This window comes from Streptomyces thermoalcalitolerans (assembly GCF_039525155.1).
Taxonomy (GTDB): domain Bacteria; phylum Actinomycetota; class Actinomycetes; order Streptomycetales; family Streptomycetaceae; genus Streptomyces; species Streptomyces thermovulgaris.
Genome location: NZ_BAAAHG010000029.1, coordinates 1 through 57671, shown reverse-complemented (window position 1 = coordinate 57671; position 57671 = coordinate 1). Strand labels below are relative to the sequence as shown.

At 72.2% G+C, this 57671-nt stretch carries 48 protein-coding genes and 1 pseudogene (1 of these 49 running past the window's edge); 19 read left to right on the top strand and 30 right to left on the bottom strand.

What is annotated here, in order from left to right; all coding sequences use genetic code 11:
* The 6 genes from ABD224_RS17550 to ABD224_RS17520 all read right to left on the bottom strand — a co-directional run.
* On the bottom strand, positions 1–2130 hold the 5' portion of the coding sequence (locus tag ABD224_RS17550) for a hypothetical protein (RefSeq protein ID WP_344050801.1). The gene continues 36 nt to the left of window position 1, outside the view; 2130 of the gene's 2166 nt are visible here — the first part of the coding sequence; the start codon lies at positions 2128–2130; the stop codon falls past the left edge of the window.
* Positions 2127–3002 carry a hypothetical protein gene (locus ABD224_RS17545; protein WP_344050799.1) on the bottom strand — a complete coding sequence of 292 codons (876 nt, stop codon included), beginning with the start codon at positions 3000–3002 and terminating at the stop codon, positions 2127–2129. The genes ABD224_RS17550 and ABD224_RS17545 overlap by 4 nt, the downstream gene beginning before the upstream one ends.
* 183 nt (positions 3003–3185) lie before the next feature.
* Positions 3186–3893, bottom strand: a complete 708-nt coding sequence (locus ABD224_RS17540) for a Crp/Fnr family transcriptional regulator (protein ID WP_344050796.1) — start codon at positions 3891–3893, stop codon at positions 3186–3188.
* Between the two features lie 705 nt (positions 3894–4598).
* Positions 4599–4781 (bottom strand): DUF5302 domain-containing protein, encoded by a 183-nt coding sequence (locus ABD224_RS17530; protein WP_344050794.1) that lies wholly within the window; start codon positions 4779–4781, stop codon positions 4599–4601.
* Positions 4782–5229: 448 nt separating this feature from the next.
* Positions 5230–6051, bottom strand: a complete 822-nt coding sequence (locus ABD224_RS17525) for an AfsR/SARP family transcriptional regulator (RefSeq protein WP_344050792.1) — start codon at positions 6049–6051, stop codon at positions 5230–5232.
* A gap of 511 nt (positions 6052–6562) precedes the next feature.
* Positions 6563–7408 carry a helix-turn-helix transcriptional regulator gene (locus ABD224_RS17520; protein WP_344050789.1) on the bottom strand — a complete coding sequence of 282 codons (846 nt, stop codon included), beginning with the start codon at positions 7406–7408 and terminating at the stop codon, positions 6563–6565.
* Positions 7409–7511: 103 nt separating this feature from the next.
* Here ABD224_RS17520 and ABD224_RS17515 point away from each other — a divergent pair, with 103 nt between their 5' ends.
* Positions 7512–8219, top strand: a complete 708-nt coding sequence (locus ABD224_RS17515) for an SDR family oxidoreductase (RefSeq protein WP_344050787.1) — start codon at positions 7512–7514, stop codon at positions 8217–8219.
* Between the two features lie 399 nt (positions 8220–8618).
* On the opposite strand, the gene ABD224_RS17510 is transcribed toward ABD224_RS17515, so the two are convergent.
* Positions 8619–9452 (bottom strand): AfsR/SARP family transcriptional regulator, encoded by an 834-nt coding sequence (locus ABD224_RS17510; protein WP_344050785.1) that lies wholly within the window; start codon positions 9450–9452, stop codon positions 8619–8621.
* Positions 9453–10336: 884 nt separating this feature from the next.
* Positions 10337–11209 carry an SDR family oxidoreductase gene (locus ABD224_RS17505; RefSeq protein WP_344050783.1) on the bottom strand — a complete coding sequence of 291 codons (873 nt, stop codon included), beginning with the start codon at positions 11207–11209 and terminating at the stop codon, positions 10337–10339.
* Between the two features lie 186 nt (positions 11210–11395).
* On the opposite strand from ABD224_RS17505, the gene ABD224_RS17500 reads away from it, so the two are divergent.
* Entirely contained in the window at positions 11396–12073 is a 678-nt protein-coding gene (locus ABD224_RS17500) for a ScbR family autoregulator-binding transcription factor (protein WP_344050780.1), read from the top strand.
* On the opposite strand, the gene ABD224_RS17495 is transcribed toward ABD224_RS17500, so the two are convergent.
* Entirely contained in the window at positions 12070–12456 is a 387-nt protein-coding gene (locus tag ABD224_RS17495; protein ID WP_344050835.1) for a DUF6009 family protein, read from the bottom strand. The two genes, ABD224_RS17500 and ABD224_RS17495, sit on opposite strands and share 4 nt — an antisense overlap.
* A 173-nt stretch (positions 12457–12629) precedes the next feature.
* Between ABD224_RS17495 and ABD224_RS17490 the strand changes: the two genes are divergently transcribed.
* A complete protein-coding gene (locus tag ABD224_RS17490) occupies positions 12630–13145 on the top strand; it encodes a hypothetical protein (protein ID WP_344050778.1) in 516 nt (171 codons plus the stop codon).
* Between the two features lie 121 nt (positions 13146–13266).
* Positions 13267–14448, top strand: a complete 1182-nt coding sequence (locus ABD224_RS17485; RefSeq protein ID WP_344050776.1) for a macrolide family glycosyltransferase — start codon at positions 13267–13269, stop codon at positions 14446–14448.
* 265 nt (positions 14449–14713) lie between these two features.
* Here the strand turns inward: ABD224_RS17485 and bla are convergent, their stop codons facing one another.
* The 4 genes from bla to ABD224_RS17465 form a co-directional block, all read right to left on the bottom strand.
* Positions 14714–15613 (bottom strand): class A beta-lactamase, encoded by a 900-nt coding sequence (bla, locus tag ABD224_RS17480; RefSeq protein ID WP_344050774.1) that lies wholly within the window; start codon positions 15611–15613, stop codon positions 14714–14716.
* A 371-nt stretch (positions 15614–15984) separates the two neighbouring features.
* Positions 15985–17349 carry an APC family permease gene (locus tag ABD224_RS17475; protein WP_344050772.1) on the bottom strand — a complete coding sequence of 455 codons (1365 nt, stop codon included), beginning with the start codon at positions 17347–17349 and terminating at the stop codon, positions 15985–15987.
* A 642-nt stretch (positions 17350–17991) separates the two neighbouring features.
* Entirely contained in the window at positions 17992–19119 is a 1128-nt protein-coding gene (locus ABD224_RS17470) for a hypothetical protein (RefSeq protein ID WP_344050770.1), read from the bottom strand.
* A gap of 265 nt (positions 19120–19384) precedes the next feature.
* Positions 19385–19897, bottom strand: a complete 513-nt coding sequence (locus ABD224_RS17465) for a GNAT family N-acetyltransferase (RefSeq protein ID WP_344050768.1) — start codon at positions 19895–19897, stop codon at positions 19385–19387.
* 531 nt (positions 19898–20428) lie between these two features.
* Between ABD224_RS17465 and ABD224_RS17460 the strand changes: the two genes are divergently transcribed.
* From ABD224_RS17460 to ABD224_RS17445, 4 genes are all read left to right on the top strand, one after another.
* The gene (locus tag ABD224_RS17460) at positions 20429–21442 is read left to right on the top strand and encodes a BtrH N-terminal domain-containing protein (RefSeq protein ID WP_344050766.1); all 1014 of its coding nucleotides are present in this window, start codon (positions 20429–20431) and stop codon (positions 21440–21442) included.
* Positions 21443–22324: 882 nt separating this feature from the next.
* Complete coding sequence (locus tag ABD224_RS17455; RefSeq protein WP_344050764.1) at positions 22325–23830, top strand: alpha/beta fold hydrolase; 1506 nt, start codon at positions 22325–22327, stop codon at positions 23828–23830.
* A gap of 114 nt (positions 23831–23944) precedes the next feature.
* The gene (locus ABD224_RS17450; RefSeq protein ID WP_344050762.1) at positions 23945–25114 is read left to right on the top strand and encodes an amidase; all 1170 of its coding nucleotides are present in this window, start codon (positions 23945–23947) and stop codon (positions 25112–25114) included.
* A gap of 169 nt (positions 25115–25283) precedes the next feature.
* Complete coding sequence (locus ABD224_RS17445; protein ID WP_344050760.1) at positions 25284–25862, top strand: maltokinase N-terminal cap-like domain-containing protein; 579 nt, start codon at positions 25284–25286, stop codon at positions 25860–25862.
* Between the two features lie 85 nt (positions 25863–25947).
* Here the strand turns inward: ABD224_RS17445 and ABD224_RS17440 are convergent, their stop codons facing one another.
* On the bottom strand, positions 25948–26634 hold the full coding sequence (locus ABD224_RS17440) for a TetR/AcrR family transcriptional regulator (protein WP_344050758.1): 687 nt from the start codon (positions 26632–26634) through the stop codon (positions 25948–25950).
* Positions 26635–26754: 120 nt separating this feature from the next.
* Here ABD224_RS17440 and abc-f point away from each other — a divergent pair, with 120 nt between their 5' ends.
* Both abc-f and ABD224_RS17430 read left to right on the top strand, forming a co-directional pair.
* Entirely contained in the window at positions 26755–28374 is a 1620-nt protein-coding gene (abc-f, locus tag ABD224_RS17435) for a ribosomal protection-like ABC-F family protein (protein WP_344050756.1), read from the top strand.
* Between the two features lie 32 nt (positions 28375–28406).
* Entirely contained in the window at positions 28407–29303 is an 897-nt protein-coding gene (locus ABD224_RS17430) for a Vgb family protein (protein WP_344050754.1), read from the top strand.
* Positions 29304–29524: 221 nt separating this feature from the next.
* Here the strand turns inward: ABD224_RS17430 and ABD224_RS17425 are convergent, their stop codons facing one another.
* Entirely contained in the window at positions 29525–29902 is a 378-nt protein-coding gene (locus ABD224_RS17425; RefSeq protein ID WP_344050752.1) for a hypothetical protein, read from the bottom strand.
* A gap of 343 nt (positions 29903–30245) precedes the next feature.
* Between ABD224_RS17425 and ABD224_RS17420 the strand changes: the two genes are divergently transcribed.
* Together ABD224_RS17420 and ABD224_RS17415 are read left to right on the top strand one after the other, a co-directional pair.
* Complete coding sequence (locus tag ABD224_RS17420; protein ID WP_344050750.1) at positions 30246–30818, top strand: O-methyltransferase; 573 nt, start codon at positions 30246–30248, stop codon at positions 30816–30818.
* 313 nt (positions 30819–31131) lie between these two features.
* Positions 31132–31581: a DoxX family protein gene (locus ABD224_RS17415; RefSeq protein ID WP_344050748.1), complete on the top strand. Its 450-nt coding sequence runs from the start codon at positions 31132–31134 to the stop codon at positions 31579–31581.
* A 335-nt stretch (positions 31582–31916) separates the two neighbouring features.
* On the opposite strand, the gene ABD224_RS17410 is transcribed toward ABD224_RS17415, so the two are convergent.
* From ABD224_RS17410 to ABD224_RS17375, 8 genes and pseudogenes are all read right to left on the bottom strand, one after another.
* Entirely contained in the window at positions 31917–34223 is a 2307-nt protein-coding gene (locus tag ABD224_RS17410; protein ID WP_344050746.1) for a protein kinase domain-containing protein, read from the bottom strand.
* Positions 34220–35353: an outer membrane protein assembly factor BamB family protein gene (locus tag ABD224_RS17405; RefSeq protein WP_344050744.1), complete on the bottom strand. Its 1134-nt coding sequence runs from the start codon at positions 35351–35353 to the stop codon at positions 34220–34222. The genes ABD224_RS17410 and ABD224_RS17405 overlap by 4 nt, the downstream gene beginning before the upstream one ends.
* Positions 35281–36519: a serine/threonine-protein kinase gene (locus ABD224_RS17400; RefSeq protein ID WP_344050742.1), complete on the bottom strand. Its 1239-nt coding sequence runs from the start codon at positions 36517–36519 to the stop codon at positions 35281–35283. The genes ABD224_RS17405 and ABD224_RS17400 overlap by 73 nt, the downstream gene beginning before the upstream one ends.
* Positions 36520–36930: 411 nt before the next feature.
* Positions 36931–37617 (bottom strand): CoA-transferase, encoded by a 687-nt coding sequence (locus tag ABD224_RS17395; RefSeq protein ID WP_425580995.1) that lies wholly within the window; start codon positions 37615–37617, stop codon positions 36931–36933.
* Positions 37530–37823 (bottom strand): annotated as a pseudogene (locus ABD224_RS17390) (CoA transferase subunit A); the annotation flags it as partial. The gene ABD224_RS17395 and the pseudogene ABD224_RS17390, both read right to left, overlap by 88 nt.
* A 342-nt stretch (positions 37824–38165) precedes the next feature.
* Entirely contained in the window at positions 38166–39782 is a 1617-nt protein-coding gene (locus ABD224_RS17385; protein WP_344050740.1) for a helix-turn-helix domain-containing protein, read from the bottom strand.
* The gene (locus tag ABD224_RS17380) at positions 39779–40093 is read right to left on the bottom strand and encodes a helix-turn-helix domain-containing protein (RefSeq protein ID WP_425580992.1); all 315 of its coding nucleotides are present in this window, start codon (positions 40091–40093) and stop codon (positions 39779–39781) included. Before ABD224_RS17380 ends, ABD224_RS17385 begins: the two co-directional genes overlap by 4 nt.
* 118 nt (positions 40094–40211) lie before the next feature.
* Positions 40212–41057, bottom strand: coding sequence for a hypothetical protein (locus ABD224_RS17375; RefSeq protein WP_344050736.1), 846 nt, complete (start codon positions 41055–41057; stop codon positions 40212–40214).
* A 204-nt stretch (positions 41058–41261) separates the two neighbouring features.
* On the opposite strand from ABD224_RS17375, the gene ABD224_RS17370 reads away from it, so the two are divergent.
* Positions 41262–41693 carry an SRPBCC family protein gene (locus ABD224_RS17370; protein ID WP_344050734.1) on the top strand — a complete coding sequence of 144 codons (432 nt, stop codon included), beginning with the start codon at positions 41262–41264 and terminating at the stop codon, positions 41691–41693.
* Positions 41694–41912: 219 nt separating this feature from the next.
* Here ABD224_RS17370 and ABD224_RS17365 read toward each other — a convergent pair whose 3' ends face one another.
* Both ABD224_RS17365 and ABD224_RS17360 read right to left on the bottom strand, forming a co-directional pair.
* On the bottom strand, positions 41913–43247 hold the full coding sequence (locus tag ABD224_RS17365) for a dicarboxylate/amino acid:cation symporter (RefSeq protein WP_344050832.1): 1335 nt from the start codon (positions 43245–43247) through the stop codon (positions 41913–41915).
* Positions 43248–43418: 171 nt separating this feature from the next.
* A complete protein-coding gene (locus tag ABD224_RS17360; protein ID WP_344050732.1) occupies positions 43419–43568 on the bottom strand; it encodes a hypothetical protein in 150 nt (49 codons plus the stop codon).
* A gap of 279 nt (positions 43569–43847) precedes the next feature.
* Between ABD224_RS17360 and ABD224_RS17355 the strand changes: the two genes are divergently transcribed.
* Positions 43848–44327: a nucleoside deaminase gene (locus tag ABD224_RS17355; RefSeq protein ID WP_344050730.1), complete on the top strand. Its 480-nt coding sequence runs from the start codon at positions 43848–43850 to the stop codon at positions 44325–44327.
* Positions 44328–44490: 163 nt separating this feature from the next.
* Here the strand turns inward: ABD224_RS17355 and ABD224_RS17350 are convergent, their stop codons facing one another.
* Positions 44491–44943: a BBE domain-containing protein gene (locus ABD224_RS17350; RefSeq protein ID WP_344050728.1), complete on the bottom strand. Its 453-nt coding sequence runs from the start codon at positions 44941–44943 to the stop codon at positions 44491–44493.
* A 58-nt stretch (positions 44944–45001) separates the two neighbouring features.
* Entirely contained in the window at positions 45002–45652 is a 651-nt protein-coding gene (locus tag ABD224_RS17345) for an FAD-binding oxidoreductase (RefSeq protein WP_344050726.1), read from the bottom strand.
* Between the two features lie 378 nt (positions 45653–46030).
* On the opposite strand from ABD224_RS17345, the gene ABD224_RS17340 reads away from it, so the two are divergent.
* Positions 46031–47236 carry a cytochrome P450 gene (locus ABD224_RS17340; RefSeq protein ID WP_344050724.1) on the top strand — a complete coding sequence of 402 codons (1206 nt, stop codon included), beginning with the start codon at positions 46031–46033 and terminating at the stop codon, positions 47234–47236.
* A 215-nt stretch (positions 47237–47451) separates the two neighbouring features.
* Here ABD224_RS17340 and rbsK read toward each other — a convergent pair whose 3' ends face one another.
* A complete protein-coding gene (gene rbsK, locus ABD224_RS17335; RefSeq protein ID WP_344050722.1) occupies positions 47452–48345 on the bottom strand; it encodes a ribokinase in 894 nt (297 codons plus the stop codon).
* Positions 48346–48891: 546 nt separating this feature from the next.
* Between rbsK and fdh the strand changes: the two genes are divergently transcribed.
* The 3 genes from fdh to nrfD are packed head-to-tail and all read left to right on the top strand — an operon-like array spanning position 48892 to position 54205.
* The gene (gene fdh, locus ABD224_RS17330; RefSeq protein ID WP_344050720.1) at positions 48892–52182 is read left to right on the top strand and encodes a formate dehydrogenase; all 3291 of its coding nucleotides are present in this window, start codon (positions 48892–48894) and stop codon (positions 52180–52182) included.
* Complete coding sequence (locus ABD224_RS17325) at positions 52179–53195, top strand: 4Fe-4S dicluster domain-containing protein (protein WP_344050718.1); 1017 nt, start codon at positions 52179–52181, stop codon at positions 53193–53195. The genes fdh and ABD224_RS17325 overlap by 4 nt, the downstream gene beginning before the upstream one ends.
* Positions 53195–54205, top strand: a complete 1011-nt coding sequence (gene nrfD / locus ABD224_RS17320) for an NrfD/PsrC family molybdoenzyme membrane anchor subunit (protein WP_344050715.1) — start codon at positions 53195–53197, stop codon at positions 54203–54205. Before ABD224_RS17325 ends, nrfD begins: the two co-directional genes overlap by 1 nt.
* Before the next feature lie 134 nt (positions 54206–54339).
* Here nrfD and paaK read toward each other — a convergent pair whose 3' ends face one another.
* Both paaK and paaI read right to left on the bottom strand, forming a co-directional pair.
* Positions 54340–55686 (bottom strand): phenylacetate--CoA ligase PaaK, encoded by a 1347-nt coding sequence (gene paaK / locus ABD224_RS17315; protein WP_344050713.1) that lies wholly within the window; start codon positions 55684–55686, stop codon positions 54340–54342.
* Entirely contained in the window at positions 55683–56126 is a 444-nt protein-coding gene (gene paaI, locus ABD224_RS17310; RefSeq protein ID WP_344050830.1) for a hydroxyphenylacetyl-CoA thioesterase PaaI, read from the bottom strand. Before paaI ends, paaK begins: the two co-directional genes overlap by 4 nt.
* Before the next feature lie 222 nt (positions 56127–56348).
* Here paaI and ABD224_RS17305 point away from each other — a divergent pair, with 222 nt between their 5' ends.
* On the top strand, positions 56349–57572 hold the full coding sequence (locus ABD224_RS17305) for a thiolase family protein (protein WP_344050711.1): 1224 nt from the start codon (positions 56349–56351) through the stop codon (positions 57570–57572).
* Positions 57573–57671 lie beyond the last annotated feature (99 nt).

Sequence of the window (57671 nt, the reverse complement as noted above, 5' to 3'; positions counted from 1 at the left end):
GGCGGCCGAGTGCAGCACCGCCAGCAGCCGGTCGGCGACCGGCGGGCGGTGCGGACTGCCGTCCTCGGCGCGCAGCGTGCGCAACTCGTGGTCGAGCCGGTCGCGGTCGGCGGCCGTCACCACCAGCGCGGGAAGCAGAAGTTCCAGGGCCTGGGCCGCATCCGGCCGGTGCTGGGCCACGTACACCCAGGTGTGCAACGCGTCCAGGGCCTGACGGGTGTGCGCGCGGTCCCCGAGGGCGGTGCGCCACAGCACGGCCACGTCGCGGGCCGAATCGGCCTCGTACATGCCGGTGTCGGCGTACCACTCGACGAGCGCCCCCTCCTCGGCGTTGTCGCAGGCGCGGGTGAACGCCTGCAGCGCGAGCGAACGGACCGCGGGTGTGTCGTGCTGCAGCAGCCGCACCAGTTCGGAGAGCATTTCGCCGCGCCGCGCGCCCACGGACAGCAGCAGCGCCGTCGATTCGACGAGGTTGTTGCGCTCGGCCGGGTTGCTGCTCTCGGCGCGGGCACGGGCCGCAAGCGCGCCGAGCGCATGGCCCGCCAGGTCCGGACGCAGCGGTGCGAGCAGACCGAAGGCGCGGATCGCGGTCCAGCGGCGGGCCCAGTGCCTGTCCGTGCACCACTGGGTGAGCAGTTGCAGTACGGCGGGTGCGTCCAGGAGCTGGGCGAGCACGAGGGTGTTCGCCGCGGTGACCCGGGCCCCGAAGGCACTGGAGACAGCCCAGCCGTCGATGAGCAGGGCCACCGCCGAGGACAGGTCGGCCTGGGCGAGCAGAGCGGCTGCCGCCGCGGCCCGGGTCCGGACGACGGGCCGTCTGTCGCGTGCCAGTTCCTTCAGCCAGGTGACCAGCGCGGGCCGGGCCGAGGGGTGGCCGGTCCAGACCTCGGACAGCAGGACGCGCGGGATGTCCTCTCGCGGGAAGAACGCGGTGAACTGCGGTACCGGCCCCCACTCGGTGTCCTCGGAACGCATCTCCCCTTCGGCGCCGGCCCGCTCCAGCCGGATGTCCGCCGCCTCCCCGAACACCGGGATCTCCGGGGGCTCCTCCGGTCTCTGGAGCCGCTGCAGGTGCACGAACAGCCGGTCGGCGAACTCGGCGGCCAGGACGTAGGGGGCTCTGTCGAACACGGCGAGCGCGATCAGGAACGCCTTGTCCCGCAGGCCGGCCTGCGTGTCGGACAGCCGGTCCCGGCACTGTTTCTCCACCGCGGCCTGCCCGAAGTCCTCCAGCCGCGCCATCGCGTCCGCGGTCCCGTCGTATCCGGCGAGCATCTCGGCGAACTCCGCCGCCTGGGCCGGGCCGTGTCCGTCGCGGGACAGGAAGTCCCGCACGGGCGCGAGCGCGAGCAGCCGCTCCAGGTCGTCACCACCGCGTTTCACCGCCAGGTGGGCCCGGACGACGGCCTCGGTGTCCGGCGGTTCCCACACCACCGGAACGACCCCGTGCAAAAACGGCGACTTATCGACCGTCACCACCAGGTAGCCGCCGGTCTTGCGCACCTGGTCGGCGGCGGCGTACAGGTGGGTGTCCCGCAGCGGACGGTTGCGGGTCAGCGGCAGGTCGCGCAGGACATACCCGCCGCTCCGGGTGAGCTGGCCGGGCAGAGTGGCGGGCGTGGTCTCCGAGGGCAGGGCGTACACGGCGGGCGTCTTCAGGCGGTGCAGCAGCATCTGCGCGGCGGTGTACCGCCCGCAGGCATGGGCGCCGGACAGGACGAGAACGCGTTCCTCGCGCAGCCGGCGCAGGGCGGTGGCGAAAACGGGCCCCTCGACGAAGGCCGCGGCCAGCGCGTCGAGCCGCTCACGCGGAATCTCGCCGGAGACGTACGAGGCTGCCGCCGGGCCGTGGTGATGGATCTCCGTTCTGCCGCCGAGATACACGTCTCCCCGCACTTGACCGCCGGACACACCGTACTGGGCACCGCCGATCAGGCTGCCGCCGAAGGAGGCGGCCGATTCCAGGATGAATCCCGGCGTGTGCGCGAACAGTTCGCGCTGCGCGGCCCGTGCCTCCTGGGTGCGTTCCTCCGGCTCGGTCCCGTCGTCCGCGTGGTCAAGGGACCCCGGTTCCGTACCGGGCATCTCCTCGGCGGGGCCCGGCACGGGCGACATCTGCGTCTCCGTCATGCCGATCCGCCTCCGGGCCCGCCGAGGTGCACATCACCGCCGACCTGCCCGCCGGACACGCCGTACTGGTTCCCTGCGACCAGGCTGCCGCCGAAGCTGGGAGAGCCGCCGTTGAAAGTGAACACGACGCGGGCGGCGGACCCGGAGGCGCCGCCGGAACCGGACGGGGACGAGGCGTCCGCGGGAGGCGACGCGGACGCGGGGCCGTGGCGCCCCGGTGCCGGGCCGTCCCCCGGATCACCCGGCACCGGGGCTCCCCCTTCCCCCGTGTCACTGTGGTCGTCGACCCGGCCCGTGCCACCCGGCACCGGGCCGCGCAGCCAGGCCCGCAGCGGTCCGTTCTTGCTGTCCACGGTCACCGCGTGGAAGTCGTCCGCCGGGATGCCGGGGTGGTCGTGCCGCACGATCCCTTGGTAGACGGGGTCCGACACGCACAGCGCGAAGTCGTCCGCGCGTTCACGCAGGGCGTCGCGCAGCAACTGCGCGTCAAGGATCCGGCAGGCGTGGTTGAGGTCGGAGCCGACCCAGCCGCCGTGTTCGTCGACGGCGACGTATCCCGTCGCCACCACGCCCCGCAGGCGGATCTGCGCCGAGTTCGACGCCATGCGGTTGACGGCGCGCAACTGGCTCGGCACCTCGGTGATCAGGGCGCGCAGCAGCCCCGGCACGGACGCGTTGGCGTCGATCAGCTCCATGACGGAGTCGCCCCGGTCGGCGCGCAGCCGCAGCGTTTTGTCGATGCCCGCGTGCTCGAGAACGCGGTCGGTGATGTCGTAGAGCATCCGCCGCAGGTAGGCCTGCTCGATGTCGTCCCGGTCGCTGAACCTTTCGATGTCGAGCAGGAGGATCGTCCGGCTCACTGGGTCGGTCATGCTCGCCCTTCCTGTGGGAAACCACGCGTCGGGCGAAAAGAGTGGCCTCTGGGGCGCCTTCGCCGAGAGGACGGATGACTCACTGCGAGTGTGACCGTGTGCACAGTTCCCGGACTGCTCCACCGAGCCGGTTCCTCTTGCCCCTACCGCCGGGCCGCCGCGACGGCCCCTCGGCCGGTGGCCTCACCTCTCCGTCCGGGCGAGCTTGCGCAGCACGTCCATCCGCAGGATCCGAAGCGTCCGTCTCCCGGTCACCACCACGCCCCGGTCCCTCAGCTCCTTGAGCAGCCGCTGCACCGCCTCCCGGGACGCGCCCACCGAGCCCGCGAGCTCCTGCTTGCTGAGCGGAACGAGGAGTTCGACGCCCGACTCGGTGGAACGGGCGTTGCTGTGGGCCAGTTCCAGGAGCAGCACGGCGAGCCGCTCGCGGACGCTCATCGAGGCGAACTCCAGGCGGCGCCGGTCAGCGGCGCGCATCCTGTCGGACGTGAGGGCGAGCAGGGCCCCGGAGACCGCGGGGGAGTCGGAAAGGAAGCGGACGAAGCGGGCACGGTCGACGGCGACCGCGCGCACCGTCTCGAGCGCGGTGACCGTCGCCGACCGCGGCCGCCCCGTGAGTGCGGCCGACTCGCCGACGATGTCACCGGGGCCGCGCAGGGCGAGCAGCGCGACATAGCCGTTGACGGCGGTGGCGGTCACCTTCGTCCAGCCGTGCGTGACGAACAGGACGTACGACGACGGCTCGTGCTGGTGCAACAGCACGTCCCGGGCCTTGAAGGTCAGCTCACGCCCGAGACCGAGCAAGGCCTCGCGCTCGCCCTTCTCCAGGCGTGCGAGAAACGGAACCCGGTCGTCGAGACCGGACTCGTCCGGTAAGGCAACCACTGCCATCACATCCCCCGTACCCATGACCGGCGCGGTAACCGCTGAACATACTTGATCGACCGTGGCCACGGACCTTGCACAAACGACAATCCACGAGCAGTGGACGGGCGCCCGGCAAAGGTGCTATAGGGGCCCCTTCAGGCGCCTTGCCGGAACAGGCGGACGGTTCTCATCTCTTTCTCTCCCCTCCCCCGCAAGCGGGACACCCGGCCGGCCGGATCGGATCCATGCGGCACGGAGGCACATCGTGCCCGGCTCCTCACGCGGGAAGAGCCCGCCCTGTGGGACGTACCGCTCGTATCCCGTGCGCCGAGGAGGCCGACGCGGGCGTGCGCATTCTGCTGAAGCCCCACGGCTCCCACCGCACCGGCGCCGCCGCGATCCGTGTCCCGGGCTCGGTCGGCCACGGCGGTGCCGGAGTCGTGGCGGGTGCGGACCGCGATGCTCGGCCGACGCGCCCGTGGTGCTCCGGTGCACCCGGCCGGCAGCACTTCTCAAGTAATTTTCAAGTGAAATTCCAGAAATTCTGGACTGGTTTTCCCGAGGCCTTGTGGTGGGTTCTGCGAGGAGGTCCGGGATTCCGTCGCGTCTCGCCGTGGATCCGTTGTTCCGACGGCATGAGAAGAGGGCTGCCGTGACCTTTCCTCATCGGGAACGATCACGGCAGCCCAGGGCGGCCCGTCTCTGCGGAAGGAGGCGCCGCGCCCCAGTTCAGCCAGCCTTCCGCCGGAAGTACCGCTTCTTGCCCGCCGGGCCGCTCATGCTCTTGACCTTCATACGGCCCTCTTCGTGCGCCCGCCTGGCCCGGGACATTTTCTTCTTGCGTTCGAGCGCCTCGCGGAATTTGTCACGAGTCGAGCCCTCGTTCTTGCTCTCGTTCGGCACGTCCGTCATATGTACCCCCTCAGTGCGGTGAACAGCAGAACCAGCCTGACACAAAGAGTCCGGGAAGGGTGAGCTTTTATTTCTGCCAGGAATTGAATTCGGCCTGTGCAGGGCACGGGTCAGGGCGGAGGCGACCAGCGCGCCGGGCTGTGCCCGTACAACAGCACGTACGGTTTTGGGCGGGGTCCCGGTGAAGCGTCCCGTCGGGTCGGCGAGCAGCACGTCGCGTCGGTCGCCCAGGGTTCGTGGCGCCTGGCATCGCGCCCCGGCAGCAGGTGCGGTACCGACTCGGCCCCGCGGCCGAGGCCGGCGGGCCGGCCGTGGAGGGAGGAGACGCCGGCTCCGGCGTGTGCGCAACAGTGCAGTCGTACCGGCCGACCGTCGTGCATGTCCCGTCTTCTCCTGCCCGGGTCGCCGGATTCGGAGACCGCCGGGGCGTCTTGCGGCGCGGCCGGTCTCAGGCCGCGTAGAGGTCGAAGGTGGAGGTGCGGCGCGGACCGGACACCGCATCCAGCGCCGGGTCCACGGTGAGCATGGCCTGGTGCAGGCGCTGCAGCCGCGGGGACGGCTCCACCCCCAGCTCCTCGATCAGCCGCGTGCGCAGTCCGCGGTAGACGTCGAGCGCCGCGGCCTGCCGTCCGGAGCGGTACAGCGCCACCATGGCCTGGGAGTGCAGCCCCTCGTGCTGGGGGTGACGGGCTATCAGGTCGGTGAGTTCGGCGAGGAGTTCGCTGTGCCGGCCCAGGCGCAGATCGGCGTCGATCCGCTGTTCGATGATGCCGAGACGGCTCTCCTCCAGCCGCATGACCTCGATCTCCAGCACCGGGCCAACACGCATGTCGACCAGGGCCGGCCCCTGCCACATGTCCAGTGCTTTGCGGAACAGGCCGGCGGCCCGCTCGTCCTCCCCCGCGTCGAAGGCGCTCCGCCCCGCCGCCACCAGCTGCTCGTACCGGTGCACGTCCACGGACTCCGGCGGGATCCGCAGCAGGTATCCGCCGTGTCGGGTGGCCAGCACGTCCTTCGCCGAGCCGGGGGCGTCCGGTCCCATCGCGGCGCCCAGGTGACGCCGCAGCTGAAGGATGTACGTCTGCAGGGTGGTCATGGCGCTCCGCGGCAGGTCGGTGCCCCAGATCTCCTCCATCAGCGTGGGCACCGGCATGACCCGGCCCGGGCAGAAGGCGAGCAGCGCGAGGATCTGTCGCGGCTTGCCCGCGGTGGGAACGATCGACACCCCGTCGATGTCGGCTTTCAAGGGGCCCAGAACCTGGATGTCCACGGTTTTCCTTCCGTAACGGTCGAGCTCCCCCGATGGCTCAGAGCCGTCGGTTCCGAGCACGCTAGCCCTGTTCTCGCCGCCTCTCCCGTTTTCTCCAGCGACGCTCAAGCGGTCTTCCACAGGTCAAGCGGTCTTCCTCCGGGCACGGCATCCCCGCCCCGTCGGCCGCCTACGGCCGCTCCCCCGTCCGGGGACGTGTGCGCGGGAACATGGACGCCTCGCTGGTACCGGATCGGAGTCTCGCTCGAGCCGTCCGTGCGCGCTTCGCCCCGGCCGGCGAGCGGATCGCTTCCCGGACCTTGCCGGGTCGATCGTGGCGGGCTGGGACGGCGGCTGTGCGACGGCCACGGCGGCTTCTCGGGGCGGCTCTCGACGGCGCGGTACCTCGTCGGTCACCGGCTGCCGCCCGGGAATTCCGGGGCCCCCGCGTCCCCGCTTCCTTCCCCTTGCTTCCCCTTGTCCGGCACCCTGGTGCCCCAGGGATGGATCCTGGTCTTCGGCTGTGCGCGTGTCAGTCGGCGGGATCGGCAAGCGTCTGGGTGCCGAGCACGGTCAGCAGGGCGAGGCGTTCGGCGTCCTCGGTGCCGGGTTCCGCCGTGTAGATCATGATCCGAAGGTCGCTGCCCGCCACGGTGAGTACGTCGCAGTCCAGTGTCAGGGGTCCTGCTTGGGGGTGGTCGATGGTCTTGCGTGCGGCCTCGTGGTGGCCGACGGCACCGGCGTCCCACAGCGCGGCGAATCGGTCGCTGGCCGCGCGCAGTTCCGTGATCAGCCGCTGCAGTCGCCGGTCGGCCGGGTAACGGCCGGCCGCCGCGCGCAGGTCGGCGACCAGGGCCGCCTCGAAGGCGCGCAGGGATTGAGGCGTGTGGCGGGTCCGGCTGCCGGGGCCGAGGAAGTGGCGCCACACGGCGTTGCGCTCGTTGCCGCGCCACCCGGACGGATCCCCCATCAGGGCCGCGTACGGCGCGTTGGCCGTCAGGAGGGTCCAGGAGGCGTCGTAGACCGCCACGGGTGTTCCCGTCAGTCTGTCGAGCAGCCGCTGGACACTCGGGGTGATGTACGCCGGTACCGTCCGCGGGCCCGGCGGGGCGAGTCCGGCCAGCCGGAACAGGTGGGCGCGCTCGTCCCCCGACAGCCGCAGTGCCCTGGCCAGTGCCTCGACGATCTGGGGTGAGGGATGGGTGGCGCGGCCCTGTTCGAGCCGGGTGACGTAGTCGACGGACATCCCGGCGAGCATGGCCAGCTCCTCACGGCGCAGTCCGGTCGTGCGCCGGGGCGCGCCGACGGGCAGCCCGACCGCCTCGGGCGGGATCCGGTCGCGCCACCGGCGCACCGCCTGTCCGAATTCCGTCGCCATGCCTGCCAGTGTGCACCGCCCGTCGTCCGGCTTGCCTGGTACTGCCAGTCCCAGGAAAGACGGACGCCTGGCTGACCGAAAGGTGCCGCAGCACGGTGGAGACATGACGAGAACACTGATCACCGGAGCGAACAAGGGCCTCGGCTTCGAGACCGCGCGGCGTCTCGTCGCCGCAGGCCACACCGTCTACATCGGCAGCCGTGACCCCGAGCGCGGCCGTCGGGCCGCCGAGCGGCTGGGTGCGCGGACCGTACAGCTCGATGTCACCGACGACGCCTCCGTCGCGGCCGCGGCCAGGACCATCGAGGCGGAGGGCGGACTGGACGTGCTGATCAACAATGCCGGCGTCGAGGGGAGAACCGAGGACAACGAGGTGATCGGCGCCGCGGACGTCACCGCCGACATGATGCGGGAGGTGTTCGAGACCAATGTCTTCGGCCTGGTGAGAGTCACCCACGCGTTCCTGCCGCTGCTGCAGCGGTCCGCTTCCCCGGTCGTGGTCAACCTCAGCAGCGGTCTGGCCTCCCTCACCCGGGTCACCACCCCCGGCACCCCGACCCACGCCTACCCGGGCGTTGCGTACCCGGCCTCGAAGGCGGCACTCAACATGATCACTGTGCAGTACGCGAAGGCGTTCCCGGCCATGCGCATCAACGCGGTGGAGCCCGGTTACACCAGGACCGATCTCAACGGGAACACCGGCACCCAGACCGTCGAAGAGGGTGCCGAGATCATTGTCCGTATGGCGCAGGTGGGCCCCGACGGCCCCACGGGAGGCTTCTTCGACGTGCGGGGGCCCTTGCCCTGGTGAGCCTCCGAGCCCGCCCCCAGGCGCATACAGCGGTTCGCGCGTCCGGCCCTGTGGGATGCGACCGGCTGCGGGACGTACCGTGCGCGGGCGCCGTCATGCGGCTTCGGCGAGGGCCTGTACCGGGGCCGGGCCGGTCCGGCGCTGCTCGTCGGCGAAGGCGCGCGGCATCACCCGGCTCTGCTCCCGCACTGCGTCGGCCGGCCCGTCCTTGGATGGCGAAGTGGAAGTACGGGGCTCCCTTCGTCATCCCGCGGGCCGGCGATCCGCTCCGGTGTCGCGTTGGCGCAGCCGTTGCGGTCGAACGTCTCCGCACCCGCGTGGAGCAGCCTGCGGCGCGTGCGTTCCGGCCTTGCCTGCGCCTCGGTCTCCTTCCCGCGCCGGGCGATGGGCGACGGTGTGTCATCCGACGCGGCTGAGGCGCTCACCCGCTGCGGTGGGCGCCGTGTCGAAGGCGGATTCGAGGTCGGCCAGCAGGACGGAGCGCTGTATCCGGCGCAGCGAGGGAGACGGCTCGAGGCCGAGTTCCCGCACCAGCGCGTTGCGCAGCCGCTGGTAGACGCCGAGGGCCTCGCTCCGGCGGCCCGAGCGGTGCAGCGCCAGCATGAACTGGCCGTGCAGGTTCTCGTGGGTGCGGTAGCGGGTGACCAGCATGCTCAGTTCGCCCAGGATCTCGCGGTGCCGCCCCAGGCGCAGGTCGGCCTCGATGCGCCGGTCGAGCGCGCACAGCCGGCTCTCCTCCAGGCGCCGGACCTGCATCTCCAGGTGCGTCCCGGTCCGTACGTCGGCGAGGGCCGCGCCGTTCCACAGCGCCAGGGCCTCGCGCAGCCGGCGGGCGGCACCCGCGTAGTCCTCGGCGTCCATGGCCCGGTAGCCCGTTCCGGCCAACCGCTCGAACTCCCGGACGTCGCTGGTGCCGCCCGAGGTGTTGAGCATGTAGCCCCCGGGCAGGGTGACGAGCACGTCCTTGGCGGTACGCGGTGCGGTGCCCTCGGGGTCGTGCTCCAGCGCCTTCGCGATCAGCTCCCGCAGTTGCAGGACATACGTCTGCAGGGTGGTGCGCGCGCTGCGCGGCGGGCAGTCCCCCCAGAGTTCCTCGATGAGGGCGGCCACGGGCACCATCCGGTCGGCGTGCAGTGCCAGCATGGCCAGAACCTGACGAGGCTTCGGTGCCGTCGGGGTCACCGGGATCCCGTTCTCCTTGACGGCCAGCGCGCCCAGTACAGCGATGTCCATGCCGTCTCCCCTATCCCCGTGGATGAGTCGTGACTGTTGTCGGATGTCCGTGGTCCTGAGAGCTGGTTCCCGGCGTGCTGCGAGTACAGAACAGGGAGGTTGGTTTGTCAATATGAAACCGTCTGGACCGTTTTTTATTACGTCACGGCGTGGCCACAGGGCCGCACCGCACCCACTTCCCTTACCTTCCAAGGCAATTCAGACAGGAGAGTCGCTCGATTCCTCGTGCTGACCGCCGTGAGCGACGCGGGCGCGAATCCCTTCTCGGCGAACACCTCGGCTGCGGCTCGGACCAGTGACCGGCGTGCGCGGAGGGCGCGCTCCTGCTTGACCATCGGTTGTCTCTCCTGACTGCGGGGTCCCGGCGACAAACCCCGTTGTGTCCTTGCCGTCCGCGGGTCCACTGCCGCGGGTCGCCGCGCTTGAGGGAGCGGGCAGGCCGGCGTATTCGGTGCACGGCATCGCCGGGGCGCGGACGAGGCGGCGGGCTCGATCACCACCCGTCACGATAATAACAAACCGACTTGCTGGTTTGTGTATGCAGACCCTCCGGGCACGCAACGCCGACCGCCCTCTCACCGCCGACCGTGCGGGGTCTCGCAGTGGAAGCCGCCCGCTGGGCGCCGGCCGCGGTCCTGGACCGCACCGGGTTTCTCCCGGTCGGCATCACCGGTGAGTTCCTCCAGTGCGCCGGGCTGGACGCGCCGTGCACGACCGAAGCGCGGCGGCGGCCCGCGAAGACGCCCGGCGGGGGGCGGGTGCTCGGGGCCGGGCAGCAGGACGGGACCGCCGTGTTCACCTTCACCGTGGTCGCATGGCCGGGCTGCGGCTGCCCTCGGCTGTCTCCGGTCGGCACGGGCCGCCGCGGCCGGCCGCGGCGGCCGTCAGCCTCTCTCCCCCGGAGCGCCGGCCAAGGACGCGAAGGCATGCGCGTGGTCGTGGGCCCATTCGGCGAAAGTTCTCGCCGGACGGCCGGTCACCTCCGCGACGGTGTTCTCCACCCGCGCCTTGGCCCCCGCCATCTGCCGCCGCGCGCTGCTGAGCAGCGCCTCCACCAGCTCCTCCGGATGACGGCGCGACAGGTGGGCCCTGGCCTGCTCCTCCGTGAGCTCCTCGAAGCGCAGAGGCCGGCCCAGCACCCTTCCGAGCTGTTCCGTCTGCTCCACCGCGCTGATCGCCCGGGGACCGGTCAGCGTGTACACCCTGCCCTCGTGGCCGTCCTCGGTGAGGGCGCGCACCGCCACGGCCGCGATGTCCCGCGGGTCGATGCAGGCGTTGACCGACGTCCCGTACAGGGCCGAGACCACGCCCCGGGACCGGATGGAGGGTGCCCAGGACATGCAGTTGGACATGAAGGCGCGGGGCCGCAGGAGGGTCCACGCCATTCCGGAGTCGCGCAGCAGCGCTTCGTTCGTCCGCTGCCAGCGGGTGATCAGGTCGTCGGCTCCCTCGTCGGCGACCGCGGCCGCGGAGAGCTTCACGACCTGCTCCACGCCTTCCGCCCGCGCCGCCCGCAGGAACGCGGCGTCGCTGTCCCTGGTGACCCAGTTGGTGACGAGAAAGGCCCGGCGCACCCCCCGTAGCGCTCTCCGCAGCGTGCCCGGGTCCGCGTAGTCCCCGGTGACCACCTCGGCGGAGGGAGTGGAGGCCGTCAGGCGCGCGGGATCCCTGGTCAGCAGTCGCACCGGTACGTCCGGCGGCAGGCAGCGGACCACCTCGCGGCCCACCGTTCCGGTCGCGCCCGTCACAAGAATCATCGCTCCCCCCTCCACAGATGTCCCCGGACTCACGCTCCGCCCGCTCCACCGTTCACATGTCTTGTCATACGTCTCGGCGGGCGGACCTGATCTTTCTCCTGCCCCACGGCGAGTAAGATACAAACTCGGCGGTTTTTTTAACCGGTTTGTCGCTGTCACCGCGGCCGGTGAGCGAAGGAGACGGAAGTGGCGAAGCAGGACCGTGCCATTCGCACGCGCAGGACGATTCTGGCGGCAGCGGCCAAGGTGTTCGAGGAGCGCGGCTACCAGGCGGCCACGATCACGGAGATCCTCACCACGGCGGGGGTCACCAAGGGGGCCCTGTACTTCCACTTCCAGTCCAAGGAGGACCTGGCCCAGGGAGTGCTCAGCGAGCAGGACCAGCAGTTGGTCGTGCCCGACCGGCCCTCCAAGGTCCAGCAGCTCGTGGACGTGATCCTGCTGCACGCCCACCGCCTGCAGACCGACCCCATGGTCCGCGCCGGTGTACGGCTGTCCCTGGACCAGCAGGCCAAGGGCCTCGACCGCAGCGGGCCCTTCCTGCGCTGGGGGGAGATAATCGGGGACCTCCTGGAGAAGGCCCAGGCCCAGGGCGAGCTGCTGCCCCATGTCGTGCCGTCCGAGACCGCCGACGTCATCGTGGGCTCCTTCGCCGGGATCCAGGCGATGTCGCAGGCCCTCAGCAATTACGAGGACCTGCCCGACCGGATCTGCGTCCTGCTGCGCCACCTCCTGCCCAGCGTGACGCTGGCCCCCGCGCTCGCCGCGGTGGACCTCTCCCCCGGCAGGGGAGCAGCGGTCTTCGCGGAACTGGCGGAGAGCCTCGACCAGGAGGCGTCCCCCGCCGAGGCGGCGGCCGACTAGAGGACGGCCGCGCGCCGTCTCCGCGCAGCCGCTTCCTCCCTCGCCGGAGAGCAGGAGCGGCAGCTTGCCCTCCCGGCGGCAGTTCCACCACGTCCGCGGGTCCGTCCGTCGTGGTGAGGCCGATGTCGTGGAGAAATGGTCCTTCCCAGGGGGGAGCGGGCTCTGGTGCGTGACGGCAGCACGGTGTCCTGGGCGCTGATCGTGGTGCCGAGGCAGTCGTTGTCCTGACCGGCGTTCGGAAGCCGCCGATGACGGCGGGCCGCCCCCTCAAAACGTCCGGTCCTGCGTCCCCTGCCACCCGGCGCGCAGGTGCGCGCATCGACGGCCTCGGCCGGGGCTCCGACGGCATACCAGACCGTGGGGTCGGTGTCACGGCCGAGCACCGTGGGGTGCCGTATCCCGGCGGCCGGGGGCGGTCCGGGATGCCCGGACCAGCGGCTCGACCGTGACTCGACCGTCACTCAAGTCCCGGCTGATGTAATGGCCCTCAGGCCTCCCCGGGTGTCGTCGGCGACTCCGGCCGGAGCAGACAGCGACTACCCGAGGAGCCGTCACAATGGTCCGCGCCACGAGCACGGAGACGCAGCGTGAGAAGACGGCGGAGCAGGAGGGCCGGTCGCGGCGCCGCCGGGCGGTGCTGGGCGTCCTGGGTGCCGCCCCGTTCCTCGACGGCCTGGACGCCGACATCGTGGCGGTCTCGCTCCCCGGCTTCCGGCAGGCCCTCGGCATCGGCTTCGCCGCGGCGCAGTGGGCCGTGGCGGGGTACTCCCTGACCACCGCGGTCCTGCTGATCACCGGTGGCCGGCTCGGCACCCTGCCGTCATGCGACGCGGGCGCCGGTGCCGGAGTGATCCACACGCCGCCCCGGTTCGGCTCCGCCGCCGGAATCGCCGCCATCGGCGCGGTCTTCTTCGGTGCGCTCGCGGGAACGACCGCTGCCGGGGACGCCTGTGCCGACGCCATGGGCGCGGCACTGTGGTGCGTTCCCGGAGTGTTCCTGCTCGTGGCGGCCATGAGCAGATGTCCGCCCCGCAGAGGAGGGGCGGCCGACGGCCCGGTCGCGCCCCTGTGACCCATGCGCTGCCCGAACACGGATGGGGGAGGAACCACCGGAGGCCCGGACGACGGAAGCGGTCCGGCGGGCGCGGCACCACGAGCACACGGGCGAGCACACAATGCCATAAAGGAGAGAAATGGCTCACATCGCCTTCTTCACCTTTCCCGCGATCGGGCACGTCAACCCGACTCTCGGCGTGGTGGAGGAACTGGTCGCGCGCGGGCACCGGGTGACCTGTACGGCCACGGACTACTTCGTCCCCGCCATCAAAGCCGTGGGAGCGACGCCCATCCGCTACACGTCCCCCTTCGGGGAGTTCTACCGAAGCCCGTACAACGAGGAGACGATGGCCGGCGAGGGCCTTCGCTGCCTGGAGGAGGCCCTCGCGCTCCACGAGCAGGTGAGCGGCTCCTACGGAGACGACCGTCCCGACGTCGTCGTGCACGACTTCATGGCGTGGGGCGCGCGTTTCTACGCCGCACAGCACAGCCTTCCCGCGGTGCGGCTCTTCCCGTCGTACGGGGTGAGCGAGACCTTCAACATTTCGGAGAAGTTCCCCCTCGCCGCTCCGGACGACCCCAAGGTGCTGGAGATGGCCCAGAAGCTGGTGGAACTGCTGCCCGGCTTCAACCTCCCGCCCGACATCGGCGCCTTCATGGGGCACGTGGAGAAGCTCGGCATCATCTTCCTTCCCCGCGAGTTCCACTTCGACGGTGACACCTTCGACGAGCGCTTCGTGTTCGCCGGCCCCTGCCTCGGCGACCGCTCGGCCTTCCAGGGGTCCTGGCAGCCCGCCTCGGCGGACCGGCCGGTACTGCTGATCTCCCTGGGCACCGCCGCCACCGGCTGGCCGGAGTTCTTCCCCCTCGCCCTCGAGGCGTTCGGCGGCTCGGAGTGGCATGTGGTCATGGCCGTGGGCGACCACATCGACCCGGCCGATCTGACGTCGATTCCGGCCAACTTCGAGGTACGGCGCCACGTACCGCAGCTCGACGTCCTGCGGCACGCCCGCGTCTTCCTGACCCACGCCGGCATGAACAGCACCATGGAGTCGCTCTACTACGGCGTCCCCATGGTCGCCGTGCCGCAGATGAACGAGCAGCGGGCCAACGCGGTGCGCGTCGAAGAACTCGGCCTGGGGCGTCATCTGCCCCGCGCGGAGGTCACCGTCCAGAGCCTGCGCCGGACGGTGGACTCGGTGGCCGCGGACAGCGGCATCGCGGAGCGTGTGCAGCGGATGCGGGACAGCATGCGCAAGGTGAACGGCCCGGCCGTCGCCGCCGGGGCCATCGAGAAGTACCTGGCCTCCCTCGCCTGAGGGAGGTCCTCCACCGCAGGGTCCACACCGCCGGCGTGCACCGGCGACGGTGTGGACCCTGCGGTCCGCGAGGCCATGCGTCCGGACGGCCGCTTCCTGGGATGCTGCCGGTTCCGCCCCGCTGGAGCTCGTCCAGCGGGGCGGAGTGCTCTGTGCGAGAGCACGGATGACGTCGCGTCGGTATGAGAGGCCGCACCCTGGGTTTCCCCGTACGGCAGGAAATCCAGGGCTCCCTCTGTCACGCCGTGCGTCCGCGAAGGCCGCGTCAGCGCAGGGCGTCGGCCAGTGTGGCCGCGGCCCTCGCGATCAGTGTGTCGTCCTGTGCGGCGTCCTGGTCGAACGTGCGGGACAGGATGGCGAGCACGAGCGGTGTGCCGTCCTCCGTCCAGGCGATGCCCACATTGTTGTTGGCGGCGTAGGCACCAGCCCCTGTCTTGTCCGCGACCGTCCAGGTGCCGGGCAGACCTGCGCGCAGGCGGGTGCCGCTGGTCTGGTTGTGCAGCAGCCAGTGCGTGAGCAGTGAGCGGTCGGGCCGGCTCAGCGCATCGCCGAGGACGAGCCGGGCGTAGGTACGGCCGATCGCGCGCGGGCTCGTGGTGTCCGTGACCCGCCATGGCTCCGCCGAGTTCAGCTCCGTCTCCCAGCGGTCCAGCCGGGTCACCGGGTCGCCGAGCGAACGGGCGAAACGGGTGATCGCCGTGGGGCCGCCCAGCTCGCGCAGGAGCAGATTGCCCGCGGTGTTGTCGCTCCAGCGGATCGCGACGTCGCACAGCTCGGCGATCGTCATCCCCGAGGCCAGGTTCTCTTTCGTCTTGTCCGAGTTGTCGACCAGGTCGTCCGCGGTGTAGTGGATCCGGCGGGACAGCACCTCGCCGTCGCGGTCCATGTCGCGCAGCACAGCCGCGGCCGCGAGCGGCTTGAACAGGGAGCAGATCGGGAACGGCGTGTCGGCGCGGTGCCGGATCGTCTCCCCGGTACGGACGTTGTGGGCGTAGACGCCCAGCTGGGCCCCGTACTCCTCCTCCAGTGCGCGCAAACGGCCGGTGATGCCGTTCGACGCGTGAGCGGATGTGGCCGTGAGCAGGGCCGTGGCGGTGGCCGTACCGGCCACGAGCAGCGTGCGCCGGCTCACCGGGGATCCGAGACGACCGCTGGTCCGTAACATCGTGCACCCCTTCGTTCTCATGTCCCCCTCATGTCTCTCATGTCTCGGCAGCTTTCCCCGTGACCGACGCAGCGTCCCGCCCCTCGGTTGTGCTTCTGTCCACCGGACGGGGAAGGGCAGGTGCGCCTTTCGCCGGCCACAAAGCCACGGCGGCGAGGAACATGGGGAACAGCAGGGGTGCGGACAGGCCGACGCCTGCCCCGGGCCACAGGGCTCGGGGACCGGCCACGGCAGGGCGAGCGGAACCGGATTCCGCTCGCTCATGCGTCCCCCGTGCCGTCACGGCCTGTTCCCGCCGGACTCGGAAGCGATCGGCCCCGTCGGTTCCCCAGGGCGGCCATGACGGAGCCGGCAAGCGGGATTGTCACGGCTCACACCTCACCGCGTGCTTTCATCACCGCCCTGTTGAGCCCCCACAGCCCGATTCCGATGACCAGCAGCACACCCGCCCTGATGTAGACATCGACGGGCCGTTCGGACAGCGGGCTGGCCAGAAGCAGAGCAGTGATCGCACCGAGCACCGGCAAAGGTGTCGGCGTACGGAAGTGTTCGTGCGCCACACGGTCACGGCGCAGCACAAGGACGGTGATGTTGACCACGGCAAAGACGCACAGAAGCAAAAAAGCCGTGGTGTCGCCGAGGCCCGCGATCTCCCCGGTGGAAACCAGGCCGACGGCAAGAAGCGAAACGAAGACGATGCTGACCACCGGAGTGCGGCGCCGGGGAAGAACACGTCCCATGACGCGGGGCAGAATCCGTTCGTTGGCCATGCCGTAACACAGGCGGGACGCCATCATGATGTTGATCAGAGCCGAGTTGGTGACGGCGAACAGGGCGATCAGCGCGAACAGTCTGGGCGGAAAGCCGATGCCGCCGGCCTTGACCACTTCCAGCAGCGGACCGCTCGAACTCTCCAGTACGCGGTAGTCGACGAGCAGGGAGGAGAACAGAGCGACCAGGACGTAGATGGCGCCGGTGACGGCAACGCCGGTGAAAATGGCACGCGGGAATGTACGCACCGGATCCTTGGTCTCCTCGGCCATGTTGACGGAGTCCTCGAACCCGACGAAGGAGAAGAAGCCGAGGGCTGTCGCTCCCATCACACTGGTGATCAGTGCGTATCCGGTGCCCTCCGCCTGGAACTCCCCGAGCCGGGAGGGTTCGCCCTCGCCGGTCAGGACCGCCCAGGCACCGACCGCGAGAATGATGAGCAGACCGGTCAGCTCCACCAGGGTGAGGACCACATTGGTCTTCACGGACTCCGACACACCCCGCAGGTTCAGGGCCGCCAGGGCGAGGACGAACAGAAGCGCCACAAGAGTGGGCGGGAAGAAATCCGTGAACTCGGCGAGGTAGTCGCCGCTGAAGGCGCGGGCCGCCGCGCTGGCCGACGAAAGGCCCGAGCACATGACCATGAAGGCGACGATGAAGGTGAGGAACGGAACCTTGAACGCCTTCTGGGTGTACAGCGCGGCCCCGGCCGCCTTCGGATACTTGCTGACGAGCTCGACGTACGAGGCCGCGGTCAGGAGGGCCACGACAAACCCGAGGGCGAACGGCAGCCACAATGCCCCGCCGATCTTGCCGGCGACCTTGCCGACGGTGGCATAGATACCGGTTCCGAGAATGTCACCGATCACGAACAGAACCAGCAGCCCAGGACCGATGGCCCGCCGCAGCGGAGTGTCGTCCGCCTTCTCCGGTGAAGCCGCGGCGTCCCTTCCCTCTGTGGACACGAAGACTCCCCCTTGAGGCGTTCTGCAGCGAACAACACCTTGCCTGCCCCCGAGGCCGGCACGTGACACCTCGACGTACTGCAATCGGAGGCACGACCGCACCGGCAACCTCGTCTTCCGTCCGCATCATCCGGTGCGGCAGCAGGTCACTGGCCCGGAAGAGGCATCCGCCGGCGTGGCGGGGGCGGCATTCCGGCTTGCTCACCGTGCGGTTGTGCCGAGGCTGCCCGCCGCCCGGCGCGGATGCTGCGTCGTCCCGCCCGCTCACCGGCCGGACGCATCCCCGTCACCGTCTCCGTCGCGGGCTCCGTCGTCGTTCCCGTCGTCTCCGCCGTCCGGGGCGCTCTCCGTCCCGTGGACCAGACGGGTGGCGAGACGGTAGCCGACGAGGATGTCGCGGTAGTCCTGGCCGGGGACGACCGTGTCGGGGAGGTTCGTCCGCTCGCTGCGGGACGACGACTCCCGTTCACCGGTCCCGGTGAAGCCGACGGCCGTCCGGGGCTCCTCCTTGAAACGGAGACGGTCACCGCGAACCGTCGCCTCGAACGAGATGTCCGGTTCCGGGGATGCGCCGGAATCAGGTGCGGCGGGGGATCGACCCGCCGGCCCGGCGGCGGCGCCGGGCTCTCGGCGGCCGGCCGTTCAAGGCGGCTCGTCCCGCTGCTCCGGGGCGCGGCGGCGGGTGGGCGGGGTCCGCCGGGGCTGGTCGTCCTCGTCTCCGTCGTCGCGGGGACGGCGGGTCCGGGCGGCCCGGCCGCGTTCGGCACCGCCGCTTCCGCCGGCGGACTTCCGTGCCGTCCCGGCCGTTCGCCGGGCCGTGCCGCGTCCGGCCGACGCGGTGCCGCGCGTGGCGCTCCGTGCCGCTTCCGAGGCGTCCTCCGCACCCTCGGCGGTGTCCGCTGCGACGTCCTCGGCGGTGTCCTCGACGGTGTCGGCGGCCCGCTGCGCCGTGCCCTCCGCCGCCCGGCCGACCGCCTTCCCCGTCGCACCGAGCGCCTCACCGGTGGTCTCCTCCGCCTTCGCCGCGGTGCGTCCGACGGCCCGGCCGGTTTCCCGGACCGTGTCACCGGCGGTCTCGCCGATGCCGCCCACGGCCCGACCGGCCTGGCCGCCGACGTCCTCCACCGCGCGCCCGGCTCCACCTCCGACATCCCGTACGGCGGACCCGGCGCCCCGGCCGACGTCCTCCACCGCCGAGCCCGCGCCCCGCCCGACCTCTTCGACGGCCCTTCCCGCCCCGCTGCCGAGTTCGCCGACGGCCTGCCGGGCACCGCCTCCGACGTCCCGCACCGCCGATCCGACACCCCGCGTCAGTTCCTCCAGGATCTGCGGATTGCGGTCGAGGGTGGTGAGCACCCGGTTGATGATCATCGCGACGTTGTCGAGCCTCACCTTGAGCCGGGCCTGCGCCTCCACGCCCGAGATGTCCAGGTGCACCCGTCCGAGGGCGACGTCGGCACCCACGTTCAGCTTCAGCAGGTCCAGTACCTCGGCCTGGAGCGAGACATGGGCCCGCAGGTCCTCCACGTCCAGCTCGATCTTGTCGACCTTCAGCTGCGGGACGTCGAGGAAGACGTCGGGCGCCGAGTCGGCACCGCTCCCCCGGGCCGCCGCCTCGCCACCGGGGACGACGGTGTCCTCCGCCCCGCCGTCCTCGTCCTCGTCGTACGGACCGGGCTCGGCGTACCCGTCGGAGTTCTCGGTCTCGTCCTCGTCGTACCGCTCGGGTTCCTCGACGGGAGTCTCGTCGTTCCCGGCGTCGTCGTGCATTCCCGCGCCTCCGCGCACTCGACGGGCATTTCACCCCTTTCATCCCAGTATGGTGTGCCGTCGCGCGGAGACGTCGTCCGCGGAAGGCCGCCGTCGCCGCCGGGGCGGACGCCCCTGGTCGCGTTCCGGCGGTCCGCATGGGGGCCTGCGGCCTGGAAACAGTGGCAGACCGGTGGGCCGGACGGGTGACGACGGCGGTGCCCCGCCCCGACGCCTGGGGCGTGCCGCGCGGGAGGCCGGGGTTCCCCGCGCGGTACGGGTCGGGTCAGATGCCGAAGGGGGCGGCGTAGTGGACGGTTCCGCCGGGGAGCGGGTGGTCGGCGTCGAGGCTGAGCGCCATCAAGGCGTCGTCCGGGACGTCGATGGTCAGGCGGATGCCGTGATCGGAGGCACGGGTGAACCCGAACCGGGGGTAGTAGTCCGGATGCCCGAGGACGACCACGTGGTGCTCACCCAGTGACCGTGCTGCGGCCAGGGCCGCGCGGATGGCCGCGCTGCCCGCGCCGGTCCGCTGCCGCTCCGGGCGGACGGCGCACGGGGCCAGGCACAGGGCCGGTGCGGTGCCGATGTGGCAGCGAGTCAGCAGAGCGCAGCCCACGGGGTGGCCGGTCTCGTCCGCCGCGACGAGGGAGAGCCCCTCGATCCAGGCGGCCGGGTCGGCACGCAGGGCGTCGACGAGGTCGGCCTCCGCAGGGGTGGGGAAGGCGGCGAGGAGGATGTCGCGGACGGCGGGGATGTCGGCGCGGGTTTCGGCGCGCGTGATCCAGGTGTTGCCCATGACGAAGGAGGATCCGTTCAGGAGATGTTCGTACGGGTGCCCCTCGAGCTCACGTTCTCGGCGGGGCGGGCAGGAAGGTGTCAGGCCATGGCCCGGGACGTGAGGGAGACCCGGACGCCGTGCACGGCGGCCTCGGACGCGGTCATCCACCCCACCTCCCGGCTCTCGGCTCCTGATCAGGCACGAACACCACAACCCTATACGCCTCCACGGCTCTGCGGCTTCGAGCGCGGCGGTCCGCGCCTCTGCGGAGACCGGGAAGTAAGGTCGGGGAGTGCGTGGGCCGGCTGCTGCCCGTGCTCGGCAAGGGGAAAAGGGGGATCGCATGGGGGCCGTCGCTGCGGCAGCGACCGTGCACATCGGGTCCTGTGCCCGGCTGTTCTCGGCCCATGACGCGCTCTTCGCCGCCCTCCGTGAGCGCGGGCTGCGCCCGCAAGCACCCGTGCGCGAGGCCTGCCGTGCCGGACCGGCAGAGACACCGCAACAAGAACTGACGCCCCGGTTGCTCGTCCCTGTCCAGGAGGGCACGGCATGGCCACGGTGATGGACATCGACGCCCGCGGTATGCAGCACTGCGAGACGACGGCTCTGGGGGTGCTGCTGCGGCACCAGGGGCTCGATCTGTCCGAACCCATGCTCTTCGGTCTCGGCTCCGGCCTGTCCTTCCTCTACTGGGACAGCAAGAACATGGACTTCCCCTTCCTCGGGGGACGGGTCAAGCCTTTCGAACTCACCAGAAACCTGGCTGCCGCACTCGGGCTGGAGCTCGTGGTCCGGGAGACCACCTCGCCCCGCAGGGCCTGGGAGAACGTGGTGTCCTCCCTCGCCGCCGGCCATCCCGTCGGACTGCAGCTCGACAGCTACCACCTGGACTACTTCACGTCGAAGGTGCACTTCGGCGGTCATGTCGTCGCCCTGTACGGCTACGACGACCACAACGCCTACCTGGTGGACACCGGCCAGCAAGGCGGAGCGGTGTCCACCAGCCTGGCCAGCCTCGCCCGGGCCAGGGCCGCGCGCGGCCCGATGAGCGCCAGGCACCGGTCCTTCACCCTCACCGTTCCGAGGGACCTGCCCTCCCCGCACACCCGGATCGTCTCCGCCATCACCTCCTGCGCCGACGCCTTCCTCGACCCGCCCATCGCCAACCTCGGCCACCGGGGCATCGAGAAGGCCGGGAAACTGGTGCGCACATGGCTCCGGCGGACCGACGCCCCGCAACGGGACCTGCCCCAGGCCGCTCTCCTGATGGAGAAGGCCGGCACCGGCGGCGCCCTGTTCCGCAACCTCTACCGCGACTTCCTCGCCGAATGCGCCCGCCTGCTCGACAGCAGCCACCTGCGCACCGGCCTCAGGCTGTACACCGAGGCAGCCGTCCTGTGGACGGAGGTCGCCGCACTGATCGAGAAAGCCGGTACATCAGGCAGCGCGCAGTACCTCGAACAGGCAGGCACCCTTCTCTGCGATCTCGCGCGCGTGGAGCGCGAGGCCATGCAGGCGCTGAGCCGCCTGAGGAGTACGGCTCCCGCCTCGCCCGGGCTCTGACGCTCCCGTTCAGGAGCTCGTTCTCCCGCGCAGGACCGTCGTCCGAAGAACGCCCCGCGGAGCTGGGAACAGGCGGCCAGCGGTCGGCAGTCGGCAGTCGGCAGTCGGCAGTCGTGAAGCATTCCCCCGTCGGGTCCGAGGCGGACGTGGTCGCACTGTGCACCGCGTGGTCCGAAGCGACATCGAGCAGGTCGCGGCCGGCGCTTCCGTACCGTCGGCCCAGGCTGCGACCACGGCTCTCGGCCCCCTGCGGGGGCCAGGGCGCCGGTCCGCCCTCGGTGGCACGAACACCCCGGCCGTCGCGGTCGCCGAGCGAGTCGGAGCTCCGCGCGTCGCCGGCGGCGGGGCCCCGGGGGTGAGGCGGGCCGCAGGCGGTCACCGGGGGACATCCCCCGCACAAGACACCTGTTGTCCGCAGTGAGCGTTCGCCCGGCCCTCTCTACCGTGATCGGCCATGTTCTCCTTGTTCCCGGCCCTCCGGCGGACAGGTACCGCGGCCGTGGTCGGCGACCCGGTCCTGTCCGCCGCTCCGGCGGCCCTTCCGCGATCCCGTCCACCGGCAGACGCCCTCTGCGGTGCCCGCCGGCACCTGCGGTGGTCCGCAGGGAGCTCGGTCGTGCACGACGGCACCGCCGGAGCCGTCGTCCCGTTCACCGCTCCCGCGCACCCCGAGGGGCCGTCGTGCACCCGCCGAACGCGGACCGCCGCAGCGGCCGGCCTCCGCACCGGGCGTTCGACGCCCACGGCCGGCCGTTGCCACGCCGGCAGCGCCGCCGAGACGCTCACCGCGGCCGTCATGCCCCGACCCGTCGTCGCCCACGGCTTCCTCGCCGTCGCGCGGACCGCGTTCTGCGGGGACCGCCCTTCAGAAAGGACATGTTCATGAGCCGCCGCACCGCGCTCTGCGCGGTCCTTGCCCTGACCGTTTCCCTGGTGTCCGCGGCCGCGGGCACCGGCGATCCCCCGGCCCGCTTCCGCCACCAGCCTCTCACCTGGAAGAGCTGCGTCCAGGGGCCGGACGACGACACCGGCAAGGAACTCCAGAAGGCCGGCGCCGAGTGCGCCGACGTCACCGTCCCGCTGAACTACGACGACCCCGGCGGGCGGACCATCACCGTCGCGATCTCCAGGATCCGGGCCACCGACACCCGTCGTCGCGTCGGTCCTCTGCTGCTCAACGGCGGTGGCCCCGGCGGCCCGACGCTCGGCGACCCGCCGTGGGTGCGCCAGACGATGGAGGAGGTCGGCGCACGCTACGACATCGTGGGGGTGGACCCCCGCTTCGTGGGCCGCAGCACCCCGCTGGACTGCCGCTGGCCGACCGGCACCTCGATCCACGGCGCGGGTGCCGACCGTGCCGGGTTCGACCGCGCGGTGGCGTTCGCCCGTGACCTCGCGCGGCGCTGCCGGAAATCCGAGGGACCGGTGCTGCCGTACGTCACCACGCGCAACACCGCCCGCGACATGGACATCATCCGCTCCGCGCTGGGCGAGCGCAGAATCTCCTACCTCGGCTATTCCTACGGCAGTTACCTCGGCGAGGTGTACGCCACGATGTTCCCCGGCCGTGTCGACCGCATGGTCCTCGACGGGGTGATCGACGCCGGCCGGTACTCACCCCGTCTGCTGCGGGGCGCCGAGAAGGCCAACCGGCACGCGCTGGCGGACTGGGCGTCGTGGACCGCCGCCCGGCACACCACGTACGGTCTGGGCCGCACCCGCGACGCCGTACTGGCGACGGTGAACCGGGTGCAGGACGCCGCGACACGCAGGCCACTGAAGGTGGGCTCCCACCGGGTGGACGAGCACACCGTTCCGGTGATCGTCTTCAGCGGTCTCTCCCAGGACAACGACGACGCCTACGACACCCTGGCGCGGGTCGTGCGGGACATGAGCCGGGCCGCCCAGGGCCGGCGTGTCGTGCCCGATCCAAAGTTCGCCGAAATACTGAAGTCCATGGTCACGGGCTCCGAGTCCGCCTACGGCAGTGTGCAGTCGGCCATTCTGTGCGGCGACGTGGCCGTGCCACGCGACCCGGAGGTGTACTGGCGCGACATCCAGCGCTCCCGGGCACAGGATCCGTTCTTCGTCCCCGTCACACGGAACATCGGCCCCTGCGCCTTCTGGGATCCGCCGCGTGAGGCCCCGACGACCGTCAGGAGCGACTTCCCCGCTCTGCTCGTCAACGCCACCGGGGATCCGCGCACCCTCTACTCGGGTGCCGTCGCCCAGCACCGGAACTGGCCCGGCTCGCGTCTGGTCACCCTGCGGGGCTCGAGCCAGCACGCGGTGTACGGGGTGTTCGGCAATGCCTGTGTCGATGCGAGCGTCAACGCGTACTTCGCGACCGGCCGTCTGCCGTCCGAGGACGTGACCTGCGACGCTTAGGGGGTGCCGTACGGACCGGGCCGGCTTCGGTGAGCGGTTCCCGGTGACCGAGCCGAGCGGGGTGCGGTGCGTGCAACCGCGAGGCGGGAAAGGGACGAGGAAAGTGAGGGCCCTGTGCTCACCGGAGAGCTGTATGCGGCGCTGACCGCCACCGATGTCGCCGACCGGGTCAACCGCGGCGAGGTCACGGCCCGCGAGGTCGTCGACACGGCGCTGACGCTGATCGCCGAACGCGACGGCGCGCTGCGCGCGTTCACCGCCGTGTGGCCGGCCCGGGCGCGGGCCCGGGCCGGCCGGGTCGACGCCGCGGTGGCCCGCGGGGTCCGCCTGCCGCTGGCCGGTGTGCCGATCGGTGTCAAGGCCGGCGAGGGACCCGATTCGTTCCAGAACCGGCGGCTGGTCGCCGCCGGATGCGTGCCGGTCGGGGCGACCTCGGTCCCCCGTGCCGGCACCGGCTGGCAGACCTACGGCCGCACCGACCGTGGTCCCACCCTCAACCCCCACAACCCCGCCTGGTCACCGGGCGGTTCCTCGGCCGGGTCCGCGGTCGCCGTCGCCGCCGGTCTCGTTCCTCTCGCCAGCGGGTCCGACGGGGCCGGTTCGGTGCGCATCCCCGCCGCCTGGTGCGGCGTCGTCGGGTTCAAGCCCACCAACGGCCTGCTTCCCGCCCGTGACCGTGCCGGCCTGAACAGCCCGGGCGTTCTGGCCCGTACCGCGCGTGACGCCGTCGCCTACTTCCGTGCCGTCGTCCCCACCGGCACACCCGGCCCCCGCTCCTGGTCCGGGCCGCCGGCGGTGGCCTGGACGTCCACGCTGGGGTACGCCGCCACCGATCCGGAGATCGCCGCCGTCGCCCGGGACGCCCTGCGCCGGCTCGCCGCGGCCGGCCTGTGCCGCCTCGCCGGCCACCCGGTGAAGCTCCACGACCCCGCCCCGGCCTGGACCGCCCTGCGCGCCGGCACCTCCGGTCAGGACACCGACGACCTGATCAAAGCCAACTCCCGCCGGCTGCGGGCGGTCTTCGACCGGGTGGACCTCATCGCCACCCCGACCACACCGCACCCCCCGCACGGCCACGACGGGCCGGGGGACCGTATGAATGTGGCTCTCACCTGGGCCTTCAACATCTCCGGCCATCCGGCCCTCACCCTGCCCGCCGGGACCACCCCGGACGGCGCACCCGTCGGCCTTCAGCTGATCACCCGTCACCACGCCGACCTCCAGCTGCTGGACATGGCCACCCGGATACGCGGTCACGGTGCCCTGCTTCCACCACCTGCCTGACGGCCCACGGGCGCAGATGTCCTCCTGTTCCGTGCCGTTCGTCCGTCTCGTCCGTCCCGTGTGCGGGCCCCTTGCCGGGCCACCGCCCCTTGGGGAACACCGCCGTCTCCTGTACGTTCGATCACGCCCCGCCGGGGGACGGACCCGAACCTGCACCGAGGAAGCCCGTATGGCCTTGATCCACCGCACCACCATGACCCCCACCAAGCTGGAGCTGCTCACCGGCTGGCTGCCGAAGCAGAGGTGGTACGCGGGCGGCGCGGAAGCGCCGGATCCGGTCATGGCCGGTGGGTTCCGCCTGGACGACCCCGAGGGCGAGGTCGGGATCGAGTTCATGATCGTGGCGGATGCCGCCGCGCGGGAGCCGGTGGCGTATCTGGTGCCGATGGGCTACCGCGGTGCACCGCTGGAGGGCGTCTGCGGCGAGGCGCTGATCGGCACCGCCGAGCATGGGGTGCTCGGCACCCGGTGGATCTACGACGGCGTCCACGACCCGGTGGTGATGGCACAGTTGCGCGCCCTCCTGCGCGGCGAGGCGACACCGCAGCACCAGAACAAGAGCGACACCCCCGACCCGACCGTCACCGTGCACGGAGCCGGCCCCGACGACGGGCCCGACGTGCGGATCAACCGTGTTCTGCGGCCGGCGGAGACCGCCCAGAGGCCGTCCGGATGCGTCGTCGCCGGGTGGGTCTGGCCGGACGGAACGGCCGCACGGGGAGTCCTCGCGGCCTTCGCACCCCGGTAAGAACCGGCAGGAGGCCGTGCGGATGCCGTAGGCACGGAGCCGCTCGCACCGCGCGGGACACCCGGTCGGCGGGGTGGGTGTCCGTTCAGTCGCCGTCCCGGGGCGCGGGCTCGGCGAAGGCGCCGGCGGATGCCGCGAGGGCGGTGCTCGCGGCCACGCGGTCGGGCAGGTGCGGGTCGGGAGGCGTGCGCAGAAGCAGCAGCTGGTGGTACAGCGGCGCGGTGGCGGCGACGAGGAGACGCCGGGCGTCGGTGTGCGGCGGGATTTCCCCGCGCCGCGCGGCGCGCCGTACGACGGTCTCGCAGCGCGCGTACCGGTCCTCCCAGAACCGCTGCAGGGCGCGGGCGGCTTCCTCGGATCTGAAGGAGGCGGCGATGAGGGCCGCGGTGACCGGCGGCTGTGCCGTCAGGGCCGCTTGGATCTCGTGGTTCAGTGCCGCCAGGTCGCCTTGCAGGGAGCCGGTGTCCTGAGGCCGCCAGTCGTCGTCGCCCGCCGCGTCGAAGACATCGGCGAGCAGGCCGCCGACATCACGCCAGCGCCGGTAGACCGTGGTGCGGTGCACGCCCGCACGGGCCGCGACGGTGTCCACGGTGAGTTCGTCGTACCCGCGCTCCACCAGCTCGGCACGGACCGCGTCGAGCACGCGCGTGCGGATGCGTGCGGTGCGGCCGCCGGGGCGACGCCGGGCCCGCGGCTCCGGCTCGCCGTCCTCCGGCGGCGGGACCGCGGAGGGCTCCGCGGGAAATCCGGTTGCCGGCCTGGATGACGTCATGACAGCATCTTAATGCAACAGTTGTCGCACTAGTGGAGTCGTCGATGCTCTTCCGAAGCATTCACCCGGTCCCCCGGCCCGTGACGGCCGTCCCGTCCCCGCATGCTTCGGAGTGCCCGTATGCCCACGCAGATCACCGCGCTTGCCGTCAGCAAGTCCTTCAACGGCCGTCTCGTCCTTGACTCGGTGACGTGCTCGCTCGCCGTGGGCGAGCGCACGGGGATCATCGGCGAGAACGGATCCGGCAAGACCACCCTGCTGCGCCTGCTCGCCGGGGACGAACGGCCTGACCAGGGAGAAGTCGTCGTCCACGCCGATGGGGGCGTCGGTCATCTCGCCCAGGACGGGCGGCTTCCGCCCGACGCGACCGTCCAGGAGGTCATCGACCGGGCACTGGCCGATCTGCGCGGCATCGAGGAGCGCATGCGCCGTCTGGAGGCGGCGATGGCCGAGGGCGACCGGTCCTGCATGGCCGAGTACGGCGATCTGCTGACGGTCTTCGAGGTGCGCGGCGGCTACGAGGCCGACGCGCGGGTGGAGCGCGCCCTGCACGGCCTCGGTCTGGGGAACGTGGACCGGGACCGTGCCGTGGGCAGTCTCTCCGGCGGGGAACAGGCCCGGCTGCGTCTGGCGGCCGTCCTGGCGGCCGGTCCCGAGGTGCTGCTGCTGGACGAGCCGACCAACCACCTCGACGAGAGCGCTCTGAACTGGCTGGAAGAGCATCTGCGCACGCGGCGCGGCACCACGGTGGCGGTCTCCCACGACCGGGTCTTCCTCGAACGCGTCGCCACCAGTCTGCTGGAGGTGGACGCGGACCGGCGCACCGTCGTCCGGTACGGAGGCGGCTACCCGGACTACCTCGCCGCGAAGGCGGCCGACCGGCAGCGCTGGGCCCAGGCGCACGCCCGGTGGCAGGCGGACGTCGACCGGCTGCGCGAGGCCGCCGCGACCACCGCCCGCCGAGTGGCTCCCGGCCGGGCGATGAAGGACGGCAACAAGATGGCCTACGACCGGGCGGGGGGCCGGGTGCAGCAGTCGCTGGCCGGCCGGGTGCGCGCTGCCGAGGAACGGCTGCGCCGCCTCCTCGCGAACCCGGTACCGCCCCCGCCGCAGCCGCTGCGGTTCACCCCCGTCTTGCGGGCCCGCCGCCTGAAGGGCACGGTGCTCGACGCCGTCGACGTCACCGTCACGGGCCGGCTCGACCGCACGAGCCTCACGGTCGCGGCCGGTGAACGCCTGCTGATCACCGGGCCGAACGGAGCGGGCAAGAGCACCCTGCTGCGCGTGCTGGCCGGACGGCTCGCCCCGGACGGCGGGAGTGTCGTCCGCCGCGGCAGGATCGGCTACCTTCCGCAGGAGCCGCAGTACGGCCGGCCGGACGAAACGGTCCTGGCCGCCTTCGCCCGCGGCCGGGCCGGAGACGCCGACCGGCATGCCGAACAGCTGTTGTCCCTCGGCCTGTTCGACCGTCACCGGCTCACCGTGCCCGTCGGCAGCCTGTCCACCGGGCAGCGGCAGCGTCTCGCGCTGGCGCGGCTGGTCAGTGAACCGTCGGACGTCCTGCTGCTCGACGAGCCCACCAACCATCTGTCGCCCGCCCTCGTGGAGGAGCTGGAGGCCGCCCTGGCCGACTACACCGGCACCCTCGTGATCGTCAGCCACGACCGCCGGCTGCGCCGCCGGTGGCAGGGCACTCGGTTCGTCATGGGTGCCTCCATGACGTCCGCCGCCGGCCGATGACGCCCCAAGTCCCGTCCTCGCAAGGAGTTCTGATGGTCCGCCGTCCTGCCTCCCTCCGGCAGTTGTCCGTCCGTGCCCCGGGATCCGGCCCCTACGCCCTCACCACCGGCCCCGACGAGGCACTGTGGATCACTCTGGTTCATGCCGGGGAGATCGCCCGGCTCACGCCCGACGGCCGGCTCGACCGCCATCGGCTCGACTCCGCGTCCTGCGGTCCCTCGGTCATCACCGTGGGTCCTGACGAAGCCCTGTGGTTCACCCGCAGTCAGGACCATCGCATCGGGCGGATGACCGTGACCGGGCAGGAGTCCTCCTTCCCGGTCCCGACACCGGGCAGCGGACCGTTCGGGATCACCCTGGCTCCCGATGGGGCGCTGTGGTTCACGCAGATGCACACCGACCGGATCGGCCGCATCGACGCCGAGGGCCGGGTGACCGAGTTCCCGCTGCCCGTCGGCGGTGCCGTCCCGTCGGCCATCACCACCGGCCCGGACGGCGCGTTGTGGTTCACCCTGAACCGGGCGAACGCGGTCGGCCGGATCGGCCCCGGCGGAGACGTCTCCCTCCATCCGCTTCCCACCGGGCATGCCGCACCGGTCGGCATCACGCACGGCGTGGACGGCGCCCTGTGGTTCGTGGAGATCGGCGCCGGACAGATCGGCCGGATCGGCACGGACGGCCGGATCCAGGAGTTTCCTCTCCCGGACCGCGCCTGCCGGCCTCATGCGATCACCGCCGATCCCGCGACCGGTGTCTGCTGGTTCACCGAGTGGGGCACGGGCCGCATCGGGTCCATCACTCCCGGCGGGCACGTGGAGGAGTACGACCTGCCCGACCCCTCCTCCGAGCCGCACGGTCTCGCGGTGGGTCCGGACGGCGCCCTCTATGTCGCCCTGGAGATCGGGGAGATCGTCCGGCTGGAGCCGTAGGCGGCCGCTTCCCGGGGCCGACGAGCGGTTTCCCGGGTCCCGCGAACGGGCGGTCCGTGCTCTCCGCACGGCGGGCGAGGTGCCGCACGACGCCAGGGCGTCCGGCCGGCAGGCGTCCTCACCGGCCCTGCGGCAGGCGGCACTTGACCGGACGAACCGTCACCGTCCGGGCGAACGGGGGCGGATGGGTCCGGCAGCCGACGGAGCGCGCCGGCCGCCGGTCACGCGGCGCGGGCCGCCGACCGTGCCAGGCGGTGGGGCGTGGGCAGGGTGTCAGAGGGCCGGACGCGGTAGATCGTCCTGCCCGGTTCGACGAGCGGCTCACCCAGCGCTATGCGCCCGGTGGTGTGCAGGGCGTCGCATGCGTCGGTCGGCAGGGCGACGTAGCAGCTTCCCCTGCCGGTGCGGGCGTCGAACGGCTGCCAGTAGCTGTACCTGCGGCGTCCGTTCCCGTGCACCGTCAGGAACACGGGCGTGCAGGGGTCGGAGATGATGCGCAGCAGCTCGCCGTCCGTGACGCCCAGGGGAGGGAGAGGGGCGGCGGCGCGGCTGCGGTAGGGCAGGACGACGGCCTGTGCCGGGCGGGGGACGGACTGCATCAGCGTGGCTCTCCTGAAGGGGGACTGAAGATCGATTACCCAGCACGGGCAAAGTTGATCTTTCTTGCTGGGGGCATTTTCTCTCATCAACCGGCAATGCGCCAAGGCTTCTCCGGTCAACTCCTCGACAACTTGGACAAGTTCATGGCCGAGAGTCATCGGTGCCCGGGCAAAGCCGGCCGCATCGGCACGCGCGCGTTCCCCTCGCGTTCCCCTCGAGCGCCCCGACCGGGCAGCCTCGCCGGGGCAGGGCCGGGCAGGGCAAAGAGGCAGGGCGGGGCCGGGCAAACCTCATACGGACGCCGCCGCTTACGGATAGTGTCGTGCGCGGACGAAAGGGGGCGTGATCATGGCAGAGCGTGCGGTTCCGTCCCGTGTGGCGATCGCGGAGCGGGTTGCCTCCGAAACGGGTTTCAAGAAGAGCTGCATCCCTGAAGTGGGCAGGCTGCTCGGCCTGGCCGCCACGGCGAAACCCCACGGGGTCATCGCGGAGAGCGGCACCGGCGCGGGCGTGGGCACCGCCTGGCTGCACAGCGGCCTCGGCGCCGGTGCGCGTCTGGTGACCGTGGAACGCGACGAGGAGCCGGCCCGCCGGGCGGCCCGTGTCTTCGCGGACGACGACCGTGTCAGCGTCCTCACCGGGGACTGGCGGCTGCTTGAGCGGTACGCCCCCTTCGACGTCTTCTTCTGCGACGGCGGAGGCAAGCGTGACGATCCCGAAAGGGTGGTCGAGCTGCTCGCGCCCGGCGGTCTGCTCATCCTGGACGACTTCACCCCCTCGCCCCACTGGCCGCCTCGTTTCGGCGGAGAAGTGGACGAACTCCGCCTGTTCTGCCTCACTCATCCGACTCCGGACGCCACCGAAGTCCTCACCACACCGGACAGCTCGGCGATTGTCGCGGCACGCCGTTCCTGACCTCCGGGTGCACTGCCCCGGAGGGCCGGGGACTCCGCCGGCCGGTGTCCGACCGCTGCTGCCGGTGCGGGGCCCGGTGGTGGGGCGCCAAGGGGACCAGGGGAAAGGCCTCTTGTCGTCCGGCTCCCGTCCGAAGCGAGCCCTCCGAAACGGTAGCCACAGGGGGGCGGGCTGTGCTGTGCTCGTCGCGCGGACCGGTCCGGGCGGGGCCTTGCTGAACGGTCCGCCCGATGCGCCCGTTAGGGAGGGGGGAAGGCCACTCGTCCCGGCCTTCACCCTTTGACGCACCGACCGATCCGAGGAGTACGTACCGATGAGCACCTCACGCCTGAACGACCGGCTGACGAGCCAGCAGCCTCTCGTTCTGGGCCTGTTCCGCATCGTTCTTGGTCTGCTGTTCACCAGCGAGGGCGTTGCCACGCTCTTCGGGGTGCTGGGCCGGAAGAGCAGCCCCGTGGGTGAATGGCCCTACTGGTACGCCGGGGTGATCGAGCTGGTCTGCGGTGCTCTCATACTCCTCGGACTCGCGACGCGCAGCGCGGCTTTCCTCAGCTCGGGGAGCATGGCCTTCGCCTACTTCACCGAGCACCAGAAGGACGGGCTCTTTCCCCTGCAGAACGGCGGTCTGGCACCGGCGTTGTTCTCCTGGGGCTTTCTGATGCTGGTCTTCTTCGGCCCGGGCGCCCTGGCCCTGTCGAACCTGTTCCGCCGCGGCGGCACCGCCCAGGACTCCGTCCGGCCGGTGCCCGGACAGGTCCGGTGACGCGCGGTTCGCGCCGCCACCGGGATCCGGCCGTGCGCCGGTCACCGGGCGGGTGAGGTGACGGCGGTGCCGTCCTGACGGCAGGGGGGTGTGTCGTCCGGTGCGAGCAGAAGGCCGCCGTGCGGACAAGCCGCTGCCGGGCCGGGCACCGGAGGTCTCCCCTGCCTCGGCGCGGTCTCCCGCCACCGGCCGGGCGCCGGTGTTCGCCCCTTCAACGTCATCCCTTCGATGTCATCGCGCCGACCGCCTCCGGGTGCGGCGAAGCGGTCGGCGGCGGTGCAGGCGCACGGGCGGACGACGGGGGGCGCGACGCCGGGTTCAGTGGTCCGCGGTGCTCACGCATCGCCGCCCGGCGCGGTGCCGAAGGCCACGAGACCGTACTCGTCGGACCGGTTGACCTGGACGACAAGGCTTCCCGAGACGAGCAGCCGGTCGGGGTCGCTCCGCTGGTAGGGGGCGGGGAGCCTGCCGCTCTCGGTCACGGTGCCGTCGGCCAGGGAGCGGCGTCGTACCGTGAACGACCAGCCCGGACCCTCCGCTTCCTCGCCCTCCACGGTGTACACCGAGTCCCCCTGGATGCGCAGGGGTTCGAGCTCGAGGACCTCTTCCCGTATCCGGGTGCGCCAGCGCACCTTCCCCGTGGTGAGGTCGATCGCCGCCAGTCCCCGGGCCGTGCCGCCCGGGCCCGCCTCCACCTCCGTCACCAGCACCCCCTTCGTGACGCGGGGTCTGATGAGACGCAGGGTGCCGAAGGGCTGCTTGACCGGAAGATCGACCGGCTTTCCGTCCCCGGTGCCGAGAACACGCAGGTGCACGTCGCCGGACACATCGGCGTACCGGGCCGCGACGGGCTCGGCCGTCACGATCCCCACGGGTGTGGCCCCGCTGCGCTCCACCTCGTGGGAGGAGCGGGTCCTGCCGGTGACGGCGTCGAGTACGACGACACGCCTGACGTCGATGTCCTCCCGGTCGCACGTGTCGGACACGGCGATCGTGCGCACACCGGGCACCACGTCCGTCACCCTGCAGTTCCCCTGGGTCCAGGGGTACGTCCAGATCTGCTTGCCGGTGGCCCGGTCGAGCCCGAGAAGGCCTCTTTCACCGGAGACCACCATCGTGTCGCCGGACACCGAGACGACGCCTGTGGGAGCCTCACCGACCGTGCGGTGCCACAGCAGTGTGCCGGTGGCGGTGTCCAGGGCCGCGGCGACGTCGCACTCGGCCGGCGAGGTGTGGGCCCTGCCGAACCGGACGAGCCCCACGCCGCCGCTGGTCGCCGTCTCCGCGTCCGAGGCCCCGCAGGGAACGAGCCCCTTGGCGGGCGGTGCCACGGTCCACGTGGAGGCTCCGGTGCGCGGGTCGAAGCCGCGGATCCCGGAGGCGTCGATGCGTACCAGCACCTTGGGAGTCAGCCAGGCGCCCATGACCTCCGAGTCGACTTCGGCGACCCCCGGCTGCGCGGTCCACACGACCCGGCGGTCGCCTTTCGCGGTGACCGCCGGGAGCGGGTCGGCGCCGTCGGCGGCGGGAGCGACGCCGGTCCGCCTGCCGGTCCCGCCGCCCGTGCTCCGCTTGTCGTCGCCCCAGTCGAGCAGATGGGCCACGCCCACGGCGGCCGGCGCGGTGACGGCAACGGCGGCGACCGCGGCGACGAGCGCCCCGCGACGGCGACGGCGCGGCTCCGGCACGGCGGTCGTGCCCGGTTCCGGGCCGGGAACGGGCACGGGCGCAGGCTGGGCGATCGCGGGCGCGGGCGGGGCGATGCGGTACGACGTGGGTTCCTCGGCCGCGCGGGCGGGAACCGGACCGCCGCCCCGTACCCGCGACTGGGCGGCACGGGCGGCGGCGATCACCTCGCGCGGAGTGGGTCTCAGCGCGGGGTCCTTGGCCAGGCAGCTTCGTACGAGCGGGGCCAACTCCTCGGGCACGCCGCTGAGATCGGGCTCCTCGTACACGGTCCGGTACGCCAGCACCGCCGGCGGGCCGTCGCCGAAGGGGGCGCGGCCCGTCGCCGCGAACAGCAGCACGCCTCCGAGGGAGAAGACGTCACCGGCCGGCCCGACCGGCTCCTCGGCGACGACCTGCTCGGGCGGCGCGTAGCCGAAGGTGCCCAGCGCATGGCCCGCGCGCGTCAGTTCCTCCGAGTCCGCCGCCCTGGCGATGCCGAAGTCGATCACCCGGGGGCCGTCGTCGGCCAGCAGCACGTTGGACGGTTTGAGGTCCCGGTGCACGATGCCCGCCGCGTGGATGACGACGAGCGCCTCGCCGAGCGCCGCGGCGAGCGAGCACAGCCGCTCCACGGGCAGCGGCCCGTCGCGGTGCACGGCGGCGCTCAGCGAGGGACCGGAGACGTACTGAGTGGCGAGCCATGGGGTCCTCGCGTCGCCCCCGGAGTCCACCAGCGGCACGGTGAAGAAGCTCAGCACCTTCCCCGCCGCCTCCACCTCGCGGCTGAAGCGTCTGCGGAACTCGGGGTCGGCCGCGAACTCCTCGTGGACCAGTTTGACCGCCACCCGGTGGCCCTCGGCGTCCTCGGCGAGGAACACCCGCCCCATGCCGCCCTGTCCGAGCCGGCCGAGGAGCCGGTAGCCGCCTATCCGCTCCGGGTCCTCCGGCTCCAGCGGGGCCGTGCCCTCGTTCACGGCCGGCTCCTTGGTGCGCGGAACATCATCACTCCCTTGGTCAGCAGGTTGTGCTCCCCGGTCATCAGCGCGAGCCGGTTCCCGTACAGGCGGACGCCGTCGAACTCCGCCCGGTCCGGCAGCCGGGGCAGTTCTCCGGCCGCCGTCGGCGTGCCGTCGTCCAGCGCGTACCGGACCAGGGCGGTCGTTCCCGGTTCCGTCACATGGACCACCAGGACGCCGCGGTCGTCGACGCCCGCGATCACCGGCCGGCTGCCCGGGGGCGCCTGCCGGTGCCAGCGGATCTTCCCGGTGCGGGAGTCGAGGGCCGCGACCCCGTCCATGCCGGTCTGCCGGTCGCCGTCGTACTGGGTGAGGGTGACGACGGTGTCGCGCCATCCGAAGAAGGTGGGGGTGAGCTGGAAACGGTTGCGCATCCAGGCACCGAGCGTGCCCTGGGGCTGTGCCTCGCGGAGCTGCGGGCCCGGCTTTCCCTCGTTGCTGAAGACCATCATGGGGCCCTCGGTGTCGCCGATCGGCCCGGGCAGACTGACGACCGGGGGCTCGGCCGTCTCGACGCGTGCCACGGGCACGTCGCCGGGGACCGTGGAGGTCCAGCGGACACGGCCGTCGGCGGCGTTCACCGAACGGACCGTCGTGGGCCGGCTCTCCTGCCGGGACTCCTCCGTCGCGGGGCAGGTCAGCGCCTCGACGACACTGGACTGTCCGACCGCCATCCCGTTGATCACGCACTTGTCGCGGCTGCCCGTGTGCGACCAGGCGGGGGCACCGTCGCGCAGACGCCATGCGGTCACCAGGTCCCCGGTCATGACCACCACGCGGTCCGCGGCGATGCCCACCTGGTCCGAGCCGATGCCGTCGGTCGCATACATGTCACCCGGTCGGCGCCGTTCCCACAGGGCGGTGCCGGTGGCCAGGTCCACCGCGACGACACGGTCGCAGTCGTCGGTTCCGCGGTTCACGCCCTTCTCATCGGCCGGACCGAAGATCACGGCGCCGATGCCGCCGGGTGCGGTCCGGGAGGCGGCGCAGGGAACCATCCCGGGGGCGGGCGGCTTCAGTGTCCACAGGACCCGGCCCGTGTCGGGGGACAGTCCCTGGACAAAGCGGCGTCCGACGCGGGCGAGCACACGGTCGGTGAGCCACGCCTCCTGGGCGTAGCTCGCGCCGTCCTTCGTCGCCTTCTCGTACTCCGCCTCGTTGTCCTCCTGGCGGATGAGGGTGTCAGGAGAGCGACCAGACGCCCCGGGGAGCGGCCGGGCCGAGGGCGCTGACCGGTTCGGCGAGCGCGGGGACCGAGGGCGACGGCCGGGCCGCCGCCCGGTTCCCGGCACCGCCGTCGGCGGACGGGGTGTCCTCGCCGCGCAGCGCCAGAAGGCCCGCGGTCAGGGTGCCCGCGAGAAGGACGGCCAGGGCTCCGGCGACGAGCGGGACCCGGCCGCGGACGAGCCGGCGGGCCGGGGCGGGCGCGGGTACGGACGTGGACACGGAAGCGGCCGGGGAAGAGGGGCGGGGCGGCCGGTCCTGGCCGGGCTCCTGTGCGGAGGGCGACGGTCCCGGGCCCAGCGGCATCGCCGGGGCCGTCGGGGCCGCGACGGGCTGGCTGCTGGGGAGAGCCGGTGAGCGCCTCCCTGATCCGGCGTGGTGCGGGCCGCTGCGCCGGGTCCTTGGCGAGGCAGGAGGCCAGCAGCGGCAGCAGTGCGTCGGGGACTCCGTCGAGGTCCGGCTCCTCGGTCAGTGTCCGGTGGCCGACCCGGTGCGCGGGCCCGCCGCCGAACGGGTGTCTGCCGGTCGCCGCGTACGCGAGCACCGCGCCCAGCGCGAACACGTCGCTCGCCGGGCTCCCGCCACCGCCCGTCAGCTGCTCGGGCGCCATGTAGCCGGCCGAGCCGACCACGAGACCGGTCGCCGTCAGCCGTGTCCCGTCCAGGGCGCGTGCGATGCCCAGGTCGATCACCTGGGCCCCCTTGTCCGGATGCAGCAGCACATTGGACGGTTTGAGGTCGCGGTGCACCAGGCCTGCGGCGTGGATGTCCCTCAGCGCACCGGCCAGCGCACGGCCGAGCTCGCGCAGCCGGTCCTCCGTCAGCGGGCCGGAGGCCCGGATGACGTCGGCGAGCGTCGGACCGGGGACGAAGGCGGTCGCCAGCCAGGGTTCGGCGGTCTCGGTGTCGGCGTCGACCAGCGGCACGACGAAGGGGCTGTCGACCTTCCGCGCGGCCGACACCTCGCGCCGGAACCGCGCCAGGAAGTCGGGGTCGCGGGCCAGCCGGGCGCGCAGGACCTTCAGCGCCACCGGGGGCCGTCGGGCGAGTCGGCCCGCCGGGCGAGGTGGACCTCCCCCATCCCCCCTTCACCGAGCGGACGTTCCAGGACGTACGGCCCGACGCGGCGTCTCGCGGCGTCGTCCGCGGTGCCTCGTCCTCTGTGCCCCTCACGCACGGCTCAGGCTCCCCCCGTTGCTTGTCGACGGCGATCGTAGCCGTTTCCGTGCCGTTGCCGGAGGAGTCGTCACCGGAGAAGCCGTCGCCCAAGGGAGCCGGGGATGCACCGGCGGTGAAGCGGGTCTTCGGCTGTACCACGGCGAACCGGCCCGCCCCGATGCGGGGGTGCGGGGCGGTGGTCGGCCGGACGAGCGCTTCGACGCCCCGCCCGGGCGGCCCGCTGTCGTCCTCGGCGGCGAAGTGGAGCACGCCGAAGGAGCGGCTCAGCAGAGCAGATCGGCAAAGAGCCGTTTCCGCAGCCGCGCGACCGCGGTGCCGTACGTCTCCAGGACCCGGACCCCGTCCGGGCCGGTGATGAAGACGCCATGGCCGGTGTGGACGCCGGAGACGCAGGCGGTTCCGGTCAGCGGGTACGTGCACGTGGGAACGAGCCCGGGTTCTCCCTGCCGGGTGAACGGCTTCATCACCACGCAGACCTGGCGGGCCCCGACGGCCAGGTCCATCGCACCGCCCACGGCGGGGATGGCGTCGGGGTCGCCGGTGTGCCCGTTGGCCGGGTCGCCGTGCTGCGAGACCTGGAACGCCCCGAGGACGCACACGTCCAGACGGCCGCCACGCATCATCGCGAAGGAGTCGGCGTGGTGGAAGTACACCGCCCCGGGCAGCTCGGTGACCGGGACCTCGCCCGCGTTGGCGAGGCCGGGGTCGATCTCGTCGCCCACCGCGGCCGGGCCCCTGCCGAGCATCCCGTTCTCGGTGTGCAGCACGGTCCCGGCGTCCGGCGGCAGGTGCTCGGCGATGCGGGCCGCCCGGCCGATGCCGAGGTTGACACAGGGACCGGCCGGGATGTCGCGGGCGCTGCGGGCTGCACGATCTCGGTGGCCTGAGCGACGACCGTGGTGACCGCGGTGGCCATGACGGGGCCGAAGTTCCGGGCGGTCTTGCGGCAGACGAGGTTGCCCAGGGTGCTCGCGCGGTGCGCGGAGATCAGGGCCACGTCCCCCTTGATCGGGTACTCCAGGACGCAGGTGCGTCCGTCGGTCTCCCGGGTCCCCTTGCCCTCGGCCGGCGGGGTGCCGACGCCGACGGGGCTGCAGAAGGTGCCGATGCCCGCGCTCGCGGCGCGCATCCGCTGCGCGGGCGTGCTCTGCGGGATCGGGGTGAACATGGGGGCTCCTCGTCCGGCGTCAGCGCGGTCGGGCCGTACACCCGGTCGGTGAAGGAGCAGTCGCAGGTGTCCCGTGCCCGCATGAGCGCGTTGCGCTGCAGCCGCTTGACACCGTTCAGGTGCCACAGCCCGCCCCATGCCGCGTGCCGTGGTCAGAACGCGGCGGCAGTGCTCCGGCCGGACCGCCTCGTACGCCGCCGGCCGTTCCGGGACGAGCACCGGCCTCTGCCCCACCGCGTGGGAACGTGTTCCGGCGAGGGGCGGCACCGGGTGGTCGGCCCCGCTCCCGACGTGGGTGCGGGGGCCTCGCCATCGAGGCTGGGCGGACGGTCAGCCGCCGGAGCCGGTCCCGACGGTGTAGACGTCCTTGACCTTCACCTCGGTGACACCGCGCCCCTCGGGAAACACCGTGCGCCAGTCGCCGATGACGTGCAGTTCGTCGGTGCCCATCACCCGGACGACCATCAGGCCCTCGTCGTACGCCCGGTACGCCTTCCACCACAGGTTCACGAACGCCTGGGAGCGGATCAGGTGCATCCAGTCGGTGCGGTACAGCTCCCGGTTGTAGTTCGACTCCCCCATCGTGGAGACGAACTTCGAGTACATCGCCTTCACGTACTCCAGCGTCACCGTGTCGTTCTCGGCGATCGCCCGGTCCCGGGCGTTCTTCAGTTCGACCCGGAATTTCTCCAGCAGGTTCTCCGTGGCCCCGGAGGTCCACGACTCATGGATCTCCGGGGGGTCGCACAGCCCGTACTTCGGGCCGGACAGGCGCAGCAGCAGGCGCAGGGTGGGCTCGGTCACCCACAGCGGGCCCGGCTCGTCCCGGCTGCCGATCGGGTTGGGCAGATGGGCGTCGTGTTCCCAGACGGGCGGGGTGATCAGGTGGACGCCGGCACGGCGGCGGTCGTGGTGGTTGCCGGTCGAGTGCTCCAGCCGGCCGATCGGCAGGTGCGTCTTGAGCGCGGACAGATAGGCGCCGTTGATGTCGAGCGCGGTCACCTCGTGCTCGCCGGGCGGCAGTTCCGCACGGGTCCACCTGGGCCGGGCCTCCCAGATCTGGTCGGCGCCGCGGGCGGTCTGCTTGCGCAGGATGTCGGGCAGCCACGGGTAGGCGATGATGTCGTACCGGCCGCCCTTGCGGGTTGCGTCCAGCAAGGCCATCGCGTCCGGGATGGCCCGCTTCACCAGCGCCCTGGTGGCCGCCTCGACGTCGCCGGAGTGCGCCTCGAGGGCCTGTGCGACGGCGGAGCCGATCAGGTCCGGGGTGTCGGCGGTCCTCAGACGGCGACCGGCGGGTACGACCTTCACCCCGCGCGCCGTCCCGTCCGGTCCGCCGGCGGGCTCCGGCCGGGCGGGTCCCCTTCGCGGGGCAGGGCTCTTCGGCCGTGCGGACCCGGTCGCCTGCGCGGCCCCGGCCGTCCGCCCGTGCCCGGCTGCCCGCGTGTGCTCGGCCGTGCCGCACTCGCCGGGGTCCAGGTGCTGCGGAAATCCCGCGACCTGGTGCACGGCGGGCTGTCCGCACAGCACACAGGGCCGGGGTGTGGTCAGGGCCTCGACGTCGTCCTCGTCGCCCCGGCCCGTCCGGCCTGTCCGGCCCGTCTGGTCCGCCTGCCCTGTCTGTCCCGTCCGGCCCGTTTCCCGCCCGGCCTCCGCCGCGGCGGCCTCCACCGGTTCCCCGGCCGGTGTCTCCTCGGCCGCGGCGGCGGCCAGTTTGTTCCGCGCCCCCTCGAGGAAGTACGCGTACTTCTCCCGCACCTCACCGCTCGGGTCCCGCCCGGACTCCCAGCCGCCGACCGTGGACGGGCTGACGTTCAGGGCCTGTGCGAGCCGGGCGCGCGAAATGTTCAGCCCCTCGCGCAAGGCGCGCCGCTCCTCGGCGGGCGGCAGCGGGACCTCTCTTTCGGCCTCGGCGAGCAGGGCGTCGATCGCGCCGAAGTCCGTCATCGGGCCACCCTCTCCCCCACGGCCGCGGGGCGCGCGGCGCGGGAGCGCCGGCCGGGACCACGGCGGCGTTCCCGGGGCAGTGACTCCACGGCCCGGGTCGGTCCCGCCAGAAGCTCGAGGACGTCGATGCCGTAGTGCGCGGCGACCGCGTCGCAGTCGGTCAGGCTCCAGGCGGTGATGCCGGACTGGCGACGGCTCACCTGGGCCTGGCCCACCCCCAGGGCGGCGGCGAGATCGGTCTGCGACTCCCCGGTCGCGTGCAGGAGCGCGGCCACCGCGGCCCGTACCCGCTCATCCAGACTCATACCCACGCCGCCGATCGTACTGCGCGGAACTCATACGGTATGCGCACAGCGCATCGTTGTCTCCGGAAGGAGCGGACCCGGTCCCCCGGTCGCCCTCTTCCAAGGCTCCCGGGGCGCCCTCCGGCTACCGGGCCGTGTCGGGGCGGGACTCGTAGTACAGGCTGTGGAAACGGCCGGCCTCCTCAAGGCCCGCGGGGTCGTGGCCCAGCTTCCGTACCGCCTCGATCGCGTACTGCTGTTCCCGGGCGTCGGTGAAGCGCCGCTGCGGGTAGGTGCGGGAGGAGTCGACGGTCGTGTGCAGCCCGTGCGCCGCCAGCGTCCGCTCGACCGGCTCGTACGAAACCGTCCGCAGCACGAACGCGCTGACCCACACCGGCCGCCGGGCGCCGCCCAGCAGCGCGGTGAACGTGCGGTCGGTGATGTAGCTTCCGCCCCCGGTCAGCGTGATGAGGCCGACCTCCGCGAGCGCATGGTCCAGCTGGGGGCTGGGCGGGCCCTGCTCCAGGTCGTCGGTGAACGCGGCGTCCAGAAGGCCCACCGCGAGCGCATACTGCACGGCGGGTGACGAGACGTCCAGGCCGATCACCGGGACCGCGTCCGGCCGGCGCCGCTGGGCGTAGAACTCCTTGTCCCAGGCGATGAGCTCCGCCGTCGACATGGCCTGAGCGGCGGGGGAGGTGTACCGCTCGGCCATCTCCGCCAGGGTCACGTCGTGATTGAGCAGCGCGGCGTTGATCCCGTACGAGCAGCACAGATCCAGCACCGTCGGCTGGTGGGAGCGGCCGTCGTCGACCGCGGCCCGTTCGGCGGCGACCCGCCGGAAGACCGGCTGGGCGTGGTGCGGGATCTCGTACTCCAGCGGAGCCAGCCGTCCGAAGTATGCGCGCGGGTCCGGACGGTCGTAGATGTCGTCGAAACGCGACTTGCCGCCCGTCACGCTCACGGAGCCGTCAGCGCCGGATCCGGCCATGCCCTTTCCTCCTCGCACAGAACTCACCTGCCCCTCCATCATGTCCGGCCTCCTGTGTCCCGGTATATCCGTACAGGGCTCCCAGCTTCGTGTACGGCGTTCCCGGCCTCGGGCGCGGGCCGGCCCGCCCTCCGTTCCCGGCCGGCCGACCGGTTGCGGGCGCACACTGGAAGCAGAAGGCCCAGCCGGATGCGGAGGTGAGCCATGAGCACCCTCGAAGAGCACATCGACGTCGCGGTTCCGATCGACAGGGCCTGGGACGGTCTCCACCGGGTGGAGGACTATCCGCGCTTCATGGGCGGAGTGCGGGACGCCCGCCCCCGGGCGGAGGGCCGGGCACGGCTCGATGTCGAGGCCGGCGGCCGGTTGCGGGAGTTCGAGGCCGAGGTCTCCGACCACCGGGAGGAGCACGTGATGGAATGGCACACCACCAGTGCTCCCGAGCTGACGGGGTCCTTCTCCCTGCACCCGATCGACGAAGGCCACACCCGGATCCAGGCACGGATCACGTACGAGCCCGGCACCATCAGGGAGACCTTCGGCGGGCCGAAGGGTTTCGCCCAGGCAAACACGATCGAGCGGCTCGTCCGCAGCGATCTGGAGCACTTCAAGGAATACGTGGAACAAGGACGGTGAACGGCGGTGAGGGAGGCCCTGCCGACCGGACCTCCCCCTCCCCCGCCCGCGGCCGACGGGCCCACGGCCGCGTGCCGGCTCCGACACCCCTGGTACCGCCCGCCCCGCACCGCCGCAGGGGCGCCGCGGGTCCCCGGCTCTTCCCTGCCTGTGAGGCCGGGAAGGGCCGCTCGACCGGTGGGGACCGGAGCACGCGGCCCCAGGGGGCCGGCGGAAGCGTCAGCCGACCCCCGAGGCGGCCGGCTGCGGCTGCGGCTCGCCGAGGACGGTCGTCTCCACGTCGCCGACCGGGGAGATCGAGACGTTGTCGTACTTCGTGCGGTCGAGGATCTGCTCGCGGGCGGAGACGAGAACCGGGACGAGAGCCTGCCCCGCGACATTGGTGGCGGTACGGATCATGTCCAGGATCGGGTCGATGGCGAGCAGCAGGCCCACGCCCTCCATCGGCAGGCCGAGGGTGGACAGGGTCAGCGTCAGCATGACGGTCGCACCCGTCAGTCCGGCGGTGGCCGCCGAGCCGATCACCGAGACGAAGGCGATGAGCAGGTACTCCTTGATGCCGAGCCGCACATCGAAGATCTGGGCCACGAAGATCGCGGCGATGGCCGGGTAGATGGCCGCGCAGCCGTCCATCTTGGTCGTCGCGCCGAACGGCACGGCGAAGGAGGCGTAGTCCTTCGGGACGCCGAGACGGATCGCAGACTGCTGGGTGACCGGCATGGTGCCGACCGAGGAGCGGGAGACGAACGCCAGCTGGATGGCGGGCCAGGCACCCTTGAAGAACTGCAGCGGGTTCAGCCTGCCGGCGAAGGCCAGCAGCAGCGGGTAGACGCCGAACAGGACCAGGGCGCAGCCGATGTAGATGCCGGCGGTGAAGGTCGCGTAGTCACCGAGCAGATCCCAGCCGTACTGCACCACGGCGCGGCCGATGAGGCCCGCGGAGCCGACGGGGGCGAGCAGGATCACCCACCACAGGGCCTTCTGCAGCAGCTCGAGGACGGACTCGGAGAGGGCGAGGACCGGCTGGGCCTTCGAGCCGGCCTTGAGGATCGCGACACCGGCGACGACCGCCATGAAGACGATCTGCAGGACGTTGAGCTCGGTGAACGGTGTGACGACATCGGTGGGGACGATGCCGGTGAGGAAGTCGAGCCAGCTGCCGGTGCGCTCCGGCTCGGCGCCGTCCGCCGGGGTGAGGGCGGAGCCGGCCCCCGGGTCGGAGACCAGGCCGACCACGAGGCCGATGACGACCGCGATCAACGAAGTGATCATGAACCAGAGCAGGGTGCGGCCGGCCAGACGGGCCGCGTTGTTGACCTTCCTCAGGTTGGTGATCGACACCACGATCGCGAAGAAGACCAGCGGAGCCACGGCCAGCTTCAGAAGCTGCACGAAGATGCCGCCCACCTTGTCGAGGGCGGTGGCGAGCCAGGACACGTCGTAGGTCCGGGCGACGAAGCCGAGGACCAGGCCGACGACGAGACCGAGCAGAACCTGCGCCCAGAAAGGGATAGATATTCGCAAACCGGACTTGTCGCCGGACTTGTCGGACATCGGATCGGCGGTGTTCACGGACACGGGCACACTCCAGCAGAGACGTGCGGGACAGGGGGTTCAGCAAAAACGCACAGGAGCAGCGGCCACGAAAGGACGTCAGCAGCGCCACTGCACCGAAGAGTTCGCGGTCAGGCGAAACAGGCCGCGGTCAGGCAGAACAGACCGCAGTCAGGCGGAACAGACCGCGGCCGGACAGCAGCCGAGGGCGGACAGACAGCGCCCCAGGTCGACATGCAGACGCGTCACGAGCGGCACGCCCATGACGACGCGGCAGACGTCTTGGGGAACGTCTGCGCGATACGCGGCTGCTGTCTTCATGCCCGAAACGCTAACACCTCTCCTTTGAGAACATCAAAGGAGGCCTTTGGTGCGACGTCCTGTTCCCGCCCCGGTTCCCCGTCCGCACTCCGGCACGGACGTCCGCGAGCGGCGTGACGCCGCTGCGGCACGGAACCGGACCTCGCTGTCCTTGCGGCGCAGAAGGCAAGGGAGCAACGCGAACCGGCCGCGCGCCGGCGCGCCCCGACCGGCGTGCGGTGAAGTACAAGCGGTAAAGAACAAGCGGTGAAGAACGACGAGCACAGTGTGAGGTGCACCATGGTGGACGACACGGAACTGCGGCATCTGCGCCGCTGCGTGGAGCTGGCGGCCGAGGCGCTGGAAGCAGGTGACGAGCCGTTCGGCTCCGTGCTCGTCTCCGGGGACGGAGTGGTCCTGGCCGAGGACCGCAACCGCACGGCGGGCGGCGACCGGACCCGTCATCCGGAATTCGAGCTGGCACGCTGGGCCGCGGCGCACATGACTCCCGCGGAGCGGGCGGCGGCCACCGTCTTCACCTCCGGAGAGCACTGCCCGATGTGCGCCGCCGCACACGGCTGGGTCGGACTGGGCCGCATCGTGTACGCGACCTCCTCCGAACAACTGACGGCCTGGCTCGACGAACTGGGAGTCCCCCCGTCTCCCGTGCGGCCCCTGCCGATCCAGGAGATCGTCCCCGGTCTCGTGGTGGAGGGTCCGGTCCCCGATCTCGCCGAACAGGTGCGCGAGCTGCATCGGCGGCGGTACAGGCCCTCCTGAGCCGTACGGACCCGCAGGACGTGAGCGCGTCCCGGGTCCGGGGCTCCCCCCCGGGTCCGGGGCTCCCCCGGGTCCGGGGCTCCAGGCGACGCACACGGCGCCGGTCCGGCACCGCGCATGTCAGCGCGTCCTGCGTGCCATGGGCGTCGTGCGGACGCGGTGCTCAGGGCGAGAACCGGATGTTCGGCTGGATGTTCGCGTTGAAGCGGAACAGATTGCCCGGGCCGTACGTCGCCTTGATCGCCGACAGCCGTTCGTAGTTGCCGCCGTAGCCCTCCCGCAGGAGCTGCTCGCCCTCCTCCAGGAAGCCGGGGAAGTTGAGGTGGACACCCCCGGCGGAGAAGCGGCGCAGATCGGCGAAGGTGTCGCGGACCCAGGCCACGTTCCGCTCCGAGCCGGCCTCGTGGGCCCAGTTGCCCTCGATCCCGAAGAGGTAGCATGCGCCGCGGTTGGCGAAGGGGGTCTCGTGTTCGGCGACCCGTGCCATCGCGCCGCCCTGGTACCGGATGCCGATGGTCGAGCCGGGCGAGGGCGCCGCGGCGGCGTGTCCGGTGAGACGCTCGATCAGCTCGTCGCCGAGCTCGGGCGCGTTCAGGGACTTCCAGTAGTAGAACATCCCTCCGGGCAGTCCTCGTCCAGGAACGTCTGCGCCTCGGTGCAGGAGGTGACCTCGCTCAGGTCGCAGAGGGGTCCGGTGATCTCCCTGAGCGGTCGCAGAGCGCGCTCCCCTTCCTCGGCCGCGGCCTCGCCCGCACCGGGGGACACGGCGAGAAGCGCCACGAAGGGCTTGCCGTGCACCGCCTCCGGGAACGCCTCGACCCTGGGGATCCGGCCCAGGACGCCGAGACCACCCCCAGGGGGACGGCGAGCCCGTAGCGCTGGGTCGCGCGGTCGAGGTCTGCCAGGGTGCAGCCGCCCTGAGCACGGACGGTGCGGCCCTCGGGGTCGACGTCGACGTCCGTCATCTCCGGCAGGTCGACGACCAGCCCGCCCTCGCAGACGGCCTGACCGGCCACACCGTGCCCGCCACCGCGCACCGCGAGCGGCAGCCCGTTGTCGCGGGCGACGTTCACGGCGGCGACCACGTCGTCGTCATCGCGGCACCGCGCCACGCACGCCGGCCGCCGGTCGGTCATGCCGTTCCAGAGTGTCCGCGCCGCGTGGTAGTCCGGGCCCTCGGGGAGGACGAGGCGGCCGTGCAGCCGTCGGGCGAACCGGTCCAGGAGCGGGCGAGGCAGACCGGGACCGCCGGGCTCCCCGGGCTGCTTGCCGTCGGCCGGTCCGCTCCCTGCCGTGTCCACGGCGCCGGGGTGTATCCCGTTCATGGGGATGCTCGCCTCCCCTCTCACTGCAGCCTCGCTCCAGCACACGCCGGAACCTCGCTCCGGCCGGCGCGCCGGGGCCTTGCTCCAGCATCACGCCGGCCGGGCGAAGGCGCATGTCACCGGACGGAGGCACAAAGGCCCTCCGGGGCGAAGGACGGCGGGCGTACGACGGCGTGGGCACCGGGGGATCCATTAGCCCAAGTGGCGGAGCAGATCACGGGTCCGTGCGCCCTTCCGTGATTCCATCGCGCCAGGAGGCACTGGACATGGCTGATCGACGACAGCACGGGATCCGTTCTCGATCCACCGCGTCCTGGAGCCGCGCACCGGACACCACCCCCTGCCGCCCCCTGCCCACACGTCCCAAGGAGCCCACTGATGACCGGTGAGAATGAGGCGGTCAGATGCCCGTTCGACTTCAGCGACGCCCTGGAGTTCGACCCTGTGCTCGCGGATCTGATGAGCCGTGAGTCCCCCGTGAAGATCCGGCTTCGCTACGGCGAGGCCGACGCCTGGCTGGTCACCGGCTTCGACGCCGTCAAGCAGGTGACCACCGACCACCGGTTCAGCCGGGCGGGCATCATCGGCCACGACTATCCCCGGATGACGCCCGAGCCCATCGTGTCACCCGAATCGATCAATGTGATGGACCCGCCGCACAGCACCCGTGTCCGTCATCTGGCCTCGCAGGCCTTCACCCCGCAGCAGGTCGAGAGCATGCGGCCCCGGATCGTCCGGCTCGCGGACCAGCTGCTGGACGAGATGGAGAGAAAGGGGCCGCCGGTGGATCTGGTCCAGCACCTGTCCGACCCGCTTCCCCAGCACACCGTGCTGGACCTCCTCGGCGTCGAGCGGAAGGAATGGCCCCGCCTCCAGGAATCCGTGCGCCAGCTGCTCGTCGTGGGCGCGGACAACAAGGAGGCCTCCGCGAGCGCCAAGGCCGATCTGACGGCCTACTTCGCCAAGCTCGTCGAACAGCGCCGGAACTCACCCGGCGTGGATCTCATCAGCGCGATGGCCGCGGCACGGGACGGCGAGGAACAGCTCGACGACAGGGAACTGGCGGTCATGGCGCTCACCCTGGCGCTCAGCGGCCAGGACACGGCGACCTGCGAGATCAGCGACATCGTGTACCTGCTCCTGACCCGTCCCGAGCTGATGGAGCGCCTCAGGAGCCGGCCCGAGACGCTGACCGACGTCCTGCACGAGCTGCTCCGCTACATCCCGTTCCGCAAGGGAGTGGGAATCCCGCGGGTGGCTCTCGAGGACGTGGAGCTGGACGGCGTGCGGATCCGGGCGGGCGACTACGTCCATGTGTCGTATCTGACCGCCAACCGTGACCCGCGGCGCTACCCGGATCCGCACACCATCGCCCCCGACCGGCCGAACCGCCCCCACATGACGTTCGGCTGGGGCGGGCACCGCTGCATCGCGATGCCCCTGGCCATGGCGGAGCTCGAAGTGGCCATCGGGCGGCTCGTGGAGCGTTTCCCCGGGCTGCGGCTCGCGGTGCCGCCGGAGGAAGTGCGGTGGGACACGAAGACGATCAGGCGGTTCCCCCTGGAACTGCCGGTGGCCTGGTAGGCACCCCTCATGCGGGCGCCCCGGTGCCGGGGCGCAAGCCCTTGGGTGCGCTGCGCGTGGGCAGCGGCAAGGAGAGGCAACCTCCTTGCCACTGCCCTTTGTCGCCCGCTCGCCCGCTTGCCGGCTCGTCCGCCTGCCCGCGTGTTCCGTTCGTCCGTCTCTTCGCCTGCCTGCTTGTCCGCTTGTCTGCTGTGAAGGGGGCTTCGGCCGGGGCCTCAGCGGCGGAGGAGCTTCTCCACCTCGTCGCGGCGGGGCAGCGACGGCTGGGCGCCGGCGCGGGTGGTGCTGAGTGCCGCCGCGGCGCAGGCCCAGCGGGCGGCCTGCTCCAGGGTGCGGCCCTCGGCCAGTGCGACGGCGAGCGCGCCGCAGAAGCAGTCACCGGCCGCCGTGGTGTCCACCGGCTCGACCGCGAAGGCGGGGACGTGCAGTCGCGCGGTGCCCTCCAGGAGCAGCACCCCGTCTCCGCCGAGGGTGACGACGACCGCGTCCGCGCCTCTCAGCTTGACCGCGGCGGCGGCGACCTCGTCGATCGTCCTCGGCACCGGGGTGCCGGCGAGGGCCGCCAGTTCGGTGCGGTTGGGCACCAGTACATCGACACGGCGGGGCGGGACGGCACCGGTGACGGCGGGGGCCGGGTTGTGCACGACGACGCCCCCGGCCAGCTCGGCGGCGGCGTGGTTGGCCTCGTCGGGGACCTCCTGCTGGAGGACGGTGACCCGGGCCAGGCTCAGCACCTCGCCCGCCCTTCGGCAGTCGGCCGCGGTGAGGCGGGAGTTGGCGCCGGGACTGACGATGATGGAGTTCTCGCCCGACGGGTCGACGGCGATCAGCGCACGTCCGGTGGGCACCCCCGGGGTACGGACCAGGTGCGTGGTGTCCACGCCCTCGGCACGCACCGCCGCGGCCATCACGCCGGCCGCGTCGTCCTCGCCGACCCGGCCGATCAGGGCGACCTGCCCGCCGAGCCGGGCCGCGGCGACCGCCTGGTTGGCCCCCTTGCCGCCGGGGTGCTCGGCGATGTCCCCGCCGAGCACGGTCTCGCCCGGCACCGGGTGCCGGGGAACGGGGGTGACGAGGTCCAGGTTGAGGCTTCCGACGACTGCGATCACGGGTTCCTCCGAGCTTCTGCCGCGGGGGACGATGGTCCGGGACGAGGGCCGTGCGGGTGGCGGCGTCGCGGCCGGCGAGCGGCCGGGCGCGGGCGTGCGGGGCGCGCTCGACGGCTTCCCGTACGGGTGAGGGGGAAGGCGGCCTCCCCTGCGGGTGAGGGGAAGAAGAGGGGAAAAGGGGGGTTCGTGATCCGCGGCGGCACCGGGCCGATGGGGGCGACGGAGCGGCTGCGCGGCGCACGGGCGGCCCGGCCCGGGCGGTGACCGCGGCTTCCGGCCGCGGCCCGCAGGATCATCTCGGTCACCGCGCTCCGGCCCCTTCGACGGTCGGCTCCCGGCGGACGCACACCTCCGGCACCGGTGTCGGTGACGCTACCACCCGGCTCCCCGCGCCGACGGGTGCGACAGACGCCGTGGCCGGGGTTCGCACCCGGGGTTCCCCGCGCCCGGATCCCCCCGGGGCCCGTGCCCGCACCGCCGACTTGCGCCAGCCCGTCCCCGCGTTAGCGTCGAAACCGGTGGACGCCCCGAAGAAGGAGCAGGCTCATGGGCCTGAAACGGTGGATCGGCGCGTGGCCGGTGTACCGGCAGATCACGGGAACGGACCGGCTGGGACGCGGCAAGGCGGCCGAGTCCCGGCGCTCGGCGGGGCTCGCCCCCCGCACGGACGCCGCGGACCGCGTGGTGACCTCCGTCTGCCCGTACTGCGCGGTGGGCTGCTCCCAGCGCGTCTATGTGAAGGACGAGCGGGTCGTCCAGATCGAGGGCAACCCGGACAGCCCGATCTCCCGGGGCCGCCTGTGCCCCAAGGGGTCGGCCAGCAAGCAGCTCGTCACCGGCCCCCAGCGTGAGCGGAAGGTGCTGTACCGGCCCCCGTACGGCACGGCCTGGCAGGAGCTGGACCTCGACACGGCCATGGACATGGTGGCCGACCGGGTGCTGGACGCACGGCGCCGGGGCTGGCAGGACACCGACGCGTCCGGCCGCCCGCTGCGCCGCACCCTGGGGTTCGCCGGCCTGGGCGGCGCCACGCTGGACAACGAGGAGAACTACCTGATCAAGAAGCTGTTCACCGCGCTCGGAGCGATCCAGATCGAGAACCAGGCGCGTATTTGACACTCCGCCACCGTTCCCGGTCTGGGAACCTCCTTCGGACGCGGCGGTGCGACCGACTACCAGCAGGACCTGCAGAACTCCGACTGCATCGTCATCATGGGCTCGAACATGGCCGAGGCCCATCCGGTCGGGTTCCAGTGGGTGATGGAGGCCAAGGCCCGCGGCGCGAAGGTGATCCACATCGACCCGCGGTTCACCCGCACCAGCGCGCTGGCCGACCTGCACGTCACCCTGCGGACGGGCACCGACATCGCCTTCCTCGGCGGCGTGATCAATTACATCCTGTCCCACGGTCTGGAGTTCCGGGAGTACGTACAGGCGTACACCAACGCCCCGTTCCTGGTGAGCGAGCGCTACCGGGACACCGAGGACCTGGACGGCCTGTTCAGCGGGTACGACCCCAGGACCGCCTCCTACGACCCCTCCAGCTGGGCGTACGAGAGCATCGAGACGGCCGGGGCCACGGGCGACCGGAACAAGGAACAGTCCGCCGCCTACCAGCACGGCGCCCGCGGTCCGTCCGTCGAGGGCGCCGTGGGCCCCATCCCGAGCGATCCGGCGCTGGAGCACCCCCGCTGTGTGTTCCAGGTGCTCAAGCGGCACTTCTCCCGCTACACGCCCGAGATGGTGGAGCGGATCTGCGGCGTGCCGCGGGACCGGTTCCTTCAGGTGTGCCGCGCCTGGACCGAGAACTCCGGCCGGGAGCGCACCACGGCGCTGGTGTACAGCGTGGGCTGGACCCAGCACTCGGTCGGGGCCCAGTACATCCGGGCGGGATCGATCATCCAGCTTCTGCTGGGCAACATCGGCCGTCCCGGCGGCGGGGTGTTCGCACTGCGCGGGCACGCCAGCATCCAGGGGTCCACGGACATCCCGACCCTGTTCAACCTGCTGCCCGGCTATCTGCCGATGCCGGACGTCACGCACGAGAACCTGGCCGCCTACCTGGACACCGTGCGCCGCCCCGGCCAGAAGGGGTTCTGGGGCAACGCGGACGCCTACATGGTGTCGCTGCTCAAGGAGTACTGGGGCGAGGCGGCGACGGCGGAGAACGACTACTGCTTCGACTACCTGCCGCGGATCGACGGCGACCACGGCACCTACCGCACCACCATGGACATGATCGACGGGAAGGTCTTCGGCTACTTCCTGCTCGGTCAGAACCCGGCGGTGGGCTCGGCCCACGGCCGGCTGCAGCGCCTGGCCATGGCCAACCTCGACTGGCTGGTCGTGCGCGACCTCACCATGATCGAGAGCGCCACGTTCTGGAAGGACGCCCCCGAGATCGAGACCGGGGAGATCGTCCCCGAGCGCTGCCGCACGGAGGTCTTCTTCTTCCCCGCCGCCTCGCACGTGGAGAAGTCCGGCACCTTCACCCAGACCCAGCGGATGCTCCAGTGGCGGGACCAGGCCGTCGAGCCGGCCGGCGACCAGCGTTCGGAGCTGTGGTTCTTCCACCGTCTCGGCCTGCTCCTCAAGGAGAAGCTGGCCGGTTCGGCCGACGAGCGCGACCGTCCCGTCCTCGACCTCGCCTGGGACTACCGGACCGAGGGCGACGAGCCGTCCGCGGCCGATGTGCTGCGCCACATCAACGGCATCGACCTGCGCACCGGACGCACGGTCGACAGCTATCTCGACCTGCGGGCCGACGGCACCACCGCCTGCGGCTGCTGGATCTACAGCGGGGTCTACGCCGGCGAGGTCAACCAGGCCCGGCGCCGCAAACCCGGATCCGAGCAGGGACCGTACGAGGCGGAGTGGGGCTGGACCTGGCCGCTGAACCGGCGTGTGCTCTACAACCGTGCCTCGGCCGATCCGCAGGGGCGGCCCTGGAGCGCGCGCAAGGCCCTGGTGTGGTGGGACGAGGAGCGCGGCGAGTGGACCGGGCACGACATCCCGGACTTCGAGCGGACCAAACCGCCCGGCCACCGGCCTCCCGAGGGCGCCTCGGGGCCCGAGGCCCTCGCCGGTGACGACGCGTTCATCATGATGGCGGACGGCAAGGCGTGGCTGTTCGCCCCGACCGGGCTGGCGGACGGCCCGCTGCCCACCCACTACGAGCCGCACGAGTCGCCCGCGCGCAACCTGCTCTACGGCCAGCAGGGCAACCCGGTGCGCAAGGTGTACGGACGCCCCGACAACCCGTCCAACCCCGCCCCGCCCGAGGCGCACGGCGAGGTGTTCCCGTTCGTGTTCACGACGGCGCGGCTCACCGAGCACCACACCGCGGGCGGCATGAGCCGTCAGCTGCCGTACCTGGCGGAGCTCCAGCCGGAGCTGTTCGTGGAGGTGTCGCCCGAACTGGCCGGGGAGCGCGGTCTGCGCCATCTGGACTGGGCCCATGTGATCACCAGCCGGACCGCGGTGGACGCCCGGGTCGTGGTCACCGACCGGCTGGCGCCCCTGCGGGTCGAGGACCGGATCGTGCACCAGGTCTGGATGCCGTACCACTGGGGACCCGCCGGACTCAGCAGCGGCGACGTGGTCAACGACCTGATCGGCGTGGTGGCCGACCCCAATGTGTTCATCCAGGAGAGCAAGGTGCTGACCTGCGACATCCGTCCCGGACGCCGGCCGAGGGGCCCCGCTCTGCTGGAGTACGTGGAGGGGTACCGCCGCCGGGCCGGGATCACCGCGGCCACCGGCACCCGCATCATGACCACGGACGGCGACCCCCCGCCGCACCATCTGGAGACGGACGGCCCGGAGGAATCCCCATGACGGACGCCAACAGCCTGTACGGGCCTCTCGCCGACCCCGCCGCGGACGCCGGCCACCCCGACCCGCCGCCCCGGGTGGGCTTCTTCACCGACACCTCCGTGTGCATCGGCTGCAAGGCGTGCGAGGTGGCGTGCAAGGAGTGGAACGACGTCCCGGAGACCGGCCTCGACCTGCTGGGCATGTCGTTCGACAACACCGGGATGCTCGGCGCGAACTCCTGGCGGCACGTCGCCTTCGTGGAACAGCAGCGCCCGCTGGGCCGGCAGGACGCGGGGCTGTCCGGCCTGCCCACCGGACCCTCCGCCACCGAGGCCGCGGCCGGGGCGCCGGCCGATGCCCCGGGCGGCTCCGGACCGTCCGGCGGCGCGCCGGGCGCCGGTCCGGTCGATCTCGGTCTCCCCTCCTTCGGCCTGCCCGGCGCCCAGGGCGGTGCCGGGACCCGCACCGAGTTCCGCTGGCTGATGTCCTCCGACGTGTGCAAGCACTGCACCCATGCGGGATGTCTCGACGTCTGCCCCACCGGGGCGCTGTTCCGCACCGAGTTCGGCTCGGTCGTGGTGCAGCCCGACATCTGCAACGGCTGCGGCTACTGCGTCTCCGGCTGCCCCTACGGGGTCATCGACCGGCGGCCCGACGACGGCCGCGCGTGGAAGTGCACCCTGTGCTACGACCGGCTGCGCGGAGGGCTGGAGCCCGCCTGCGCCAAGGCCTGCCCCACGGACTCCATCCAGTTCGGCCCGCTCGACGAGCTGCGGGAGCGGGCCGACCGGCGGCTGGCGGACCTGCACGAGGCGGGTGTGGGCGAGGCGCGGCTGTACGGCCGCGATCCCGACGACGGCGTGGGCGGTGACGGCGCCTTCTTCCTGCTGCTGGACGACCCGGAGGTGTACGGGCTGCCCCCGGATCCCGTCGTGCCCACGCGGGATCTCGCGTCCATGTGGAAGCACGCGGCGGTGGCCGCCTCGGCCCTGCTGGCCGCGTCCGCCGCCGTCTTCTGGAAGGGAGGCCGGTGATGCGCGAGGGCGACGGCATCCCGCGCGGACCGCACGGCGACGCCGGAGCCGGCGAGGTCCCCGCGCGCGCGTCCGGCCCGGGTGCCCGAGGGGCACACGGCGAGCGGTCCGCCGAGCCGCGCCCCGCGTTCCGTTCCTACTACGGCCGGCCGGTGCTGAAGCCCCCGGTGTGGCGGTGGGAGATCCCGGCCTATCTGTTCACCGGCGGGCTGTCGGCCGGCTCCGCCCTGCTCGCCGCCGGTGCCGATCTCACGGGGCGGCCCGCCCTGCGCCGGGCGGGCCGCCTGGGCGGCCTCGGCGCACTCGCGGCCAGCACCGGACTGCTGATCGCGGACCTCGGCCGGCCCGAGCGGTTCCACCACATGCTGCGGGTCGCCAAACCGAGCTCGCCGATGTCCGTCGGCACCTGGATCCTCGTGGCCTACGGGCCGGGCAGTGCCCTGGCCGCCGTGGCCGAGCTGCTGGCCGCCCCGATGCGGGCGAGGCCGCCCGGCCGGCTGCTGTGGCGGATGGCCCGGCCGGCCGGTCTGTCCGCGGCCGCTCTCGCCCCGCCGCTGGCGGCGTACACGGCCGTGCTGCTCTCCCAGACGGCCGTGCCGGCCTGGCACGACGCCCACCGGCAGCTGCCCTTCCTGTTCACCGGGTCGGCGGCCGCGAGCGCCTCCGGGCTCGGCATGCTGGCGGCGCCGCCGGCCGAGGCGTCTCCCGCCCGCCGGCTCGCCGTGATCGGCACGGTGGCGGAGGTCGTCGCGGCCCGGCTGATCGAGCGACGGCCCGGCCTGGTGCCCACGGCGTACACCACCGGCCGTGCCGGGCGGCTGCGCCGGGCCGCGGAGGGCCTGACGCTGGCGGGGGCGCTCGCGGCCGGGCTGGCCCTGCTCGCCGGAAGTGCCCTGCAGCGCTTCGCCGTCTTCACGGCGGGTGTCGCCTCCACGAAGGACCCCGCCCATGTCGTCGTCCCGCAACGCGAACGCCTGGACGCGGCCGCCGCCGGCCGGGAGGATCCCTGACCGCCGCCTCCCGGCGGGTGGTCCGGCGCCGTCCGCCACCGGACCGCCGGCCGGGCGGTGCTCGTGCCCGGTGCCGCCGTCGGACGCGGTCCGGTGCCCGGGGCGGGCGGTGCGCCGGGCACCGGGAGCGTCCGTCACTTCTCGCGCAGGTCCTTGACCCGGCGGATCTTGCCCACGGAGCGTTCCAGGGTCTCCGGGTCGACCACGCGGGCCTCGACGCTGACGCCCACCGAGTCCTTCACGGCCTTGGCGATCGCCGCGGCGGCCGCCTCGCGCTGCTGCGGGGTGGCGCCGTGGCGGGCCTCGACACGGACCGTCATGTGGTCCATGCGGCCGCGCCGGGTCAGCTGGATCTGGAAGTGCGGGGCGACGTCCGGCACCCGCAGGACCACTTCCTCGATCTGGCTGGGGAAGACGTTCACCCCCCGCAGGATGATCATGTCGTCGCTGCGGCCGGTGATCTTCTCGATGCGGCGGAAGGCGGGCCGTGCGGTGCCGGGCAGCAGACGGGTGAGGTCACGCGTGCGGTAGCGGATGACCGGCAGGGCCTCCTTGGTCAGCGAGGTGAGGACCAGTTCGCCGCTCTCGCCCTCGGGCAGGACCTCGCCGGTGACCGGGTCGACGATCTCGGGGTAGAAGTGGTCCTCCCAGACGTGCAGGCCGTCCTTGGTCTCCACGCACTCCTGCGCCACGCCCGGGCCCATGACCTCGGACAGGCCGTAGATGTCCACGGCGTGGATGTCCATGCGCTCCTCGATCTCGCGGCGCATGGCCTCCGTCCAGGGTTCGGCACCGAAGATGCCGATCCTCAGGGAGCTGGTGCGCGGATCGACGCCCTGCCGCTCGAACTCGTCGAGCAGGGTCAGCATGTAGGAGGGCGTGACCATGATGATCTCGGGCCGGAGGTCCCGGATGAGCTGCACCTGACGCGCGGTCATGCCGCCCGAGGCGGGGATCACGGTGCATCCGGCCCGTTCGGCACCGTAGTGCGCGCCGAGGCCGCCGGTGAACAGGCCGTAGCCGTAGGAGACGTGAACCTTGTGGCCCGGCCGGCCGCCGGCGGCGCGGATGGAGCGGGCGACGACGTCGGCCCATACCGACAGGTCGTTCTCGGTGTAGCCGACGACGGTGGGCAGGCCGGTGGTGCCGCTGGAGGCGTGGATGCGCCGGACCTCGGACAGAGGGACGGCGAACATGCCGCAGGGGTAGGTGCCGCGCAGATCGTCCTTGGTGGTGAAGGGGAACCGGGCCAGGTCCTCGAGGCTGCGGCAGTCCTCGGGCCGCACTCCGGCCTCGTCGAACTTCTTGCGGTACTGCTCGACGTTGTCGTAGGCGTGCCGCAGGGTCGCGCGGAGGCGGTCGAGCTGCAGCTCGCGGAGCTGCTCACGGGTCATGCGCTCGCCGTTGTCCAGCAGTTCGTCCGGGATCGGCCGTCCCAGCCGGGGCCCCCGGTCCGCCGGGGCCGTCGGTCCGCTGCTCATCGCGACTCCCTTGTCCTCGTGCCTCGTATGCTGCGGCTGCGCCCGCGGAACTCCGCGATCATCTCCCCCTCCCGCGGTCCGCCGTGCCCCTCGGCGGACCGCGCCGCGCGCGGGCCGGCGCCGATGCGCCGGACGCTCACGTCGTAGATCCCGTTGCGGCCGTACCGGGTGCGTTCACGGGCCGTCGCCTCCAGGACGTCGCCCTCGTAGGCCGGGGCGATGAAGTCGATGTCGGCCGCGGCCGCGACGGTCACCGGCCCATGGCTGTTGCAGGCGCAGGCGAAGGCGGTGTCGGCGAGCAGAAAGAGGTAACCGCCGTGGGCGATCCCGTGTCCGTTGACCATCCTCGGTGTCACGGTCATCCGCAGCACCGCGGTTCCCTCGCCGTGCCGCACCAGTTCGATGCCCAGGGACCGGGAGGCCCGGTCCGCGGCGAACATCGTCTCCACCGGATCCGGATCCACGCCAGTGCCCTGCTCCACGTTCCCACCGCCTTGTATGCCAACCGAACATTCGGTTAGCTTCGGTGGTCAAGGAATCAAGCATCCCCGCCGCCTGTCAAGAGATGTGCCGCGAAGCCCGGCGAGGCGGCCTTCCGGGATCACCTGGGCGAGCCGTTCGCGTCACCTGTCGTCCAGAGTCCCCATGACGGAAGGACACCCATGTCTGACGAGGTCTTTCTCATCGACGGGGCCCGCACCCCGCAGGGCCGCTACGGCGGCGCCCTGGCCTCGGTGCGCCCCGACGACCTGGCCGCCCTGGTGGTCGGCGAGGCCGTGCGCCGCGCCGCGGTCCCGGCCGAGGCCGTGGACGAGGTCGTTCTGGGCGCGGCGAACCAGGCCGGCGAGGACAACCGCAATGTGGCGCGCATGGCCGTGCTGCTCGCGGGGCTTCCGCACACGGTGCCCGGCTACACGGTCAACCGGCTGTGCGCCTCGGGCCTGACCGCGGTGGCCTCGGCGGCCCAGGCGATCCGGTCCGGGGAGGCCGATCTGGTCGTCGCGGGCGGCGTGGAGTCCATGACCCGGGCCCCGTGGGTCATGGAGAAGCCGGGCACCCCCTGGGCCCGGCCGGGCCAGGTGCACGACACCTCCCTGGGCTGGCGTTTCACCAACCCGCGGTTCGCCGCCGCCGACCGCGCGGTGCCCGCCGGGGCGGACCCCCGGGAGGTGAAGGTGACCCTGTCGATGGGTGAGACGGCCGAGGAGGTCGCCGCGCTCGACGGCATCACCCGCGCCGACTCCGACGCCTTCGCGCTGCGCAGCCACCGGCGTGCCGTCGCCGCGCAGGAGGCCGGGCACTTCGACCGCGAGATCGTGCCGGTCCCGGTGAGGGACGGCCTCGTGGAGCGCGACGAGGGGCCGCGTCCGTCGACGACCCTGGAGAAGCTGGGCAGGCTGCGCACCGTCTTCCGTGAGGACGGCATCGTCACCGCGGGCTCCTCCTCGCCGCTGTCCGACGGGGCCGCGGCCCTGGTGGTGGCGAGCGCGGCGGCCGTGAAGCGGTACGGGCTCACCCCCCGCGCCCGGGTCGTGACGTCCGCCTCGGCCGGGGTGCAGCCCAACCTCATGGGCCTGGGGCCGGTTCCCGCCACGGAGAAGGCGCTGGCCCGCGCCGGATGGCAGACCGCCGATCTGGACGCCGTCGAGCTCAACGAGGCCTTCGCCGCGCAGGCCCTGGCCGTCATCCGCCGGCTCAAGCTCGACGAGGACCGGGTCAACGCCGACGGCGGCGCCATCGCGCTCGGCCATCCGCTGGGCTGTTCGGGGGCCCGCATCCTGCTCACGCTGCTGGGCCGTCTGGAGCGCGAGAACGCCCGCCGGGGCCTGGCCACGCTGTGCGTGGGCGTGGGGCAGGGCGTGGCGATGCTGGTGGAACGGGTGTGAGCGGCGTCCCGGGCGGCGCGAGGAGCGGCCCGGCGCACGGGACGCCGCTCCTCGGGGAGCGCGCGGGCCGGGCCGTGCCCGCTGCGCGCCGCCCGGGGC

Coding starts and splice junctions, on each gene's coding strand:
- ABD224_RS17545 (WP_344050799.1), bottom strand. CDS start 3,002: ATGACCGACCCAGTGAGCCGGACGATCCTCCTGCTCGACATCGAAAGG.
- ABD224_RS17540 (WP_344050796.1), bottom strand. CDS start 3,893: ATGGCAGTGGTTGCCTTACCGGACGAGTCCGGTCTCGACGACCGGGTT.
- ABD224_RS17530 (WP_344050794.1), bottom strand. CDS start 4,781: ATGACGGACGTGCCGAACGAGAGCAAGAACGAGGGCTCGACTCGTGAC.
- ABD224_RS17520 (WP_344050789.1), bottom strand. CDS start 7,408: ATGGCGACGGAATTCGGACAGGCGGTGCGCCGGTGGCGCGACCGGATC.
- ABD224_RS17515 (WP_344050787.1), top strand. CDS start 7,512: ATGACGAGAACACTGATCACCGGAGCGAACAAGGGCCTCGGCTTCGAG.
- ABD224_RS17510 (WP_344050785.1), bottom strand. CDS start 9,452: ATGGACATCGCTGTACTGGGCGCGCTGGCCGTCAAGGAGAACGGGATC.
- ABD224_RS17505 (WP_344050783.1), bottom strand. CDS start 11,209: ATGATTCTTGTGACGGGCGCGACCGGAACGGTGGGCCGCGAGGTGGTC.
- ABD224_RS17490 (WP_344050778.1), top strand. CDS start 12,630: ATGGTCCGCGCCACGAGCACGGAGACGCAGCGTGAGAAGACGGCGGAG.
- ABD224_RS17485 (WP_344050776.1), top strand. CDS start 13,267: ATGGCTCACATCGCCTTCTTCACCTTTCCCGCGATCGGGCACGTCAAC.
- bla (WP_344050774.1), bottom strand. CDS start 15,613: ATGTTACGGACCAGCGGTCGTCTCGGATCCCCGGTGAGCCGGCGCACG.
- ABD224_RS17470 (WP_344050770.1), bottom strand. CDS start 19,119: ATGCACGACGACGCCGGGAACGACGAGACTCCCGTCGAGGAACCCGAG.
- ABD224_RS17465 (WP_344050768.1), bottom strand. CDS start 19,897: ATGGGCAACACCTGGATCACGCGCGCCGAAACCCGCGCCGACATCCCC.
- ABD224_RS17460 (WP_344050766.1), top strand. CDS start 20,429: ATGGCCACGGTGATGGACATCGACGCCCGCGGTATGCAGCACTGCGAG.
- ABD224_RS17455 (WP_344050764.1), top strand. CDS start 22,325: ATGAGCCGCCGCACCGCGCTCTGCGCGGTCCTTGCCCTGACCGTTTCC.
- ABD224_RS17445 (WP_344050760.1), top strand. CDS start 25,284: ATGGCCTTGATCCACCGCACCACCATGACCCCCACCAAGCTGGAGCTG.
- ABD224_RS17440 (WP_344050758.1), bottom strand. CDS start 26,634: ATGACGTCATCCAGGCCGGCAACCGGATTTCCCGCGGAGCCCTCCGCG.
- abc-f (WP_344050756.1), top strand. CDS start 26,755: ATGCCCACGCAGATCACCGCGCTTGCCGTCAGCAAGTCCTTCAACGGC.
- ABD224_RS17430 (WP_344050754.1), top strand. CDS start 28,407: ATGGTCCGCCGTCCTGCCTCCCTCCGGCAGTTGTCCGTCCGTGCCCCG.
- ABD224_RS17425 (WP_344050752.1), bottom strand. CDS start 29,902: ATGCAGTCCGTCCCCCGCCCGGCACAGGCCGTCGTCCTGCCCTACCGC.
- ABD224_RS17415 (WP_344050748.1), top strand. CDS start 31,132: ATGAGCACCTCACGCCTGAACGACCGGCTGACGAGCCAGCAGCCTCTC.
- ABD224_RS17385 (WP_344050740.1), bottom strand. CDS start 39,782: ATGACGGACTTCGGCGCGATCGACGCCCTGCTCGCCGAGGCCGAAAGA.
- ABD224_RS17375 (WP_344050736.1), bottom strand. CDS start 41,057: ATGGCCGGATCCGGCGCTGACGGCTCCGTGAGCGTGACGGGCGGCAAG.
- ABD224_RS17370 (WP_344050734.1), top strand. CDS start 41,262: ATGAGCACCCTCGAAGAGCACATCGACGTCGCGGTTCCGATCGACAGG.
- ABD224_RS17365 (WP_344050832.1), bottom strand. CDS start 43,247: ATGTCCGACAAGTCCGGCGACAAGTCCGGTTTGCGAATATCTATCCCT.
- ABD224_RS17360 (WP_344050732.1), bottom strand. CDS start 43,568: ATGAAGACAGCAGCCGCGTATCGCGCAGACGTTCCCCAAGACGTCTGC.
- ABD224_RS17355 (WP_344050730.1), top strand. CDS start 43,848: ATGGTGGACGACACGGAACTGCGGCATCTGCGCCGCTGCGTGGAGCTG.
- ABD224_RS17350 (WP_344050728.1), bottom strand. CDS start 44,943: ATGTTCTACTACTGGAAGTCCCTGAACGCGCCCGAGCTCGGCGACGAG.
- ABD224_RS17345 (WP_344050726.1), bottom strand. CDS start 45,652: ATGAACGGGATACACCCCGGCGCCGTGGACACGGCAGGGAGCGGACCG.
- ABD224_RS17340 (WP_344050724.1), top strand. CDS start 46,031: ATGACCGGTGAGAATGAGGCGGTCAGATGCCCGTTCGACTTCAGCGAC.
- ABD224_RS17325 (WP_344050718.1), top strand. CDS start 52,179: ATGACGGACGCCAACAGCCTGTACGGGCCTCTCGCCGACCCCGCCGCG.
- nrfD (WP_344050715.1), top strand. CDS start 53,195: ATGCGCGAGGGCGACGGCATCCCGCGCGGACCGCACGGCGACGCCGGA.
- paaK (WP_344050713.1), bottom strand. CDS start 55,686: ATGAGCAGCGGACCGACGGCCCCGGCGGACCGGGGGCCCCGGCTGGGA.
- paaI (WP_344050830.1), bottom strand. CDS start 56,126: ATGTTCGCCGCGGACCGGGCCTCCCGGTCCCTGGGCATCGAACTGGTG.
- ABD224_RS17305 (WP_344050711.1), top strand. CDS start 56,349: ATGTCTGACGAGGTCTTTCTCATCGACGGGGCCCGCACCCCGCAGGGC.